The following is a 55727-nucleotide window of genomic DNA, read 5'->3' on the forward strand; positions in this document are numbered from 1 at the left end:
GCCCAGCGCGCCGTCCAACGGATATTGTAGGTGAAGAATCGAACAAAAGCATAGCGTATCGTTTCAAGCCCATCCGAGGCGGGAAGGCGACAAAATCAAAATGATGCCTCTTGCAGGTTGATTTATCATTTAAGCTATGGAGCGGACGCGATTCACTGCTGATGCTTGGTGAGCGTATCTGGCTCAGTCAGGATTTTGGCCGCAGGGCGGGCCTTTGCGGTACCTGCTGGACCTCAGTTATTGAAGGTGCGCCAGCTATGGCACAGAGCCGACTTATCAGGCTGCAAAATGCAAGGAGCTGATGCGTTGGTAAATTGATGTCCGCCATCTTCCATACTAGTCTACCATCTGCTAATCAGGACGTAATAGATGGAGGCAGAACGTGAGACAGACTTGGAGATGGTTCGGTCCAAAGGATCTGACGTCAATCGACGATATGCGGCAGGCAGGTGTGGAGGGTGTTGTTTCGGCTCTGCATCATGTGCCGACAGGAGAGATCTGGAGCCCGGATGAAATTGCCCTGCGACAGGCACAAATCGGACGAATGAAGGACGGCGCGCAGTCCCGATTGGCTTGGGAAGTGGTCGAAAGCCTGCCCGTATCCGAAGACATCAAGCGACAGACTGGCGACTGGAAGACCCATATCGCCAACTGGAAAGCCAGCATGACCAATCTAAGCCGTGCTGGCATAGAGGTCATCTGCTATAATTTCATGCCGGTACTGGATTGGACACGCACGGATCTCGCCTACCGTTTGGACAGCGGCGCGACATGCATGCGTTTTGATCTTGTTGATTTCGCCGCTTTCGATATTCACATACTGCAACGCAAAGCCGCGTCAGATAGTTTTCCCGCCGACGTGGTGCAAGCTGCAAACGAGCGTTTTGCAACGATGAGCGATGCACGCCGCGAGGAACTTGCTGCCAATACCGTTTATGGCCTGCCCGGTGCAGCCGAAAACTTTACCCTTAACGATGTGCGCGACCATCTAGCTAAATATGACAATATCAGCCCAGACAAGCTGCGCGGTCACCTCATTGATTTTCTTTCAGAAGTGTCTCCGCTGGCCGAAAAACTTGGTATGCGGCTGTGCTGTCACCCGGACGATCCTCCGTTCCAACTCCTGGGGCTGCCGCGCGTCATGTCCACGGAGGCGGATTATCGCCAGATCATTGAATCCGTAGATATTCCGGCCAATGGCATCACGCTTTGCACGGGCTCACTCGGCACCCGGCGGGACAATGACTTGCCCGGAATGATGGCCCGCCTTGGCGATCGCGTCCATTTTTTGCATCTACGCAATGTCACGATTGAAGATGCGGGCCAGTACGGCTCTTTCCATGAGGCAGGCCATCTGGAAGGCGGTACGGACATGGTCGCCATGGTCGCTTCGATTCTGGCTGAAGAACGCCGTCGCAAGGCAGCAGGTCGAACGGATTGGCAAATTCCATTTCGTCCCGATCATGGACAAGATATTCTGGACGATCTCGGCCGTCGCGGACAGCCAGGATATCCGTCCATTGGCCGCTTGAAAGGTTTGGCTGAATTGCGTGGGATTATGACGGCGCTCGAACATCCGCTGACGAGGAGGGAGGCGTAATGAGACTTTCGGCCAAAAGCAGCCCAACGGACAAAGCCCAATGGCCCGTTTATGAGCCACAGGTTCTTGATGCAGGCATTCTGCATCTGGGACTCGGCGCTTTTGCCCGTTCCCATCTGGCTGCTTATACCGACGCGGCCTTGACGCAAACGCCATCCGATTGGCGGATCGTCGGTGCCTCGCTGCGCGGAACTGACGTGGCCGATGCGATTAACCCGCAGGACGGTTATTACACGCTGATCGTACGCGGTGTAGAAAGCCGCGCTCGTGTTATCGGCTCGGTAAAACAGGTGCTATCTGGAGCGACCGTCGGCGCTGAAGCGCTTGCCTTTATGTCAGAGCCAAAGTGCCGGATCGTTAGCATCACCGTGACGGAAAAAGGGTATGGTCTGTTGCGCAGCGGTTCTTGTGATCGCAACCATCCGGCAGTTATTGCCGATCTCGCAACACCTGAACAACCCAGAGGCGTGCTTGGCCTCATTGTATTGGGGCTGAAACAACGCTTTAAGCTGGGCTTGCCGCCATTTACCGTTTTAAGCTGCGATAACCTACCGGATAATGGCGCGCTGTTGCGTGCTGCGGTCATCGATTTCGCTACACGCGCCCATGGTTCTGAACTGGCAAACCGTATCGCTCAAGAGGTTGCTTTCCCGGCCACCATGGTGGATCGCATCACGCCGCAGCCAACCGAGCAGACGCGCGCCGATGCGGCACTGGCCATCGGCTGCGAAGATGACGCTGCGATCGAGACGGAAGCGTTTTCGCAATGGGTGATCGAGGATCACTTTCCTGCTGGGCGGCCGGCATGGGAGGCGATGGGTGCTACCTTTACCCAAGACGTCCGCCCTTTTGAAAAAATGAAACTGCGCATGCTTAATGGCAGTCATTCGATGCTCGCCTATGCCGGGTTTCTCACAAGCAAGACCTATGTGCGCGATGTGATGGCGGACGCAGCACTCAACAGGCTGGTGCAGCGCCATTTGCGAGCCGCCGCTCAAACCCTGCCCAAGATGAATGCTGATCTGGATGCTTATGCGCAGGCTTTGGCCAGCCGATTTGCTAATCCGGCTATCGCACATGAAACGCGCCAGATTGCTATGGATGGGACGGAAAAGATGCCGCAACGCATCTTTGCGCCAGCCGTTGAATTGAATGAAAGTGGCGGTGACACGACGCCCTTCGCTTTCGCAACAGCGGCATGGATGCGCTACGGTCTTGGTCGGGATGAGAAGGGAAGGTCATATCCGCTCAATGATCCACGTGGTGGAGAAATCGCCACAGCTCTGGGCAATGCGCAATCTGCCTCAGATATATTTGTCGCTTATGCAGCATTGCCAAATTTATTGCCGCAAGTGTTGAAAGAAGGTCCATTTGCCCAACAGGTCATTTCTCGCCTTGATCGCATGTTGGTCGACGGCATATTCGCCGCTATCCAACATGAAATAGAGACTTTCTGATGGGGCGGATCAAAGATCGTTGACGATGAGATCGGAGTAGCGTTGAGCCAGATGTTCGGTGACTTTAAGGACTTCCGAAAGATGGACGTGCACGGCTGCTTCCGCAGCAATCGGGTCGCGACGTCGGATTGCTGATAACATGGCCTTATGCTGCTCAATGAGCAATTCCACTGGGGTCACATTGGGCAAGCTCAGAAAGCGCAAGCGATCAAACTGCGCTTTTTCCCGTTCGAGCAAGCTCCAAATGTCCCCCATTCGGATTCCATTGGCGACAGTGCGGTGAAAGGCATCGTCAGCGATGGTAAAATCCTCAGGAGATCCCTTGGAACCTTCCTGTTTGGCGATGACGGCGTCTAGTTCCGCAAGGGTAGAGGGGGAAAGTCCTTCCTCAGCGGCGCGCTTGAAAACTGCAACTTCGACCGCATTGCGCACGAAACGAGCACGCTGCACGGCGGCCAATGAAATCGGCATAATGAAGGTGCCGCGCTGCGGCCAAACTTCGACAAGCCCTTGATCAACAAGGCGTAACAGGGCCTCACGGACCGGCGTGCGGCTCGTACCAAAATGTTTAGCCAGTTCGTTCTCGGAAACGCGTTTTCCCGGCATGAGGCGCAGGGTTATGATATCGTTGCGAATGGCATTAAGAATGCTCCCCACCGTGGGAGGGGCGCCCACGCCAGGTACCGGTCTTTCAGGATTATGTGTCGATCCGAGAAGCCCTGCCATGCGTCAACCGTCCCAGCCGAGGTGGCTCAGGAAATCTTTTGTACGCACAGTTTTCGGATTCTCAAAAATCTGCTCCGGCGGCCCTTGCTCGATGATCCGCCCATCAGCAAAGACCACGACCTGATCGGCAACACGCCGGGCGAACGTCATTTCGTGGGTCACGACAATCATAGTCATTCCGTCATCCGCCAGCCGTTTCATAACATTAAGCACTTCACCAATGGTTTCGGGATCGAGTGCCGAGGTTGGTTCGTCAAAAAGCATGACTTCCGGTTCCATTGCAAGGGCCCTGGCGATGGCGACGCGCTGTTGCTGTCCTCCGGACAGGTTGGACGGGAAATTTTCAGCTTTATCGGAAAGTCCGACTTTGGCGAGCAAAGCCAATGCGCGTTCCTTTGCTTTCGCCTCCGACATCCCCAAAACGGTGGTCGGTCCCATCATGACATTGCCAAGCGCATTCTTGTGCGGAAAAAGCTCAAAATTTTGAAACACCATGCCCATGCGTTGGCGCATGGCGCGAACCTGTTTGGGGTCCTGCGTCAGTAAAGTGCTGTCAATCCTGATCTCTCCGCTATTAATGGCTTCAAGACCATTGGTACAACGCAATAGCGTGGACTTGCCCGAGCCCGACGGACCAATGAGGCACACGACCTGTCCGCGCTGCACTTTCAAACTGACATCCTTGAGAGCTTCGAATGTGCCATAGGATTTGCAGACATTGCGATATTCAATAACGACATCGCTGCTCTTTACGGCTGCTTTTTTGGAAGATGTCATTCGGTAACCCCGTATTTGCGGTGAATCCAGTCAACAATTTTGGCCTGCGGATAGCCCAGAAGCCAGTAAATCGCAGCCATTGCAGTAAGAAGTTCGATCACGCGGAACGTCTGTGAGCGGATCTGCAGCGCCGTATGTGCCAGATCACCGACCGCGATCACTGATACCAGCGAGGTGTCCTTGAACAGTGTGACCCATGTGGTCGCCAGCACCGGCAAAACACGGCGCGAAGCTTGCGGTAACACAATCTTTCGGAATGCCGTCCATTCGCTCATTCCCAGTGCCAGTCCTGCCTCGGTTTGTCCCTTGCGGATTGAGCGGATACCAGATCGGAACGTTTCCGAATTATAGGCTGCATTGTTGGCAACCAGCGCAACCAGTCCGGTCAGGAAAGGCGAAAATGCAATGCCGCTCATCATCGGCAGCACATAGAACGCCCAATAGACGACCAGAATGATCGGTAGATTGCGCATCAGTTCCACATAGCAGGTTGCAATTAGGGCTACGAACCTGAAGCGGGATTCACGCATAACCGCGATCAGGATGCCCAATGGCGTTGCAAGCAGCATCGTGAGTACAGTCAGCGCAATGGTGATCAAGGCGCCATGACCCAATGCGGGGAGGCTTTTCCAAATGATGGACCAGTCGAAGCTCATGAGCGCCCCAGAAAGGAAATGCGGCGATAGAGCATGTCGACGCCTCGGGTCAGCGGGAAGATGATGATGAAATAAAGGATCATGACGGTGGTATAAGCTTCGACAGGCGCATATTTCTGGCCGGCAATTGCTTCGGCGCGGCGCATGAGTTCCGGCACGGCGATCACGGTGGCGATAGCCGTATCCTTGACCGCGAGTGACAGTAGCGATCCAAAGGATGGCAGCATGCGTACGAAAGCCTGAGGCAGCACGATCTTGCGCAAGACCTGCGCCTGCGACATGCCGAGCGCCAGACCGGCGCGAACTTGACCGGGGCGCACGGACTGAATGCCAGCACGCATCACTTCAGCAACGTAAGCGGCCAGATGCAATGATAGTGAAAGTAACGCCGACCAGAATGGCGGTAGATTGATGCCCGTTGTGATCGGTAAGGCAAAATACACCCAGACCAAAACCACCAGTACCGGGATGGCACGCATGGTATCGATGTAGAAAATCGTGATGCGGCTCAGCCATTTCGGACCGTATAGGCGGGCGACGGTCAGCAGAAGCCCTAGAAAGAAGCTCAAGACGCTCACACTGGCGGCAAGCAGAAGTGTCACCATCAAGCCGCTGAGCAGGAACTGCCAACTATCAAAAACAGCGCTGAAATTGAATTCCATGTGTCAATATCCAGAGATCCGGAACCATGAAAGTTCTGACTGAACAGAACCTGCTTTGCGCGCACTGAAGACCAGTGCGCGCAAAATCCATCCGGCTTACATTTTGGAGACTTCTGCTTCTTCTTCCTTGAGTAATTCGGGAAGCATCGGCTCGGCCACGGCTTTTAACCATTCGAGATATTCTGGCTGGTTTTTGTCAATGGCCAGACCAATTTCATTCACGGCCTCGGTGCTGTCTTGACAGTTATTTTCACGCGGCAGTGCTTCAAGTCCCTTCACATTGCGGCTGAGGGCCACAAAAGGAATGCGATTGATCGGCGCCACATCCGCGCGTCCCGCCATGATCTCTTCCATCGGAGCCGCTGTTCCCGCGCTCGTCACGCCGCGAAGCGTCGCGTTGGGGAAACGTTCCTTGACCCAATTTTCCTCTCCGCCGCCCGTGAAATAGGCAATGGTCACTTCCGGCTTGTCGAAATCGTCAACTGACTTGGCGTCTGAAACCTTTGGGTTGGAAGCCTTGCCAAATACACACAATGCCGTTCGCGAATAAGTGACGAAATCAACCACTTCCTGCCGTTGCTTGGTCATGGAGAGCGGCGAAATCGTCATGTCCACCTGATTGGCAGCCAGAACCGGCACTTTGGTTTCATGCGAAACAAGAACTGGAACCAGTTTGACACCAAGCTTCTCGGCGTAAGTCTGTGCAAGTGTCCAGGCTGGTCCGCGCCATGGCTCGCCTGAGCCGGTGGTATCTTCCACAAGCCAGGGCGGGTTGGCGAGAACGCCAGCGCGTAATTCACCCGACTTCTTGATGGCGTCAATACGCGCGCTCTTGCCGGCCGCGGGAACTTCCTGCGCCTGCGCCATGCCAGCAAGTGGCAACATATTCATAGCTGTGGCGGCCACCACTGCCCATAGCAACTTTTTCATTGAATTCACTCCTCCCATAGCACGGCCAGCACTCCATCTGGCTTTTGATATATTCTAGTATACAAGATGCAATACACTTGCAAGGTCTGCCTAGAAATATGTCTAAATGTATGTTGCTACAGGCTGGATTCTCATCGACACGAAGAGAAGAGTTCGCTGTGTGCAAATCCGCTCACATCCCGTGATTGGCCGATTGCCCCAATCTGAAAGCTTTAGATTTGGTCTCTCCACCTGTGAAATCAGCAAGGCCACGTTTGGCACTTGAATGGCGGGGTATCAGATCACCGATCGCCATCGGTGCTAACAAGGAAATCCCGAGCTTTTCCACTTTTTTGCGCCTAATCTTGTCGTCGCAAGGATGCGGTCTTCAAGTCAGCATCCCACTCTGGTGATCGCATGAAACATTTCTCGAGAAATTTGCGCTTAAATATGCATCGGTACAACCAAGGTTAGCCCAACTGAACGAAACACTCATCGCCTGCGCCACTGCTGAGGAAGAATGCTCTCCGCCACGTGGAAGTTTGATGCAAACGTCGCATAAATAGTCGGGATGATCTGAGCTTTGCTCGAAGTTTTGTTTTGGGGATCAAAACTCATACAAAAAAAGAGATAATCGCTTGAAAGGACGCTCACGCCCTCCCAACGAAAACAGTGAGTTCGCTCGATTTGTCAATTCGCCTTAGTGATGAAGTCGTAGGCAAATCTTTCGGCGATGGCCTGAATAGCCGCGTGGATAGGGCCGGCGGTCAGGCTTGGCAGAACGGATCCATCGACGACATAGACATTGGCAAGCCCATTCAGGCGCAGGTCGGGATCGACCACTGCTGCATTGTCCTTGCCCATGCGGCAGGTTCCTGAGGGGTGGTGATGAGTGATTGCTGCCTTGGCAATGAAAGCGTCGATATCGTCCTCGGTATCCACTACACCAGGGAGAATTTCGTGATCGCGCCACTCGTCCAGTTCAGCTCGATGGCCGATCTCTCGCGCTGCCGCGAGCGCTGCCCTAAACAATCGCCGGTCGTTTTCAGTCTGAAGATATTGCGGGTCAATCTGAAGAGGATCCTCCAGCTCTGCACCGGTTATGCGTACTTCTCCACGGCTGGTGGGATGTGTCACGCCGAACAGCAAGGAATAGGCACTGCCTGGTTTTGGGGCGGTAAAATGTTCTGACACAATTGGTGCAACGCCGCATCCGACGACGATCTCGGGCTGGCCGTCTTTCATCGCGCCATCTGCGCGCATATAGGTCATGCTCTCAGAATGCTGCAGACGAGACGGGGCCAGTTCTTTTTTTGCAGCATATAGATTTCCCGCGCCAAGCAAGTGATCCATCAGGTTACGGCCGAGTTCAGGCGCGTTGACGCGGCAGGCAACACCAGCCTCTCGCAGCACGTCTTCCGGCCCGATCCCGGAACGCATGAGAAGGGCCGGTCCTTCCAGTGCTCCTGCCGAAAGAATGATCTGCTCGGCGGTGATCGTAGCGAGACCTTCGGGACCAAGAACTTCGATTCCAGTCACGCGTGCGTTGTCGAAGTTGAGATGCCGAGTTCTACTCCTTGTCACCAATGTGAGATTGCGACGCGCACGTACGCTTGGCGTCAACCATGCTTCGGCGACCGTCACCCGTCGGCCGCCGCGGATCATCAGTGAGTTCGGCGTGACACCTATCATCTGCCCGCTGCTGTGACCGGGTATACGGGGCAGGCCAAGCGCCGCCCCGGCTTCGATGAAGGAGCGGGTCAGCGGGCTGACTTCCTCGTCCGGAATCCAAACCGGCATAGGACCGTCCTTGCCGTGGATACCGTCGCCGCCCAGCACATGGTCTTCATTAGCCATGAAGGCGTTTTGCAAGCCCTCCCAACTCCAGCGATCATCGCCTGTTGCTTCCGCCCAAGCGGCGAAATCGGCAGGGTGACCGCGCATGTAACCCATGGCATGAAGGAGGCTAGACCCGCCAACCGCCTTGCCGCGGGCCCACGCAAAGCTGCGACCAGCAGCGTGCTCCTGCGGAACGGTTTTATAGTCCCAGTCGTAAGCGCGATGCTGGATCGCAGGCCACATGGCCGGCTTCCAGATGTCGGGGTCGGTCGGCTCTCCGCCGGCCTCAATCAGCGCAACTTGACGGGATGGATCCTCGCTGAGCCGTGCGGCGAGAAGAGCGCCAGCAGATCCGGCGCCGATGATTGCCACGTCGTATTGTGCCATCGACTTACTTCTGATCCGCAGGAACGACGACACCTGCCAATGTCATGACTTCGCCATCAAGAGAGACAGAACAATTGCGAAGCGGAATGTCGAGGTGGCATGGTGTGTCGCGATCGCCGCCCGCCTCGGTATTGGGACCCGATGACCACAGGAAGTTGCCTGCGAAGGAGCGAGCATCCATGCCGAGCTGGGCCTCGGGATTGTAAAGGCCGAGCACAGTCCAGTTGGCACGGTTTTCCAGACCCCAGCCAACATGAGCCATGGCATAGGCGCGGGGATCATTGAAACTCTCTATGAACTTGCGCATGAACTCAGCGTCGTATCCACCTTTGATATCGACGATAAAGCCCTTCTCGATGGTGACGGTAATTGGCGCGCGAGCGTATTTCTTGAACGGTAGCAGAATGTCGCCTTCATCGATGACGATGGTGCCTTCAGCGCTACCTTCATCGGGCCATCGGGCGGAAAAGCAACTTGGCCAGTGATCCCAGCGGCCAGGTTCATCGGCAAGACCATATTGCGTGAGAACCGGATATTGCCCAAGGCGGCAGCGAAAATCCGTGCCGGCATCCGAGGTCACGTGCATTTCCTTCGCCGCACCGATCTTCTTGGCTGCAGCGAGTACGCGGAGCTTGTCTTGCGGACGCGGAATCTGGCGCATCATGATTGCTGGCGGTTCGACCGCCAGCAGCATGCGCGTTCCCGATTTCAACACTTCCTCCTGTTCTTTGGAAAACAACAGCTGCAACGTGTCGATCACCATATCGGATGCCATGAGGCAGGCCAATGCCGCTGAATTGCCGTCGAGTGGCGTCTTGCCAATATAACCCGACTTGTCAGGCGAAATTGCCTTCTCGCTGTTGACTGGAGTAAGGTTCAGTTCAGTCACGATTGCGCCGAGATCGGAAGCCGCGAGCTTGGCGATATAGGCGATCTGCTTGTTGCTGTCGTCACTCGTCAGAATCGTGACCTGTTCACCAGCTTTCAGGTTGCACATTTCGAGCACCTGTCTCCAGCCCTTTAGGAACTGAGCGTCGCTGATTGACATGATATGATACCTCCATAGGGCGTCTGCCCGTTTGACATTGTGGCTGCACCAAAGAGCACGTCGGTCAGGCCCGCTGAAAACGTGCGCTCTATTGGTTGTTGTTATTTTTCTCGTGCAGCCGGTTCCCACTGTTTTGGGTTGTTAGAGCGCGTTTTGATTAGCCAGTGTAAAGAAGTTACGGTTGTAGTGCAGCAGCGGCGACGTCTCGGGTCCGAAGCGGATTGCCTTAACATTGCCAATGAAAATCGAATGACTGTCCGTCTCCGAAACTTTGGCGATCTCGCAATCAAGATTGGCCATTGCGTCATCAAGAGCAGGAGCGCCAGTCGCAAGACGCGTCCAGCGATAAGGCGCGAACTTGTCATCGCCCAGCTGTCCGATCTGGCCTGCAAAGCGCATGGCGACTTCGCGCTGGCAGTCGGCGAGAATATTCACGCAGAAGCTTCCGGCTGAGGTGATGGCTTTATGCGCTTCACCGAAACGATTTACACAAACAAGCATCGAAGGCGGCGTCAGCGACATAGAGCAGACGGCAGTTGCCGTCAGGCCGCGCTGTTGATCGCCTTCGCCGGCGGTGATGATGTTAACTGTCGCTGCAAGCTGTCGCATGGCGGAACGAAAATCATCGGTCAGCTGATCAGTGGCTGGCTGGATCATAGGGTGCCTCCTTTTTCAGCAAGCACGGTTTCAAGGAAGAGCGCCGCAGATGCAAGGCGGTGGTCCGCGCCACGTGCACCTACAAGCTGGACGCCGACGGGCAATCCGTTCGGGCCCCTGCCTGCCGGAAGACAGATGAGCGGTACCTGCAGAACACTCCACAGCCGGTTGAAAATCGGATCGCCCGTCGGCGCTCCCTCAGGCGCTTCGCCGGGAGCTGCGAGGGTCAGAACTGCGTCGAAACGCGAAAGGATCGCGTCCATCATCAGGCGGCAGCCCGGGATTTCGAGCATGGCCGCGCGATAACGGTTTTCGTCGACGCGACCTTGATCCTCCATCATGGCGCGGGTAACGGGCGTCAGGCGATCCCAGTGACGGCTGGTCTCGAAGATCAGAGACTGTGTGACTTCCCATCCCATGACGGCTTCATGCAAATCGAAGATTCCGTCAAACCATGACGGCGCAGCCAACACGGTAACATCTGCGCCAGCCGCCTGCGCAAGCGATGCCAGTCGGTTGACAATGTCGATTGCATAAGCTTCCGCCTTATTCAGACGCGTTCCGAGCAAAATGCCGATGCGAGGGCGTTGAGGAGGTGTCAGGTCAGTGAGTTCGGATTTGCCGCTCAACACCGCAGCGCAATAAGCAGCATCTCCAATATTGCGGCTGAGAATACCGAGCGTATCCAGCCCATGGCACAGCACCTTGATCCCCACCGTATTAATCGCACCGAAGGTTGGTTTAAAGGCGGTCACACCGCAAAAGCTTGCCGGGCGAATTACCGAACCGGAAGTCTGCGTACCATAGGCCAAAGGCACCATGCCAGCGGCTACCGCTGCACAGGAACCCGATGATGATCCGCCCGGTGTGTGCGCCGGATTGTGTGGGTTGCGGGTCTTGTTCGGGCTCGCCATTGCAAGTTCGGTACTCACCGTCTTTCCCAGGATCAAGCCGCCCGCATTGCGGGTAATCTGCACGGCCGGGGCGTCCCACGGCGGCTGAAAGCCCTCATAGATACTCGTGCCATAGCCGGTCGGCATATCGGCCGTGTCAATGACGTCCTTGACGCCGATCGGGACGCCAATCAGTGGCCCTGTGGCTTGAGCCGCATCCATCACATCTGCGGTAGCTCGTGCCTTTGCAGCGTCAAGATGCTGCCATGCCATGATCGGTTCGTCTTTATTGGCAATGCATTCAAGATATGCTTCCGTTACCACACGGGCGGTGAGGACGCCTGAAGACACCGCAGCGGCGACTTCGCGAGCATTCAGGGCAAGGATTTCAGCGTTTTTCATCAAACAATTCCTCAGCCGAATAAAGATGGGCGCCGGTTGCTCCAGGGAGCGGCGCGTTCAAGCTCCGCAGCCAGCGCGAAAAGCAATGCGTCTTTTCCAAAGGCTGCACCCAGGTGCGAGCCGATTGGTAAGCCATTGGAACTCATGCCAAGTGGGACCGACATTGCCGGGCAGCCAGATGTGTTGAAAACGGCAGTGAAAGGCGAATGTGACCAGAACAGATCGTAGAATTCATCGATGTTCTTGCCCTGACCAGCAAGCTTTCCCAACAACGGTGCGGGTTCTGCGCTGGCAGGCGTCAGCATGATGTCATAGGTGGTGAAGAAGCGTGCGAGGGCGCGCGACGAGGCATGGAGCTGGTTGACGGCCCACAAATAGCGCGTGCCGGGCAACGCTAAGGCTTCTCTGACCCATTGCTGATTAACGGGTTCAAGCATAGCGATATTGGCCGAGGACACGTCGCCGCCGCTAACCCCTAAAGCCACATTGACGCCAACAATGATGCGCCACGCCGATTTGAGTGCATCTGCATCATAGCCTGCATCAACAACCTCTTCGACGCTGTGTCCGAGGTCTTCTAAAAGCCGCGCCGTGGAGCGCACGCTTTCAACCATTTCGGGTTCGATAGGACTGCCGTCCGGCGAAGCGACAATCATCGCAACTTTGAGGCGCGGCGGTGTCTTGTCGAGAGCCGCCAAATAGCTGCCTGGCGTCGCGGGGGAGGCCCAGGGGTCGCCGAGATCGCTGCCGCTTGTCACGTCGAGCATGGCGGCACTATCGCGGACAGACCAGGTGACGGCATGTGGTGTCGACATGCCACCAATGGCTTCAGCTGCGGCGGGTCCGACCGGATTGACCAGTCGCGATGGCTTGAGACCAAAAAGCCCGCAATGGCTTGCAGGCAAGCGCGTGGAGCCTGCGCCGTCCGAACTGTTGGCAAGCGGCACCATGCCGCTTGAGACAGCTGCGGCCGAACCGCCGGATGAGCCGCCAGCGGTTCGGCTGATGTCCCACGGATTGCGGGTTGGACCGAAGGCATCGGATTCGGTTGTGAAGCTCAGCGCAAATTCAGGCGTATTGGATTTGCCGACAATCACCATACCCGCCGCCTTGTAGCGCGCGGTGATGGTGGAATCGCGTTTGCTGACGGCATGTCGCAGCAATTCCGATCCGCTAGACAGAAGCATACCTGACGCTTCGAACCCCGTGTTCTTCAACAACATCGGAACACCTGAAAGCGGGCCTTGCGCCAAGCCGTCGGCGACCTGCTTTCGCGCGAGATCATAATGTGGATGCACGACGGCATTGAGTTGCGGGTTGAGCCGCTCGATCCGTTGGATAGTGGTTTCGAGGACTTCGCTTGCGCTGATCTCGTTGCCGGAGATCAGAGCGGAGATTGCGAGCCCATCGAGTTTCGCCAGATCATTCATCGTCTCAACTCATCTGCGCTTTGAATAGATCGAGATCCCACATGTCTTTGGTACCCGCCAGGAGGCCATCGTGGAACTCGAATATATGCAGGCCGTCAAGCGCGATCTGGCGAGGTTGAACGTTGTCGCCACGCGGTGTGAATGTGCCAGTCATGTGATAGGGAACCGCAACTTGATTGCCAGAGCGGATATAACCGCGCCGTTCCCATGCAACATCGGGCAACATACGCCAGAAGCCGGTTAGGCCCTCGGCGAGGGCAAAATGTCCCTGGCGGCGTTTTGCCATGGCGACTTCCTCATGCCAGCCATCGGCGTGATAAAGCGAAGCCGCTCCTTCGGCATCGCGCGAAGTGTAAGCGCTATAAAAGCGGTCGATAAGCGTGGACTGATCCATCGCAATCTCCAACATGTCGCGAAAGAAAAAACCCCGCCCGATTGGCACCAGGCGGGGTGGCCAGAGCTTACTCGATCCCGGCGATCTTCTTCACCTGGGCGACATAGCCGTCACGTTTGACTTCATTGTATAGTCGAGCGCGCAAGGCGGGAGCCGGGGTGGCGTTGACGTTTTCAAACAGTGCAACGCGGCCAGCCAGAGAGCCGGAGGTCATGTCCCAGATGAAATTCATCAGCTGTTCTTTCACCATGGCCGATACGCCGTGTCCGGGCAGCAGTTCATGCAGGAAGTGGCCAACTTCCGGATTGTCGAAGGCTTTCTTGCCAAAGCGCATCACCAGTCCCTGACCGCATAATTCCTGAAGGATATGAATGATCTTCGGATAGTTTTCGATCGAATAAAGGCGACCGGCGGTCAGCATGCCGACATCAGGCCGCATGACGTCGCCTTCGGTCGGGACTGCCAATGCTTCGGCCGCAGTGACGAAGGCACGGAGCGTCTGTGCATATTCGACCAGCTGACCCAGCATCATTTGCACGGCTGGAATTTTACCAGTGCCGAGATAATCGAGAACCATCTGACCCGCACCGACGAAGAGTTCCGCTTTCACGGCGAGACGGGTGAGAACGTGCCAATGCGCGAAAACGCAGACCGGACCGTAATAGCTCATGGCCGTCGGATCGCCGAGGTTGAAGAGCCGTTCCTTTGGCACGAAAACATTATCGAACACGATGAACTGGTCAGCTTCTTCGCCAAGGCTCGACACTGGATGGTCGAACTTGCTCGACAATGGCTGCGAAACCATTTCACGCGAGATCATTTTGATGCCGGGCGTGTCGATCGGGACCGAACCCCAGATGCAGGCATCCGCAGGGGTTTCCTGAATGCCGCCGAGATTGGTGAAAAAGATATCGTTGGCCTGCGCGGCAATCGAACCTACCGTCTTTGCACCATATATATAGACGCCGTCTTTGGTAACCTTGCGCGCTTTCAGCAGTGAGGCTTCCGAGGCCTTGGGCGATGAACGGTCTGCCTGCGGGCCAGCAAGGCTTTCCGAAGCGGTCAGGTTATTATTCTGACCATATTCCATGTATCGTTCGATGTTTTCGGCGAAGTCCGGATCAATGCCGTCGATAAGCGACTTCTTTTTCTTGAATGTCGGCAGATAGGCATAGAGACCCACCACGATGGAGGGCGCGAGGTCTGGCGGACGTCCGAAGGTGCCAGCGGTTTTAAGCGAGGTATATTCGATCATGCGGCGGCGGGCGGCCAGGTCTTCTTTCGTGCGTGGGATCTGCCACGAACGGCTAAGAACCGCACCTGCCTTTTCATCGTAATAGGTGGTGGCATCGGCATGTTCGTCGGTGAACTGATCGTCGAACATCGAAGCCAGAAGGTCGATGCCCTTGGCCAGCGCCGGTTCATCATAGACGGAGTTGAGTTTTGAGCCGCCAACCCAGATCTGGCGATTGTCCTTGAGGGACTCCTTATATTGCGCGCCGGTCTTCAACCGGTGCGGCGTGCTGGAAGGTTTTGTAGCTGTTCCCTGTGTCATTGGGCCTCCTATTTGCAATTGGAATCGCCGGTGTTCCCCGGTTTTATGAAGCGTTTCCGATTATATAAGTCAGGCGCTTTCGGCCCTTTCTTCACGCATTTGCCGGATTACGTCCGAAGCAACGCGCATGGCGTCGAGCGCGGCAGGCACACCGCAGTAAATCGCGGCCTGAAGAATGACCTCGACGATTTCGTTCTCGGTCACGCCATTGTTCAATGCACCGCGAACGTGAATCTTGATTTCATGCGGACGGTTCAAAGCCGTCAGCATGGCGAGGTTGAGAAAACTGCGTGTCTTTCGCTCGAGACCAGGACGGGTCCAAATTTCACCCCAGCACCATTCGGTCACGAGCTTTTGAAGCGGTGCGGTCAAATCGTCGGCATTGGCCAGCGAAGGCGCGACATAAGCCTCGCCAAGCACTTCGCGCCGAACCTTCAACCCCTTCTCGAATTGTTCACCTTTGAATTCAGGACGAGTCATACATGTCTCCGTTAAGGTGGCAGTGCGCCAGCTGGTCCCCATAGTTGTCTTGTTTATTGAGCCAAGGTTAGACATGTCGGACTTGACCTGTCAATAGATTGTATGACAAGATTACGGTCATACTGTAGGCTGGGATAAAATTGTTTGACGCGCCGACGTTGAATAAGCTTTGGGGCGGGAGGATCATGGCAGAACCGATAGCCGAAACTGACGGGAAAATAGCGCCCTTCGAGCTTTATGCTTTGCGTTACGCCACACATGGCGGACGGACTGTGAATGACAATTTTCTTCATGTTTCCGACCCACATGAGTCGGGCGCTGATCTCGATTATTTCGTCTGGCTTGCCCGGCGCAGCGACGAGGTCTTCGTGATAGATACTGGCTTTGGGCAGGATGCAGCCGATGCGCGTGGCCGGACCCTGCTACGCAAACCAGTCGATGCCCTTGCGCTTCTTGGCGTCGATGCAAACCATGTGTCGCAGGTTGTGCTGACGCATCTCCATTATGATCACGCAGGAACGCTTGGCGATTTCCCGGCTGCGCATTTTCATTTGCAAGTTGATGAAGCGGGACATGCCACAGGCCCCTGCATGTGCGACACGAAAGCGCGCGCTCCTTTCGATGTAGAAAACATTGTGGCCTATGTTCGTAGCCTCTATGCGGGCAGGATAGCGTTTCACCGGGGCGACCATGAGCTCTCGCCTGGTTTCTGGCTTCATGCCGTGCCTGGCCACAGTGCGGGATTGCAAGTGGTTCGCGTCTATACCGCCCGGGGCTGGGTGGTTCTTGCTTCTGATGCTACCCATTTTTACGCCAATATGGAGCGCCGCAATCCATTTCCTGTGCTCTATGACGAGGCATCTCTCATCCGCGGCTATGCCCGGCTGAACGAACTTGCGCCGAGCCTTGATCATATTGTTCCCGGCCATGACCCCGCAGTAATGCGTGCCTATTCATCACCTTCGGCGGAATTGGAAGGCATTGTTGTCCGCCTTGATGTTGCACCGCGTTTGACTTGGGCGGAGCTGGCGCGATGACGTTTGCAACACGACGTCGTGTTCTAATCACCGGTTCGGCTCTCGGCTTAGGTCTGGAACTGGCCCGTAGCTTTGCGAAGGCTGGTGATCACATTTTCCTCACCGATATTCAGCCCGAAGTAAGCGATGCCGCAAGCGCATTGAGCCGGGAAACAGGACAGACAGTTGGCTCGTTGGTGGTGGATCTTTCTAAGGTCGGGGCAGTCGATCATCTTGCAGCAACTGCCCGTGACCAGTTGGGCGGTATTGATATTCTGATCAACAATGCGGTTCTTCGCAAGATGTCGCCAGTCGAGGCGCTGGCTGACTCCGATTGGGACAAGGCACTCGAGGTTAATCTCTCGACACCCTTCCGGCTAATTCGTAACTGCCTGCCCGGTATGCAGGCGCAGGGGTGGGGTCGGATCATCAATATGGCCTCAGTTTACAGTCTCATCGCACTCGCGGGTCGCGCGGATTATGTCACCACCAAACATGCGATGATCGGCCTGACGCGGACAGTGGCGCTTGAACTGGCTTCCACATCGATCACCTGCAACGCGATCTGCCCCGGACTTATGGCAACCGATTCCGCACTTAACCGCATCAAAGTGCTGGCTTCGGAAAAAGGCATCACCACCGATGAAGCGACGCGACTTTTTCTTTCAACCCGTCAACCGGGTGGAAAATTTATTCCGATGGAGACGGTGACTGCTTTGGCGCTGTTCCTTTGTGGCGCTGCCAGCGAAGGAGTTAACGGTGCGGCAATACCGGTAGATAATGGCTGGTCGTTTGCATAAGTGCTGACCGCAATAAAAGGAGAGTGGAATGAGCGAAGTCGGTTTTGTCGGCCTTGGCAATATGGGACGCCCGATGGCGGAGCGTATCATCAGCGCAGGTTACAGCCTTGCCGTGAATGACCGCGCCGAAGCGGCCGTAGCCGCTTTGATTGCCGTAGGAGCGCAAGCAGCTGACACGATCGGCGAATTAACCGCACGCACAGAGACGATTTTCCTCTCTTTGCCGACGCCTGAAGTAGTGATTGCCGTTGGTCGCAGCATTGCTGCCAATCCCGGTGTCGTTAAGCGCGTTGTAGATCTGTCGACCACCGGACCGAAGGCGGAAATGGATCTGGAAGAAATATTGTCGGCCGCGCAAATCGCTCTGATCGATAGCCCAGTTTCTGGCGGCGTCGCAGGCGCCAAGAAAGGAACGCTTGCGCTGATGGCCGCAGGTCCTTCGCCGCATTTTTCTGTCGTCGAGCCGATGCTGCTCGCGCTTGGTAAGGTGATCCGCGTCGCCGAGGAACCAGGCAAGGCGCAGGTGATGAAGCTGATCAACAATATCTGCTCTGCTGCCGCACTTGCGATTACCTCCGAAGCCATGGTGATGGGCGCCAAGGCCGGTCTTGATGCCGATGTGATGATTGAAGTCCTCAATGCCGGTTCGGGCCGCACTTCCGCCAGCGCAGATAAACTCCCCCGCTTCGTGCTGCCAGGCGGGTTTGATTTTGGCTTTGCAATCGGGTTGTCGCTTAAGGATATTCGTTTGTGCCTTGAAGAAGCTGAACGGCTCGGTGTGCCTATGATGGTCGGCAACGCGGTGCGTATGCTCTTCTCGATCACCAAGGCCGAGCTTGGAGCGGATGCCGACATGACCGCAATTATTCGCCCGCTTGAAAAATGGGCGGGCGCCGAGGTGCGCGGCAAAGCTGCTGGCAGGTGACATGAAGGGTTTAAGCCTCACTCTGGCGGAGTTTGTCCATGCGACGCATGCTTTGCCTGAAGCAGTGCTCGTTGCAGGACGACGCTCCTTGCTCAATATAGTCGGCACCGCCATAGGCGGTTCGAATGAAGCTGCGATAAAAAAGCTGGTGGCATTGCTGCCAGCTTTCTCAGGTCCCGCAAAAGCAAGCATCATTGGGCGCTCCGAACGCGCCGATGTACTCTGGGCTGCCTATATCAATGCTGCGTCCTCCAATATTTTTGATTTTGACGATACCCATGTGCCGACGGTCATTCATCCCTCGGCACCGGTTGCGCCGGCTGTCTTGGCGCTGGCAGAAGCGATGGCTGGGGAGGGGCGTCCAGTATCGGGCACCGCGTTGATAGAAGCCTTCGTGCTTGGCACGGAAGTCACATGCCGGTTGGGCAATGCGCTGTACCCGGTTCATTACGCACGCGGCTGGCACATCACCTCCACCACAGGGACCTTTGGCGCAGCATTGGCGGCGGGTCGACTGTTGGGGCTTTCTGCGTCGCAACTCGTCGATGCTTTGGGTCATGCTCTGGCGCAGGCTTCCGGTTCCGTCGAGACCTTGGGTACGATGTCCAAAAGCCTTTCAGTGGGGCAGGCGGCACGATCAGGCCTCATGTCCGCTTTGCTGGCATCTGATGGCTATACGGGCCCGGCTGAGCCACTAGAGGGAGCGCGTGGCTTTCTGGCCCTGCATTCTGATGCCCCCGATTATGAAGCACTGATCGGCGGACTTGGTGGCGATTGGGAAATCTTGAAGAATACGTTCAAGCCCTATCCGTGCGGTGTTGTCCTCAATCCGGTGATTGAAGCCTGCCTTAAATTGCACGGTGAAGGTGGCCTGCGGGCTGATACGATTGCTGCTGTGATCCTGACTGGAAATCCGCTGTTGCGCCAGCGTACGGATAGGCCCCACGTTACCACTGGCAGGCTGGCGCAGGTCAGCGCCCAACATGCTGTTGCCGTCAGCTTGTTGTGGGGAAAAGCAGATCTGTGGGCGTTCTCCGATGCTGCCGTAGCCGATCCTGAACTGAAGGCGCTGGGCAAAAAGCTGGCTTTTGTCGATGATCCGTCGTTCTCCTTTGAGGCGGTGGAGGTTAGCGTTCTCTTGCAAGATGGGCGCAAATTGGTGTGCAAGATCGACGGCGCCAAAGGTGGACTTGCTCATCCGATGAGCAACGCCGAACTGGTGCAGAAATTCAGAACGCAGATTGACTGGCGCGGGATCGAAATCGACGCGGGGGCATTGATCGCTACTCTTGAAGGGATAGAGGACGCAATCGACGCAACATCATTTCTCAATTTGGCGCGAGCCAACTAGCGCATCAAAATAAATTATAATTAAGGGAGACCGAAATGAATGCAGGAAAAATTGTTGATCCGATTTTTACGCTGACCACTGGTCCAGTCGATGCCTATCCGGCTGTGCTGCGAGCCTTGTCGCGTCCTGTTCTCTATGATTATGACCCGGCGTTTCTTGCATTCTACGAGGCTGTGAATGCAAAGGTGCAGCGCGTATTTCATACCAAAACACCGCCGGTTATTCTGCATGGAGAGCCTGTTTTGGGGCTGGAAGCGGCAGCCGCCTCATTGATTGCAAGAAATGATGTTGTACTCAATCTCGTTTCGGGCGTTTATGGAAAAGGCTTCGGCGCCTGGGCTGCGCGTTATGCAAAGGAAGTGGTCGATCTCGAAGTGCCTTATAATGAGGTGCTGAGCGCTGAATTGGTGGCTGATTTCCTCAAAAAGCGCCCTGATGTGGCGATTGTGGCGATCTGCCACCACGATACGCCATCTGGTACAGTCAATCCCGTTGCGGAAATCGGAGCCGTTGTTCAGGCCGCTGGTAAATTGTTCATTGTTGATTCCGTGTCGGCCTTCGGCGGCATGGACGTGTTGCCTGAAACTGCGCATGCAGATGTGTTCGTGACTGGCCCTAACAAATGTCTTGGCTGCCCGCCAGGATTGACTCTCCTACATGTCAGCGACGCTGCCTGGGAGAAAATCGCCGCCAATCCCAATGCGCCGACGGCTTCCATCCTGTCGATCATTGATTGGAAACGTGCTCATGAAGCACATATGCCATTTCCGTTCACGCCATCTGTTTCCGAAATCAACGCGCTGGATGCGGCGCTTGACCTTTATCTGGAAGAGGGCGAACGGGCGGTATGGGCGCGTCACGCATGGACCGCAAAAGCATGCCGGGCAGGCATTCAAGCCGCCGGTCTGAAACTATGGGCCGCACGGGAAGAAATTGCGTCGCCGACCTGTACGGCTGTGGCCATCCCGGAAGGAGTGGATGAAGCCAAACTGCGGTCGGCGATCCGAGAGCGTTACGGTGTCGTCTTTTCTTCCGGGCGTGGTGAAACGCTCGGCAAGCTAATCCGTATCGGACATATGGGGCCAACGGCACGGCCGACCTATTCGCTGGTTTCGGTTGCAGCAATTGCAGGCGGTCTCAAAGCCGCAGGGGCTCCCAATATCGACATTGGCGCAGGCGTATCTGCGGCAATGTCGGTGATTGAAGAGGCATCCGCGTAACGTTGTGCACCTAAAATGGGCAGAGCGCATAGTGGCATGCTTTCAAAAAGTGCAGTTATCGTATAGTAATACGGTAATATGCCCGCTTTTCGCTTATGGGGGCACAAACTTATGGCGATATTAATGAACGGAAAAACCCCACCTATTGATTTCAAAGTGATAAAGGCTGCCGCGCCTGTTCGTCATAGCGTTACGGAAAGTATCCGTAATTCTATTGCGATTGGATATTTCACCGCCGGGCAGCGTATCACGGAACGTGATTTGTGCGAAATGACCGGCGTGAGCCGCACAGCTGTGCGCGAAGCGCTACGCCAGCTCGAAAGTGAAGGCCTAGTGGAAGTGGTGCCGCATCGCGGTCCCATCGTTGCAAGGCTGAAGCCCGAACAGGCCGAGGGTATCTATCAGGTTCGTGTCGAACTTGAAGGTCTCGCCTGTGAGCTGTTCGCCCAAAATGCGACAGATGATGACATCGCTGCCCTAAAGGCAGCATTCGAAATACTGAAGAATAGCGACAAGATCACTGATCCTCTGGAGCGGCTGACGGCGAAAAACGCCTTCTATGAATGCCTGATCTATGGGGCGCACAATGAGGCGCTGGGGCATACGCTGTCTTCGCTAAACGCCCGTGTCATGGTTCTGCGCGCAACGTCGCTCGGCGCACCGGGCAGAACGCGCGAAAGCCTTACCGAGCTGGAAGAGGTCGTTGGGCATCTTGCAGCAAGGCGCGGCAAACAAGCCCGCAAAGCCGCGGCCTATCACGTCATGAATGCGGGAAAAGTCGCAATCGCCATTCTGCGTGAGCGATTGGCCGAGGAGGCCAGCGCTTCTTAAACCGAAAGTTTGACGCCGGGGTCATATTCCCGGCGTCGCTCCACCATCGACATTGATGACAGTGCCGTGCACATAGCTGGCGGCTGGGCTGCACAGGAAGCGCACAACGTCGGCAACTTCTTCTGCTTCTCCGTAGCGCTGGATTCCTTGGGCTTCGCGTAGCGCATCACGCGCCGCATCCACAGGGATATTACGTTCCTTTGCCAGCGTCTCAATTCGACGCAGCAGCCGGTCAGTCACGATATGTCCGGGGCAAAGTGTATTGATCCGCATCCCGGTGCCTTGGGCGCGCTTTGCAATCGCCTTTGTAAAGTTGATAAGTGCCGAATTGACCGAACCGCCAATTGCGAAATCGGGTTCTGGCGTATGTGCGCCAACGCCCGATATATTCACGATGCTGCCTTTGCTTTCGACTAGCGAAGGCCATGCGGCTCGACAAAAGCGCACAGTGGCATGAAACTTCAGCGCAAAGCCTTCGAGAAAGTCATCGTCTGTAAGCGACAGGAAGTCGGCGCGTTTCGTTGCGCCCGCGTTGTTGATAAGCGCATCGATCCGACCAGAGACGGCGAGAGTATCTGCAACGACTTTTTCTGCTGCACCAGGCTGCGAAAGATCGGCGGCAATGACGACGACTTCCGGCGCGCCACAGGCGCGAGCAGCCTCCGCTGTCTCTTCAAGAGCAGCCGCATCGCGGGCGCAAAGACTAAGTGCAAATCCGTCTTTTGCTAGTCCGATCGCGAAAGCTTTCCCCAACCCGCGGCTCGCCCCGGTAACAATTGCTGTGTGCATTTTCTCTCTCTTGTAATTGCTGGACTGCCGGCGTTTCTGAAATTGTCCTTTATACCCAAATGGATACAAGGATTTCTGCAAATTCACCGTTACTCGATTTTCAATATTGTATTACGGTATGATCATGCTATCGTATTCTCGCACTGTCAATCGGGGTGAGGTTCATGGGCAGCAGAGATCTTTCGGTGATCTGCGTTTGCGACCCGCTTCGTTCCAAATGGAGGGGTCAGATGCAGGGCTGTAACAGATTGGCAATTCGCCCAATCCAGGGCTTGTTCGAGCGACGCTATGGGGCGGCGCATCGGGTCGCATTGACGCCCGCCTCGCAGACCAGATGCACAGCTTTCGGTGTAACGCCTGCGCGACGCTCCATGGGTATTTCGGCGCGTGTTGACCAGTCATCACCCTTGTGCCCGCACCAGATGCGCTGCACGGCCATTTTGTCACCTACCGAATTCAACTGGAAGACATTGCCCGTCTTCACATCGACGCCAAAACTGAATGAGCGGCTTGCTCCAGGCTTAACTTCACCGAGATCAGCAGAGAACCAGTGCGCGAAAGCGGCCGAGCAAACCAGTGAAGTCTTACCACTGTTCTCGACGGTAATGTCGAGATTTGGTTCACTGATAGCAGAATTAGCTGAATTCAAACTAAGAAATGCCGTAGCAAGAAAGGTAAGGTGAATTCGCATTTGCAAACATTGCTCCCATTTGTACTGAAGAGTTCAACCGGGAGGTAAAAAATAGTCAACAAAAATCTACAATAGGGAACGATATAATGAAAAAAATGGGAATCAGTGCAGTAAGTAAAACTGTGCTTGCTCTTGCAGTAAGTGGTTGGATGGCCAATGCTGCATTGGCGGAAGATATCAAATCAATTGCTATTCTGGCCCCGGAAATGGGAACTGACATGGGCTGGAACCAGCAAGGCGTTGCAGCGGCAAAGGCCGCGGGCGAGGCTGCCGGTATCAAGGTCGTGGTTGCGGAAAACCTCGGCTATGGCGATGTGCGTCCAACGCTACGCGAACTCGCTGAAGATGGCGCTGGCTTGCTGATCGCGCATGCCTCTGGCTACAACACCGCCGCTCCGGAAATCGGCGAGGAAATGAAGATTCCTGTCGCGATTGTCGATAGCCCAGATAAGCTTTCCGCAGGCAAGGTTGCCGATTACACCGCCGCTGGCAGCGATGGTGCTTATCTCGCCGGTCGTCTCGCCGCCAAAGTCAGCCGTACGAAGATCGTCGGTATCGTCGTTTCGGGTGAGCCGCCATCGTGGAACAACATGTCGGTTGCTTTCGCGCAGGGTGTGAAGGCTGAAAACCCAGCGGTTGAAGTTCGTTATGCCGTCATCGGACCAGCTGCCTATGCCGATGCCGCAGGTGGCAAGCGCGTGACCGAAACCGTCATTGCTTCCGGCGCTGATGTTATCTTTGGACAGGGCAACGGTTCCAGCTTTGGCATGCTGCAAGCCGTCGAGACAACGCCGGCCACGGATGGTGGCAAGGCCTATTTCATCGACGTCATCGGCGACAAGAGTTCGATCGACAAGGGCTTTCTTCTGTCCTCCGTCATCTGGGATTTGCAGCCCGTTTATGCGGCCATGATCGAGGATCTCAAAGGCGGCAAATATGGGAGCCACAACTATAATATCAAACTGGATGACGGTAGCTTGCGTCTTTTGAAGACCAAAAACATTCCGGACAATGTGTGGAAGGAGATCGAAGATCTTCAGGCCAAGATTGTCTCCGGCGAGATCAAGGTTGAGCCGAAGTTCGATGCCGACAGCGTGCATGCGTTGGTCAAAACGGTCGCTTCCAAGTAACCAGCTTATTCAAGCATCGGCCCAGAAATCTGTAACAGCTTCTGAAACGTTCGATGCCTGGACCAAGCAGTGAGAGCGACAATGTGCGACCGATACAACGTACAGCGCTCGAATACCCGTCTCGTTGCTTCCGGGCATAATCGTGATCCGTCCGGTCGCGACGAGCCGGCTTCCATGAAGGACAGTTTGATGCAGGTGACAACACAAAAAGTAGTCCCTCTTTCATCACAGGCAAAAAGTTCTCCGGTCAGTTCTTCGGGCGTGCCCTTTGTCGCTTTGCGCGGCATAACCAAGCGCTTTCCCGGCGTCGTCGCCAATAATAACGTCAGTACAGATGTCTGGCCGGGGGAGGTCCATGTTCTGTTGGGCGAAAACGGCGCGGGAAAATCCACACTCGTTGGCATGTTGGCAGGTCTTCAACAGCCCGACGACGGCTGGATCGAGGTAGATGGTACGAAGGTAAACATTACATCGCCCCGCCATGCCTTGTCGCTGGGGATGGGCACTGTGTTCCAGCATTCGATGCTGGTACCGAGTTTGACGGTTGTCGACAATTTTACGCTGGGCGGGACCTGGTGGCGGAAACCGGATCGCAGCGGCGTTGCAAAGCGCATTAACGAAACGGCGAGCCGCGTGGGATTGCGGGTCGATCCCTTTGCGCTGGTTTCAAGCCTGTCGCTTGGAGAACGCCAGCAGGTAGAAATTCTGCGTGCCTTGATGCGCGGCAGCCGATGCCTGATCCTTGACGAAGCGACAGCCATGCTGACCCCCAACGAGGCGGTGTCGCTGGGGCAGCTAATGCGGCGGCTCGTTGCGGAAGGATTGGCCGTCATATTTATCACCCACAAGCTCAATGAAGCACTTGCCTATGGCGACCGCATCTCCGTGCTGCGCCTAGGTAAGAATGCAGGCGCTATCACGCCTGAAGAGTTGCAAACCCATACCGACGCGGAAAATACTGCTAATATCATTCGACTCATGTTTGGCAATGCTGTTACGGGCGAGGGTGAATCCGAGCCACGGATCAGTCGTGAGCTTGGTGGGACGGTCCTCAGCGTCGATAAGCTTAATTCCATCGCAGGACGCATCCCCCTTCGGAATGTTTCATTGACAATCCGCTCCCGCGAAGTGCTCGGAATTGCCGGGATTGACGGCAACGGTCAAAAGGAGCTTGCAGAGGCGCTTGCTGGACAATTGCCGTCGGTTGGGAGTGTTTGCTTACACGGGACCGAGATCGGTGCGCTTTCGGTGGGCGAGCGTCGCATGGCCGGATTGCGTTACGTGACGGATGATCGTCTCGGAGAGGGGACGGTGGGTGCATTCGCGGTTGCCACAAATTTTCTCCTAAAGGACATCGGCGCTGCGCCGTTTTGGCGCAAAGGGCTGGAAAAGCCGCAGCATATCCGCGCGCAAGCTGCGGAACATGTACGCAATTTCGATATCCGAACGCCGGATGTTGAGACGCCGGTCGGCACCTTGTCGGGCGGTAACATCCAGAAGGTATTGTTGGCGCGTGAACTGACAGGCACAGCCGAAGCGGTGATTTTTGCAAAGCCGACATATGGGCTCGACGTAAAAAACATTCGCGCGGTCCGCCGGCGTATTGGCGATGCCGCAGATGCTGGCAAGGCAGTGTTGCTTATTTCAACCGATCTGGACGAGCTTTTGGAGCTTGCCGACAGAATAGCCGTAATCGACCAGGGCAGACTGCTCGGCACGGTCCAAAATGGATTAGGCGCGCGCGATGCAATCGGCCGCATGATGAGTACCGGAGAAGAAGAATGAGCGATCAGCAAGCCGGCACGGCCAGAATAGCTGGACAGATGACGCGTCCGCCATTTTCCGCATGGGGCAGAATCCTTGCCGTAAGCGTTGGACCGCTGATCTCAGCCCTTGTCTTGGGTGGACTGATCCTGCTTGCTATGGGCGTCAATCCGCTAAGTTACTATGCCTATGTGGTCGAGCGGGGAATTATGTCGCCTTCCGGCCTTTCGGCAACACTGACACGTATGGGGCCGTTTCTCCTGATTGCGGCAAGCTTGATTGTGGCTTTCCGTGCTGGAATCTGGAACCTTGGCGGTGACGGACAGTTTCTGCTGGCTGCAGTGATTGTTGCGGCCACGACGCCGCTTTTGTACACGGCGGGGCTGCCAATCTGGCTTAACCTCGCTGTCGGTCTGGTGATTGGTTTGGCGGTTGGTGCGGTGTGGGGCCTGTTGCCTGCAATACTCAAGGCATGGCACGGCATCAATGAAATCATTACCACGCTGATGATGAGTTTCCTCGGCGTTTCGCTGGCCAATGTGCTGGTGAAACTCGCTTTTCTTGATCCCGCGACCACCACTCCGCAAACGCGCACACTTCCTGTGGATGCGCGCTTGCCGAAGTTGTTTGATACCACCATTTCGTCTGGCCTGATCATCGGTCTCGTCGTTATCATAGCTATGCATCTGATGATGACGAAAACGTCGTTTGGAATGAAATTGCGACTGGTCGGGGCCAATCCACGTGCCGCTGTTCACGCGGGACTTTCGGTCCCCAAACTGACCATAGCCGTCTTCGCCATTTCGGCAGGCCTTGCGGGGCTGTCGGGCGCGGTCGACATTCTGGGTACGCAAGGCAATGTCCGCGCGGACTGGAATCCGGCCTATAGCCTGACGGTGGTACCGCTGGTTTTCCTTGCGCGGCTCAACGGCTTTGGTTCCATCGCTTATGTCTTCCTGTTTTCCGCGCTCACGATCGGTGGGGAAAGTGCAGCACGCCGGCTCGGTGTGCCGAGTTTTTTCTCGCTAGTTATCGTGGCGTTGTTGCTGATCACTTTGGCGTTGGCGGAATATTTTGACAAGAACCGCCGTTACCGAGCCAAGATCTGAGAAGGAGAAGAACATGGCACTTTTTACGGAAAGTTTCATCATCACGCTGTTTCTCGGTGCAATCGCTGCGGGCACGCCGCTTTTGCTTGCAGGACTGGGAGAGCAATTGTCGGAAAAGGCAGGCGTACTCAATATCGGGCTGGAAGGCATGATTCTGGCCGGTGCCTATGCCGGTTTTCTTGCGGCGTGGACCACCGGCAGCATGGGGCTCGGCTTTGTAGGCGGTATCGCTGCGGGCGCGTTCGTCGCGTCGTTCATGGTGCTGTTTTGTGTGCGGCTAGGCCTCAATCAGATCGTCATCGGTATTGCTCTGACATTGGCAGTTCAAGGCATGACCGCGCTCCTGCATTTCGTACAGTTTTCGCAAACGTATCCACGCCTGGACGGGGCGCCGAAATGGTCTATCTGGCCTTTGGTCGAAATTCCGGTTCTTGGACCGATCCTGTTTAATCACAATCCGATCGTTTATGTAGCTGTCGTCCTTGTCGCGGTTTTCGCCTGGATTTATCGTATGACGCATCTCGGCACTGCCTTGCAGGCGGCAGGCGATAAACCGGCTGCGCTCGATGCGACCGGTGTGGATGTTGTCCGAACGCGAAGCGTTGCTGTGCTGATGACGGGCGCACTGGCCGGTCTCGGTGGTGCTTTCATGTCTGTTGCAGTTGCTGGCGTATTCATTCCGTTCATGAGCCATGGCAATGGTTTCATCGCCATCGTACTAGCAATGCTGGCGCGGGGTAGACCGTCATGGGTATTGGGCGGCGCACTATTGTTCGGTGCCAGCCTATCGCTGGCAACAGCCTTACAGGTCGCCGGTGTCAACGTGCCAACAGACGTCATTCAGATGTTACCATTTGCCATGGTGATGCTGGTGCTGTTGATCGCTGGTCGCAAAGCAAGCCTTCCACAAGCACTGGGCGAAAGCTTCGTGCGCGGAGCACGTTAGTCGCTGGGTACGCAAGGCCTGTTATGTTGTGGTTTATAAGAACGAGGATCGGTGCACTAAACCGTAGGTATCGGATGCTGGTGGTACGGAATTGCTTTGGATTGAGACTGATCCCCCGGTCTCAATCCGGGGCAACATCTCCATATCTTGGCAGAGGCTGTAGTGATGGGGGGTGATGGCAATGGAGATGCGCACCGCAAATAGCGCAGCTCGGTGTTTTCGTCCGTTCGATGCTCACGCGGCGATGTGTACATTAACTGACGGCTCGAAGCCGGGGGGTAAAGTCATCGCCCTGGCGGTTCAAGTTAATCGAGTTTCCAATGGCCATTTTGGCAGAAATCGCTGACGAGTTGCTTGAGTTGGTTTTGTACAGCCAAAACCGCGTTGCTTGTCCGGCTACGTTGCGCCGTGAACATAGCAAATTTTCTATAAAGTGCAGGCTTTGAGATTAGTGCGCTCGAATAGTTGTGAGGTGTACTTTCCGGTTCTGTCAGGCTCCAGCCCATGACCGTCATGCCCAAGCCAGCACGCACTGCGGCTTTGATGCTACCTGCACCTTCTATTTCAAGTGAGACATTCAGACTGAAGCCGGCTTTTTCGGCTTCACGCTCCATCAAAATACGTATGGCGTGCTTCCTCGACGGTAAAATCAGCGGCAAATCTGCGAGGTTCTGAAGCTCAATCTGCGGGCTTTTTCCTTTGAAATAGCCAGCTGCCCCAAGGACATATAGGCCCTCCCTGAAGGCCAATGGCGCATCCTTTCCTGCGACGTCTGAAAGGTTCACAACAATGTCGTAGCTGCCGGCTTCAAGCCCGCTTTTCAGCGTCTGGCTGTCACCTTCGCGTAAAATAAGACGCAAGCGCGGATATTTTTCTCGGCAGACCTTGATGAGAGGAGGTGCCAAAATAGGGGCAATCGAACTCACGACCCCCAAAATTACGTCGCCAGAGGGGACAGAAGCTTTCTCGCGTGTCGCATTCTCTGCACGCTCTAGCGCGTGAAGGATGCTTTGACAGTGAACAAGTAGCGTATCACCAGCCTCAGTGAGCACCATTCCACGGGCAGTGCGCGTTAGCAGCTTCACATTCAGCTCGTCTTCAAGAAGGCGAATGTGGTGACTAAGAGCTGGTTGCGCAATCCCAAGTTCGGCGGAAGCTTTTGTGAGCGAGCCATGCTCTGCGATGCTTACAAAATAGCGCATCCGGATGACAGTCAGGATCATGCGAACTCCTATGCGATAGCAGTGACAGCGGTACGTCGCGCCCATCCACTGGATGCGGGATCTATTGAAACCTAGTAATATAAAAATACTTTATGAATCATATTAGCATTATATATTTGATTGATTTTAATGCGCAATATATTCCTTCAAGCAATAAACCCTAAAAGCAAAAAAGCAGATTTTTTGGAGGAACAATGGTCCATCTTCACAGATTGGTCGATCGCCCAGACGCTACCTTGGTGTCTGCGCTCAGTGCATATGCACCCGCTACGATCCATGAAGCACAAGGAAGGCGTGGTGCGTTGTCATCGCGGATCAAACCGGTTGATCCTGCCATGAAGCTTTGCGGACCGGCATTCACCGTTAGCTGTGCTCCTCGCGATAATATTATGCTGCAGGTGGCAATCTCTTATGCATCGCCAGGCGATATCATCGTAGTCTCCGCTGGCGAATACGAGGAGGCGGGCTCTTTCGGTGATGTGCTCGCGAATGCATGTTTGGCAGCGAAGATCGGTGGCCTTGTCACCGATACCGGTGTGCGCGATACCGGGCAATTGCGGAAGCTTGGCTTTCCGGTCTTCTCGCTCAGTGTTTCGATTAAAGGTACGGTCAAGGAAACCTTGGGGGCAATCAATCAGCCAATCATTATCGGAGGAGAAACGATTAACCCGGGTGATGTGGTTTCTGGTGATGCAGATGGCGTCGTGGTTGTCCGTAAGTCCGAGGTTGCAAACGTAGTGGAGCAATCCCGGCTACGTGAAGAAAACGAGGCTGAATATATTGCAGCTTACAAGGCTGGAAAATCGGTTATCGAAGTCAGCAATCTAGAAGACAAGCTCCGTGATAAGGGCTTTGTGATAGGTGCCTGATCGAGCCGTTTTAAACCGAGGAATAATAAATTCGACCTCGGAAATTTAACAAATGGGGAATGACATGACTTATCTGAAATCGGTGTTGCTTGCGGGCTGTGTCTTTGTGGCTGGCGCAGCTGTTGTGACCTCCGCAAGCGCGGACGTCGTGAAAGACGTCAAGGAACGCGGCAAATTTATCTGCGGGACACTCGGTACTTCTGAGCCTTTTAGTTTCCAGGACGGCAAAACACGTGAGGTTGTTGGATATGAAGTTGATATCTGTCAGGCAATTGCTGACAGTCTCGGCGTGCCACTTGAGTTGAAGCTGATTTCAGTTGAGGCCCGCATCCCGGAACTCATTGCAGGCCGCGTCGATCTTGTCGCTGCCAATCTTGGCTGGAACCCTGAACGTGCCCAGCAGATTGACTATTCCAACCAGCATTTTGTCAGCATGCAGAAAATCCTTGTTCGTGCCGATTCCGGGTTGAAATCCTCTGACGAATTGGCGGGCAAGCGTGTGAGTGCCGTTCGCGGATCTAGTTCGGAGCGCGGCGCGCGTGAACATATAAAAGACGTGAATGTCCTGACCTTCAAGGATGGCGCGAGCGCGTTTCTTGCAGTTCAGCAAGGGAAGGTGAGTGGCATGGTGTCCTCTGAGATGGCGCATATAAAGTTACGCGATGCTGCGAAGAAAGATGGTGGCGTCGAAGTTACTATTCTCGAACCTGCTCTGTTTGCTGAACCATGGGGTCTTGGTATCAAAAAGGGGGAAGATGTATTCAAGGACCATGTGAATAAGGTTCTGTCTGATCTCGAAACTTCCGGAAAATTCGACCAGATTTTTGATAAGTGGTTTGGCGCTGAAACGTCGTTTGGCGGGTTGAAGCGGGAATTCAAGATTGAGGAAATCAAGGAGTAATTCGTTTGCTCCGATAGCAGCCCACAATGTGGGCTGTTTCTTAAATGAGTTTTCGCTTTGCTCTGCAAAGCGTACTTACCGGGAAGGCCATCACAAAGTGAGATGAGGCCATGCAGTACAATTTCGATCTTGGTATTATCTTCCAGGAACAATACTTTAATCTTCTCGTCTCCGGCTTCTCGACGACAGTCTTGCTCACGCTGACTTCGCTTTTGCTTGCATTCTTTGTCGGCAGTGTTCTGACAGGTCTTCGGCTCACGGGCTGGTGGATTGCGGACAATTTTGTCGCCGTTTATGTGGCTTTCCACCGAAACGTTCCGATGGTGGTCCATATCCTGTTTTGGTATTTCGGTGTTGCGGCCCTTCTGCCACAATCTGTGACGAACTGGCTTTATGACCACAATGCTGAATTCCTGATGGCGATGATCGCGATCGGTCTGGTCGGATCGGCCTACATTTCCGAAGATTTGCGTAGCGCCGTTCGCTCGATACCGGCAGGCCAGACAGAAGCTGCCCGTGCGCTTGGGCTAAACTACATATCGACATTGCGACGCATTATCCTGCCTCAGGCATTTCGCATCGCAGTACCGCCACTGGTCAGTCAGACAGTATTGATGTTCAAAAACACCAGCCTGGCTATGGCAATTGGTGTCCTAGAGCTTACGGCTGCGGGTCGTGAGATCGAAAACTACACCTTCAAAACATTTGAAATCTATGTCGTCATCACCGTGTTCTATCTCGTGTTCTCGCTATTAATCATGTGGGGTGGTAGTGTCCTTGCGCATCGCTATTCTACTGTCGTGCGCACAGACCCAGCATCCGTAAAGGCTGGCTGAGATGCTTGAAATCATTCAAAACAATTGGCTTTTGCTTCTCATTGGCTCCTATCCACATGGTCCTATTGGTGGGCTCGCTGCAACTTTGGGAATGGCAATAAGCAGCATATTGCTGGCACTGCCGTTAAGCATTCTGCTCGCTCTTGCCCGGCTTAGTCCTTTCGCAGCTGTTCGACTGCCGGCTATCGCTGTCATCTACTTCGTGCGCGGCGTGCCGCTACTGATGTTCATCTTCTGGGCTTATTTTCTTATTCCCCTTGTTACCGGTGCTTCCGTTCCTGGTTATGTCGTCATGATTGTCACGCTTGCCTTTTATGAAAGTGCATATCTTGCGGAGATTATACGCGCTGGAATTCAAGCACTTCCTGCTGGCCAGTACGAGGCAGGAAGAACTCTGGGGCTGCCGTATCTAAAAGTTATGCGGGTGATCATTCTTCCTCAGGCACTCTTCAACATGCTCCCGAGCATGCTCAATCAGTTGGTCTCGACGGTTAAGGAAACTTCACTGGCCTATATCATTGGAACGCAGGAATTAACTTTTGCTGCAGACCAGATCAACAATGTCCTGTTGACCAAGCCTTTTGAAGTATTTGGCCTGCTGGCACTGACCTACTTTGTTTTGAACTTCACGCTGACATCTATCGCGAAGTTTGCCGAGAATAAAATCAATGACAAGCGTTCTGGCGCCACGTCGACAGTCGAAAGTGCAACGGTATGATAAAATTTTCGAACGTCTGCAAATGGTACGGCGAGTATAAGGCACTCGATGACATCAACGCTGGTGTCAGCCGCGGGGAAGTTGTTGTTATCTGTGGACCATCCGGTTCTGGTAAATCAACTCTGATTAGGACGATAAACCGTCTTGAAGCGATCCAGTCAGGGGAAATTCAGGTTGATGGCGTGAATGTAAATGCGCGGTCTACCAATATTGATGAGCTGCGCACGCATATCGGCTTTGTCTTCCAGCAGTTCAATCTATTTCCTCATCTGAGCGTGCTGGAGAACCTCACTCTTGCACCTTTGGAACTGAAAAAGGCCAAAAAGGCAGAAGCTCAGTCGCGGGCGACGGAGCTGTTGACCCGTGTTGGCCTTGCGCATAAGGCAAACGCCTATCCCCTCCAACTTTCAGGCGGTCAGCAGCAACGTGTAGCAATTGCGCGGGCTCTGGTGATGCGGCCACCAGTCATGCTTTTTGACGAGCCGACAAGCTCACTTGATCCTGAAATGGTCTGTGAAGTCCTGCAGGTTATGAAGGGGCTCGCCAGTGAGGGCATGACGATGGTTTGCGTCACCCACGAAATGGGCTTTGCCCGCGAAGTCGCAGATCGCATTTGGTTTATGGACGAAGGCCGTCTTATCGAAACCGCAACGCCATCTGAGTTCTTCGCAAACCCAAAAAGTGAACGAGCTAAAAAGTTCCTTTCCGAAATTTTGTAGGACACCGGTCCAGCACATGACAAGGCAGTGGCTAGCGGAGCGCTGGCTTGGTTCAGCGCCAGCCATAAAAGCAGAAGGACATTACAGTGATTGAGTTTCAACCTGCATCCCGGGTAAATCGTATCAAGCCATCTCCGAGTTCACTTGCTTCAGCGCGCGCACGGGATCTTAAGGCGGAGGGGCGCGATATTGTCGACCTCACCGTAGGGGAGCCGGATTTCGACACACCTGACAATATCAAGGAAGCGGGTATTGAAGCAATCAGGTCGGGCGATACGAAATACACTCCCGTTAACGGCACGGCGGCTCTGCGCAAAGCAATTCAAGCTAAATTTAAGCGTTCATCCGGCCTTTGCTACGAAAATGATCAGATATGTGTTGGGGGCGGCGCCAAGCAGATTATTTTTCTGGCGCTAATGGCAAGCGTTGAACGTGGAAGTGAAGTCATTATTCCTACCCCTTATTGGGTCTCCTATCCTGACATGGTGTTGGCTAACAATGGCAAACCAGTCATTGTGGAATGCCGTGAAGAAAATGGCTTCAAGCTCACCGCGGAAGCGCTCGAACAGGCCATTACCCCGAACACACGTTGGCTGATTATCAACTCGCCGTCCAACCCTTCCGGTTCCGTTTATACGCGCGAAGAACTCACTCAGCTTGCGGCCGTGCTTGTCCGGCATCCGCATGTATGGGTGCTCGCCGATGAAATCTACAATGAGGTCCTTTTTGACAGCAACGCACCGGACAACGTTGCAACTGTTGAAGCGAGCCTTAAAGAGCGCTTGTTTATCATCAACGGCGTCTCAAAGACCTATGCTATGACCGGTTGGCGCATCGGGTACGGTGTCGGAAACGTGAAGCTTGTTGCAGCGATAAATAAACTGCAATCACAAATGTCTTCCTGCCCGTCCTCGATCAGTCAGGCCGCTGCGGTGGAAGCACTTGATGGCGATCAAGCTTTTATTACGACAGCTGCAAGCGTTTATCGTGGGCGGCGTGACCTTGCAGTCGGTCTTCTCAATGCAATTCCCGGCATTCGTTGCACGTCACCCAACGGCGCGTTCTATGTTTTTCCAAACTGCACCGGCGTTTTTGGCAAGGTAAAGCCAGATGGCAAGCAGATCGAAACTGATCTCGACTTCATCATCTACCTCCTCGAAAGCGTCGGTGTCGCTGCTCTTCACGGCAGTGCATATGGAATGCCGGGATACTTCCGGCTTTCAATTGCGACTTCGGAAGAGGTAATCCGGGAAGGCTGCACTCGTATCGCTGCTGCAATACAGGCACTGCGATAATTATTCATACATCTACGATCAAGAACAGGGACGCACGCCAATGAGTGGTGACGTGTTACGCAGTAAACTGGCAACTGGTGCGAGCGTTACGATGTTCAATCCCCATCATGTTTCAACTGGACTGGCAGCTCGTCTGATTGAGCTCGGTGCCGATTCCGTGTTTCTTGATTGTGAGCACGGAACCTGGGGCTTTGATGATGTCCGCACGACGGTGCAGATTACACGATCTGTTGGCGGCGCTGCCGTCGTTCGCCCACACTCACATGAACGACCTATCATCATCCGCTATCTTAATGCAGGCGCAGATGGCATTATGGTTCCAATGGTTGAAACGGCGGAACAGGCGCGGTTAATCGTTGATGCTGTGCGTTATGCTTTACCTTCGGACCATGCGAAGCGACTGATCGTTGCGATGATAGAAACGACGTCGGCAATTGACAACCTAGAGGATATTCTTGCCGTTGAAGGTGTTGATGTCTTCTTCATTGGGCCTGGTGACCTCTCACAGGACATGGGGTTTCCTCCGGCTCCGCCATTTGGCAAGCCACGCCCTGAAGAGGTAATGGCAAAGGTCGCGGAAGCCATCGATAAAATCCGCAATGCGGGGAAGATTGCAGGTACGCTGGCAACGCTTCAGGAAATCCCACACTGGCGGGCGAAAGGGGTGCAGTTCTTTTATATTCACTCCGATCCTTTCCTCCGCAATGGCATTATGGAAATTAAATCGATACTGGCATCTGTAGGACGCGATACATGACGTTTCCATTATTTGATCTTGATGGCCGACGCGCACTCATCACTGGCTCCTCGCAAGGTATTGGTCTTGCAATCGCTGGCGGGCTGGCCGCGCACGGCGCCGCCGTTGTCCTTAATGGACGCGATGTCGCAAAACTTGACGCGGCGGCTGCCTTTTTGCGGGCGCAAGGCTTTTCTGTAGAAACGGCAGCGTTTGACGTGACGAACGCCAGTGGCGTGCAGCAAGGCGTTGCTGCAATTGAGGAAGATCAGGGTCCTATTGATATCCTGATTAACAATGCCGGTATGCAGTTTCGCTCGCCGCTTGAGGATTTTCCTGTTGATCGCTGGGATGAGTTGCTTAGGACAAATATCTCAAGCGCCTTTTATGCCGGACAAGCTGTTGCGCGCTTTATGATTAAGCGCGGCAAAGGCAAAATCATCAATATCGCGTCCGTTCAAAGTGAACTCGCACGGCCAAGGATCGCACCCTATACCGCAACAAAAGGCGCTATAAAGAACCTTACCCGAGGAATGTGTGCGGACTGGGCTCGCTATGGCTTGCAGATCAACGCTATTGCGCCGGGCTATTTCAAAACCCCTCTCAATCAGGCGCTTGTGGACAGTGAGGAGTTTTCCTCATGGCTGCAAAACCGCACTCCTGCAGGACGCTGGGGTGAGGTGGAAGAACTGATCGGAGCAGCGGTGTTTCTGTCTGCGCAGGCATCGTCATTTGTAAATGGACACACTCTTTATGTTGACGGCGGGATCACCACTTGTCTCTGATTTAACGTCGCCGGCGCCGGTTATTGTGATGGGAGTTTCAGGCTGTGGCAAGTCATCCGTCGGACGACTTCTCGCGGTTAGCCTTGAGGCAGAATTTATTGAAGGCGATGATCTTCACTCGCCCCACAATGTCTCAAAAATGCAGGCTGGCATTGCACTCACTGACGATGATCGCTGGCCATGGCTTGATGCCATCGGCAACAGGCTCGCTTGGAACCCAAATGTGGTGGTGTCCTGTTCGGCACTGCGCAGAGTTTACAGAGAGCGGTTGCGGGTGGCGGCCGGGCGTCCGCTGACATTCGTTTGTCTGCAGGGGCCAAGGCAGCTGCTGTTTGAACGAATGACAGCGCGCCAGAACCATTACATGCCAGCCGCGTTGCTTGACAGTCAGTTCAACACACTTGAACTTCCGACAGACGAAGATGATGCGATCATCGTCGATATTGAGCGCTCGGCCCAGAATGTCGCTGATCTCGCGCTGCCGCTGATTGTCAGGCGGCGATGACGAACATTCCTCCAAATTATCACGGTGAAGCTATGTCAAAACCCGAAATTCTTCTGATGGGCGCTTATCCTGAATGGGATCTTTTAGCACTTCAAGCCTGTTATCATGTTCACAAGGTCTATGAAGCGCAGGATAGGAATGCTTTCATTGCACAGCATGCGCCGGAAATTCGCGCGATCGCGACCCGTGGTGAACTCGGCGCATCAGCCAGGCTGATGCAGGCACTCCCTAAGCTCGAAATTGTTGCCTGCTACGGCGTGGGTACTGATGCGATTGATTTGGCATATGCGCGAGGTGCCGGCATCCGTGTAACCAATACACCGGATGTTCTGACCGCTGATGTTGCCGATCTTGGCGTGGCATTGTTGCTCGCAACTGCACGCAAGTTACCGCAGGGAGATCAATTTGTCCGTGAGGGCAAATGGGCCAGAGGCAATATGGAAATGGTCACACGCGTCAGTGGGAAGCGTGTTGGTGTGGTCGGTTTTGGCCGGATCGGCGCAGCCGTTGCAAAACGACTGGCCGCATTTGATTGTGATGTTGCCTACTTCAGCAGAAATCAACGCGACGGTGTAGCCTATCCTTTTTTCAAAGATCTTCTGGAAATGGCAAAATGGTCGGAATTTTTGATTGTTACACTTTCAGGCGGTGATGCAACCCGAAACATGATCGACAGCGCTGTGCTAGAAGCGCTCGGTAGGCAGGGTATTCTGGTCAATGTTTCGCGCGGTTCAACTGTCGATGAAGCCGCACTTCTTAAAGTGCTGGAAAACAAAGCGATTAAGGGCGCTGGCCTTGATGTTTTCCTGAATGAACCAGAAATCGATGAGCGTTTTTTTGCTCTCGATAATGTTGTCGTTCAGCCGCATCACGGTTCAGGAACATTAGAGACGCGACAGGCGATGGGCAAGCTTGTGCGCGACAATCTGGCTGCCCATTTCGCCGGGTTAGACCTACTTACTTCAGTTGTGTGAGGAAACGCCATGCAAGCTATTGTCATTCATGCCGCAAAAGATTTGCGTATTGAGGAACGCGTGCCTGAAACGGCAGGGGTTGGTGAAGTAGAAGTGAAGATTGAAGCCGGCGGCATTTGCGGCTCCGATCTGCACTATTATAACCATGGTGGCTTTGGTACGGTTCGCCTGCGTGAACCCATGGTGCTTGGTCACGAAGTCGCCGGAACGATTGTTGCTTTGGGCGATGGCGTATCCGGTCTTGCCATCGGTGACCGGGTTGCTGTTTCACCCAGTCGTCCCTGTGGTGATTGTGACTATTGTCACAAAGGTATGCAGAACCACTGCATCAATATGCGTTTTTATGGAAGCGCAATGCCCATGCCGCATATTCAGGGCGCATTTCGCCAGCGGCTTGTTGCCCGACAGGCGCAATGTTTCAAGGTCGCAGACGACATCTCCATCAATGAAGCAGCATTGGCTGAGCCATTTGCAGTGGCTTTGCATGCGGCTGCGCGCGCAGGCAGTCTGTTGGGCAAGCGTGTCCTGGTGAGTGGTTGTGGTCCGATCGGTGCGTTGGCCATCATTGCAGCGCGCGCACATGGTGCCTGTGAGATTGTGGCAACAGACGTAATGGATGCGGTACTAACAAAAGCTCTAGCGGTTGGTGCGGATAAAGTTCTCAATATCCGCAAAGATCCGCAGGCCCTTGCAGCTTATGCTGCAAATAAAGGCTATTTTGACGTGCAGTTTGAGGCCTCTGGCAATGAACAAGCTATCCGCAGTGGGCTTGAGGTGTTGAGGCCGCGTTCTGTTCTCGTTCAGCTTGGGCTCGGCGATGAAATGTCACTTCCGCAGAATACCATCGTTGCAAAAGAAATCGAATTGAAGGGCACATTCCGCTTCCATGGCGAGTTTGGTCTGGCCGTTGATCTCATCAACACGAAGCGCGTCGACCTCAAGCCGCTCTTATCAGCTGTTTATCCGTACGAGGATGCAATCAAAGCGTTCGAAATAGCTGGAGATCGTAGTCAGTCTATGAAAGTTCAGCTAAGTTTCTGATCCAGGATGGGGAAACGCGCTTGCGCCGCAAGGTGCCGGCACTCTTCGGGAAAAGAAATGAAAATGGAGGAATTTAATGTCGCAAGCTGAAATAGGCCTGATTGGCCTCGGTGTTATGGGGTCGAATCTGGCGCTGAATATTGCCGAGAAGGGCAACCGCATCGCTGTATTTAATCGTACCGTCGAAGCGACCAGAAAATTTTATGAGGAAGCGGGCGAGCTACAGAGCCAGATCATTCCTTGCGAAACGATCGAAGAATTCATTGCTGCAATTCGTCCGCCACGCCCGATTATCATCATGATCAAAGCCGGCGAGGCCGTCGATCAGCAGATGGAGGCGCTCTCCAGCCACCTCTCTGATGGTGACATTATGATAGATGCAGGCAACGCGAATTTCCGCGATACCATGCGCCGTTTTGAAAGCCTCAAAAACAGTGGCCTGACCTTTATTGGTATGGGTGTTTCAGGTGGCGAAGAGGGGGCACGACACGGCCCTTCGATCATGGTTGGCGGCACCGAGGACTCTTACAATCGCGTTCAGTCAGTTCTCAAATCGATTGCCGCAAAATATAATGGTGAACCATGTGTTGCCTGGCTTGGTGAAAATGGTGCGGGCCATTTTGTGAAAACCATTCACAACGGCATTGAATACGCCGATATGCAGATGATCGCCGAAGTTTACGGAGTTCTGCGTGATGGACTTAAAATGTCGGCTGGCGAAATTAGTGAAGTGTTTGGGTCGTGGAACAAGCGACGCCTGAACTCTTATCTGATCCAAATTACCGAAAAGGTACTTGCCGCGAGCGATCCCGTCAGCGGAAATCCTGTTGTTGATGTTATTCTTGATAAAGCAGGCCAAAAAGGCACCGGGAAGTGGTCTGTAATTGAAGCGCAGAACATGGGCGTCGCTGCAACCACGATTGAAGCAGCTGTTGCCGCGCGTTGTATTTCCGCGCTAAAACAAGAGCGTATCGCAGCCGAGAAAATTCTCGGAATGCCGCCAGTCCCGGCATTGTCCGTCGAAGACAGAGCCATCTTTATTGATGATCTGGAAAATGCGCTCCTGGCCGCCAAAATTGGCGCTTATGCTCAGGGATTTGCAACACTTGCTGCCGCTTCACGGGAGTTCAACTGGAATCTACCAATGCCCACTATCGCGAAGATCTGGCGCGAGGGTTGTATTATTCGCTCCCAGTTCCTTAATGAGATTGCGAGTGCATTTGAAGCTGCGCCGGACGTTGCCAATCTTATTGTGACGCCAGCTTTTGCAACCTTGATCAATGAAACAGATGGCGCATTAAGGCGCGTTGTTTCGACCGCAGTACTGGCGGGTCTGCCAGTGCCTGCTCTCGCATCGGCACTGGGCTATTTTGACAGCTATCGCCGTTCACGCGGCACGGCCAATGTCATTCAGGCGCAGCGCGATTTCTTTGGCGCACACGGCTTTGAGCGGGTTGACGGCAAAGATATTCCTCACGGCCCTTGGGGCATCAATAGTTGAACCGAAAGAGCGAGCTAAGGTCATTGGAAGTTTATCATGTTGCCTATTTCTTGAGTGGCAATCAATCAGATCGGCAGATGCTTGTTTCTGCATTTAAATTTTATGCCGTTAAACCGGTCCTTCCGCCAATGGCCCCATTACAGTCGGTAGAATTCCGGGGACCCTGACTGGCGATCAAGCGGCCGTGCTGGCACACAACGATGGCCGCTTCGCTAGCTTATTCGTCTGGACCGTACTGCCTGTTTCGTGTCCCGAAGCCGCCCAAAAGCTATTGCGGTGGAGTTGGGGACGTACAAAATTGATGGCCGGTGCGGCGGCATCGGCCTATATGAAGAGGGAGCCGTTTCCAACGACGCAGCACAGACTGGGCTAAGAACGGTAATATCGCAGCCTTATTTGCTTTCTCCGTCCATAAAGCGCATGGTGATCATCACGACAGCATTTGAAACGGGCGCTGTCATTCAGGCTTAGAATGCCTGGCCCGCAACAAAGGAGGACCCCATGTCTTCCAACGCCTTGAATTACAGAAACATTACTATGATTTCGCGTCTACTCAGGGAGGTTCGCAAGCCCGGCGACACGCAAGAATTGCGCACCGATGCTGCACGCTACCTTGCGCGACGGTTTCAGGAGGGAACATGTGACGAAGGTCGACTGAATATCGCGTTGAAACAATTCGCCAAGAAGCATCGAACAATGGCGAAAGCCGTTGAGCGTTGGGATGATGAAGGTGGCGCAATTAAAAGCGAAACATAATGGCCCTTTCATTTCCAGACCCTGGCTGAAGTCTCGATGATTTAACGACGGGCGTCCGATTTGTCAGCTACGATTTAATGACTTCGGTTCCATTTTTAATCGATAAATCCGCACTTGAGAAATACGGTGTCATCGCTGCCCCGGAATCATCGCATCTGGTTGCCTTCGACGCTTTACGCAACTAGATCTACGATGTTATCCGCAAAGTTTATTCCCAGGTTCGGCAAACTTCCTATCGGATCACTCTGGAAGACATGAAGTAAGTCGGTCTACAGATCTTGAAGTTAAGGTAAACCTATCTGCGTTCACTTTTTAGCATTTATTGCAAGCGCATCAAAGCGATATGGGCAGCTTGCGTCCTCATAGATCGCACCGTTAAAGCATGTAATGAGGGTAAAATGCTGGCCATTAACGGCAGCTTTGTGTTTCCCTCACGAACGTTCCGGAGCCATGTCGACGCTCGACAATGCCGGCGAAAACCAACATCCCGATCGCCTCTCTTAAAGTGGCCCGCGACACGTTAAGAGATTGCGCCATGTCTTTTTCGTTTGGTAGGCGTTGATCTTCTTGCCAGCATCCCTCCTGGATCGCGAGCCGCACCTTCTCAGCGACTTGTATGGAAAGTGGCTGATTATCCAGGGGTCGCAACCATTCGGCGGGGTTATCAAGATGAACCTGGTCTTTTGTCATGTTAATCCATCCCCATAGCTTTGGACGAGTCGGAAATTCGCATTGCATAGCGTCGGGCCAGGATCGCTCCAACAAGGATCTGGATCTGATTATAGAGCATGATAGGCAACACGATCATGCCAAATCCTGGCACGCCTGCAAAAAGGACTTGGGCCAGTGGAAGTCCTGATGCAAGGCTTTTCTTTGACCCGCAGAACACAGCCGCAATTTCATCTTCACGAGCGAAACCTAACCAGCGCGACCCCGTCATGGTGAAGCTAATCACAAAAGTGAGGACAAGAAGGCAAAGCGCAACAGCAGTGATGAGGCCCGATGTCGGCAGGACATGCCAAAGACCCGCGGTGACAGACTGAGAAAAAGCAGAATAGATAATGAGCACAATCACCGACTGATCGTAGTTTTCCAGCCAATGTTTGCGCGTTGCAAGGAGTGGACCCAGCCAGCGATGGCAGGCTTGCCCCAGTCCAAACGGTATAAGAAGTTCAAATACTACATCGCCTAATGCATGTCCGAGATCAATCGATCCGGACGAACGCATAAAAATCGCCATCAAAATTGGTGTCAATAAAAGTCCGAAGACGTTCGAACCCGCCGAATTGCATACTGCTGCCGGAACGTTGCCTTTTGCAATAGCGGTATAGGCAATAGAGCTGGAGATCGCCGAAGGAAGAACTCCCAGATAAATGAACCCGAGGACAAGGTCGGGCGGCAGGATTGTTTCGGGAATGAGGCGCAGAGGCTGCACGATCAGTGGGAAGATGATGAATGTCGTCGCAAAAATAAATAAATGAAGCTGCCATTGCTTCAGCCCTGAAACGATTGCGCGATGAGACAATGCGGCTCCATGGCCAAAAAACAACAGGGCAACGCCGATAGAACCTAATGTACTGACGATGTCGGATGCGCTCCCGGTTGCTGGTAAAATGGTTGCCAGCACAACCGCAGCAATCATCAAAATCAAAAACGGATCAAAACGCATCAATTATTCACCTTAAATTGGTCGGCTTGACCGACAGTTGATAGGAGACTAGGTGTGGAGTGAAATGGTCTGCAAATTGGTATGGAAAAACAGTGATGAGTGACCGAATGTCGACCGCGGAAGCTATGCAACGGATGCTAAGCTTCTTCGAAAAAGAGCGGCTGGGTCCTCAGGACAAAATACCGCCCGAGCGGATTCTATCGACCAGACTTGGTTGCAGCCGTGAAACGACACGAAAAGTTCTACGCCAGCTTGAGATCGAAGGCCTGGTTTGGCGTCATCAGGGCAAGGGCACTTTCATGGGTAGCCCGTCCTCAGACGTCGAACGGCCGATTGAGCGCATCATCGAATCTGCATCCGCTCGGGATCTTATGGAAGCAAGGCTTGTTTACGAACCAGCATTGGCTGCAGCTGCAGCATTGAATGCCACTCATGACGATCTCGACAGTTTGCGTAACCTTGCTGTTGCCACTGGGATGGCCAAGGATTGGCGCGAATATGAGCGTCTCGATGACGCTTTTCATAAGGCCGTCGCACGTGCAAGCGGAAACGCCTTGCTTGCTGCGATCTTTCGCTCTCTCGCGTCTGTGCGAGCGCGCTCGAAATGGCAACGCACCCATGATGCGATCTTTCGCGAGGCACGTAAACGCGAATATGCGAGCCAGCAAAGTGAGATGCATATTGCGATCGTTGATGCGATTGAAGCTCGTGATATCGATCGGGCTCACCTGACCATGTATTCACATCTAAAGCTGATCAGTTCACTAGAGCATGCCTCAAGCTGATATAGCTATGAGATGCACGGAGGTGCCGATGATGATTGGATATCATTTCTGATTAGGAACGCTAGAAGTTTTGGGCAAGCGCTGCTCGTGACGGAACGCCTATTCACGCACGTACGCGGCCGCGGTCTTCGCAGATGGAAACAGCACAGGCGCAGCGCAGCTCCAGTTTCTTTGTGAGGCAGGATTTTCAGTTGATGCTGCAACGAATCCCCTGGTGACCATTAACTTCTATACGGTTGGGGACGTGCTTGAGGATCACGCCCGTGAAAGCGATACGAGCGAACGCAATGGCACAAGGAACCGTGCTTGCTCCGCCTTTGCTTAGTGTCGCGGTCAATAGTTGGAACGGAGTGAGACCCGATGCAACGTTTGATCGGGGCTCTCATTGATTGTCGATGGCTTGGCAAATAGAATGCGCGCAATGGATGAAGTCGGTGAACTCGCGAATTGACGAAGGTAATCCGGGTAACGGACTGCAGGGAACGCTCCACAAGTATTTTTGCTTGCCAGTCTATCAGTTCGTCCGAATAAGCGCGTTGAAGCAGTTCCACCAATAATTCGCGCGTAGACCCAATGCGGCATCTTGCGGCGGCGACCGATATGGAATCGAGCCAGTCTGCAATTTCGACAAATGAAAGAAATTAGGCCGCAGCTAGTGCTTCTCTCAGAAGGTATTTGAGACAAACAAGAGAATTTCACTTCGGTTTATCAAATGTTCTGATAAATTTGCTATCTTCTGGCGAATTTGGTCGCCGGAGAGAAAGTGCTCTGATGCTAGGTCCCGTTTTTTTCTCGCCGTCACGTGAACTTACGATTGGTGAGGTTGCTGACTATACCGGTGCGACCCTTCTCGACCAAACACATGCTTCGCGTATCGTCACCCGTCTTACTTCTATCGCAGACGCAGGCGAAGGAGCCCTCGTTTTTTTGGAGAACACGAAGAACTTCGGAGAGTTCAAGAACATGAACGTTGCAGCTGTTCTTTGTACCGAAGCCGTCGCCACCAGTCTTTCCGGCGACACAGCTGTTTTAATTACGCCCTATCCGCGCCGCGATTTCTCATCGGTCGGACGCATGCTGTTCCCTAATGCTGTACGCCCGGAAAGCTGGTTCGGAAATACGGGCATTTCTCCGGAGGCAATTATTCATCCCACCGCGCATGTAGGGGTTGGTGCAACGATAGAGGCCGGAGCGGTCTTAGGCAAAAACGTCATAGTCGGTGCAGGCTCACTCGTATCGTCCTCCGCTGTTATTGGAGCAGGATGCCAGATTGGGAGCGACTGCTACGTCGCGCCCGGCGTTTCTGTTCAGTTTGCCCTCATCGGTAACACTGTTTCCCTGCATCCCGGCGTGCGCATCGGGCAGGACGGCTTTGGCTTTGGGGCGGGCGTTGGAAGCGTAGAAAACGTACCTCCGCTGGGGCGCGCCATTATTGAAGATGACGTTGAAATAGGTGCGAACACCACAGTGGCTCGGGGAGCGCCCGGCGATACAATTATAGGCGCTGGCACCAAAATCGATAACCTTGTTCAGATCGCACAGAGTGTTCGTATCGGGCGCTTCTGTCTGATCGCCGCGCATTGTAGTATTTCCGCCAGTTGTATAATTGGCGACAATACTATGCTTGGGGGCCTTGTCAGTGTTGCTGACCACACGGTGATAGGGACAAGTGTGGGGGTGGCAGCCGGTAGCGACGTTATAAACAATATTCCCGATGGCGAACGGTGGGGAGGGGTACCGGCCCGCCCTATCAAGCAATGGTTCCGCGATATTGTGAATGTACGCGATATTGAACGGTCGAAACATAGCGGACAATACATACGCTGAAATAGAGAGTCGCGTTGACGCGTAAAATCATATCCGCTCGAACAATCTTCATCACTTAGTGGAAGTCCAGGACGACCTGGCAGGTTTTGCGTGTGTTTTCTTACAGGAAATGCATTTGGGCACCTACCTGCACAAGCTCTACGTAGATCGGCTATTTCAGGGAAATAGACTTGCTCCAAGGTTCCTCATCGAAAGCATCGGCCGTTTTCAGATGAGCGCCGCGAAGAGTCAGGTCGGGGGGCGTGGACTGAACTTGAAGAAAGGTATAGAGAAGACGGTCAGCCCACCAGAGAGCCGGTGTGCTCGTAGTGGCCATTGGGACAGATTGGGATAATTTAATATTAGCCGGCCAAATGTTTAACCGCTGTTTTGGCAATTCAATTGATAAGCATATTGACGAGTAGCGGAACGACAAGGGAGGTCGCAATTGCATTGAGCGCCATCGCAATCCCGGCAAACAGCCCCGCGGTCTCGTTGACATCAAAGGCGCGCGCAGTTCCAATGCCGTGCGATGTCAGACCAACAGCAAATCCCCGTGCCGCATAGTCGGTTATCCGCATTGCGTTCATGAAAGGAGTGACGACGAGCGCTCCGATGATACCCGTGAGTATGACCAGCACTGCAGTCAGCGGCGGTGTACCGCCAAGCGTGAAAGAGATTGCCATCGCTACCCCTGCCGTTGCCGATTTCGGAAGGAACGAAATCAATACTTCATTTGAGAGATTGGCCCATTTGCCCATTACAACGATGGAAAAAACAGAAAAGAAGCAGCCGGCGACCAACGCGGACACCATGGGTATAAGGGTTTTGCGCACCTGGTGCCATTGGCGGAACAGAGGTACGGCGATGGCAACGGTAGCGGGGCCAAGCAGGAAGTGGATAAACTGGGCTCCCTCAAAAAATCTCTCATAGGGCACATCGAAAATCAAAAGGAGGCTGGAGAGCAGTACGATGGAAATCAAGACTGGGTTAGCCAGCGGATGACGCCTTAACCGGACTGATATTTCTGTTGCTGCGATCCAAGAACATAAGGTGAGTGTGAGCCAAAGCAAGGGCGAAGCTGAAAGATAGACCCATAGTTCAAGGGGATGCTTCATGGCGTTATCTCTTCCCCATGACACGTTGAACGAGAATGAAGGTCCAGACCGTCACCGCCAATGTCAATATCGCTGAGACAACGACGATCGCTAGGATTGCAGTGGCTTGCCCCTGGATCTGGCTCCACATCGCAACTAGCCCGACACCCGCCGGAACGAAGAGCAGTCCGAGATTTCTAAGAAATCCGTCGGCCGCTGTTTCAGCTTGAGTAAAAATGTTCCAGTTGAGTGTTTTGCACAGCTGCATGGCTGCAAACAGGAGTACAAGTCCCACAACGGGCCCCGGTACGGGGAACCCACTCATGAATATGATACTTTCGCCAGTGAGCTGGAACAACAAAAGTAACGCGATACCCTTGATCATTAAGGCTTCGTCTCCGACTAAAGCAAGCTTCTCGAAAGTGAGATTGGGTTTGGGATCGATCATGCTTAAAAACAAATGGGTCAAGCAGTTTCAATAAGCGAGGAAGACTGGAATACCCGACAAACTCAACAACAGTTAAAACGAGCCGCAGTCGGGTAGTCTATAGGATCTCCGGCGATAGTGTTTTTCAGATTTGAGTGGAATTCTACTTGAAGAGTTGAACTCATACCCTTTCCAGATGCCGCTTCAAAAGTGCGCAATCTGCATGCTGGTGGGAAGTGCGGAGATATGTCGCCCATGATGCGGCTCTAATAATTCCGATGAGTGGACATTATGCCCAAGGAAGCCGGCTTTTTGCGGCGTCGGTCATTTTTGTGTGGTGATGCCGATCCGCGGGAGCATTGCCTTGGCCGTAGTTCAACCACGGTAAGCACCGAAGTCTGGCGTCAGGTTCAAGACGGACCAACGTGGCTGCATCAGCTCGATCCTCCTTCATATTCTTTGAAAGCTAATTGGATCTGCGCCGCCGGCAGCGGTGCATTCTAGCCGAGGTGGTTCACTGTTGCAGGTAAGTTTAGTTTATAAATGTTACTTTACATTTCGTTCGAAATTGGGAAGGTGAAATTGCAATGTGCTCGCAAAATAGTTTCCATAGGAGCAATCCCCGCGGAGATACAAATATGCGTAAACTAACTGGCTATACGTTTGGAGTAGTTCTAATTGGGGTTCTTGGTCTTAGCCAACAAGCAATAGCTGCGAATCCTTGCTCAGGCGTCGATCAAAGTCTGACGAAGCAGAACAAAGCCGAATACGCTACCCTTGTTGCCAAGAGCCTCGATAAAAAGTTGAAGCCAGCGAACATTGAAATCGACGCGGCGCTTCATTCTGGAAAATGGACCGTTATATACGCGTCCACACCCGTTGCAGACCCAGGTTATTTCTTCTTTGACAGTTCATCGGGTGTACCGGTTTTCAAAGACGTGTGGGGAGGCATGGCCGAAGAGGGTGATGGCCCGATTTTGATAAAGTGGGCCCGAGATCTGGGTGCTAACAAGGAAATTGCTTCCTGCTTTTCGCACGTTGTCATGAGCGACTGAAAGTATGAGCGAGCCTACGCTGAGCAGCGTTTCGAGATGGCGCGCTCACGGACCAAAACTGCAACAACGGGCGGGATTAATTGCGTTAATCCGTTCTGCATGCACCTGACGAGGGAAAAGAATACCTTTAACTCAAACAACGTTAGCTGCATCGTGTCTTTTGGCCAATCTTATGCGGGATCACAAAACGAAATGTGGGTGCTGCTGAGCCAGTGTAAACGGTCTATGCCTTAATTTCTCCGATCACAACCCGAAATCGGCACAGATATGAGACCTGTATCTCAAAATATCGTGCATGCTTTCCTCACGAAATATGCGGGTACAGATGCAACCACTGGATTAGCCTCTTCCAGCTCGGGAAGCCAAAATGGCTTTGCAGATGACCAAGAAAATCTCAACCCTATCCGTCACGGCAGCCTTGCTAAAAGCTGTTCTGCATAATGTGCAGTCTGAAGGCGTACACGTGAGCGCAATCAAAGCCGGAGGACGCAGCGCATTACCCGCATTCTCGGTAACTTGCGCTTACAAAGACGGTAGCGAAAGATATTCGGTGAAAATTCTGTCTGGACTGGTAGCTCACGAGAGGTAAGCGGCCGCGATAAATTCGCCCCTGCATCTGGCGCTAAGGGCTCGGGGAGAAAACGAATCGAGCGCAGTCTCCGCAAACAGCTTTTGGCAGGCCGAGAAAGCGGCATTCAGTGCGCTCAACGATAAGGAGGGTTTTTTGCACAACCGGCCCAAATATTCTCGTCGACTTGTACCACTCAAATTTACAGTTGCAGAAAATCGATTTTTCCGTCACATTGATCGGGCTTTGTGGGAGGAGCTATGACAAAGAATGTAATTCTCGTGGATCCGTTACCGCGGACCCTAGACCTGATTGCGCGTCCTGAAGTTAGGGCTCGACTTGAAGCCCTGGGTGAGCTTGTCATCAGCGAAGACAAGCCAATGGACGATGAGGTTGTTGAGCGGTATTTGCCTGATACAGTTCTTCTGATCGGCCAAACGGCTATGCCAAAAGAGCGTCTTGACCGCGCGCCGAAGCTCAAGGGCATCTTCAACGTTGAAACGAACTTCCTGCCCAATATCGATTATCAGGCTTGTGTCGAGCGTGGCATTTGGGTACTCACCCCGGCCTCTGCCTTTGCCGGTCCGGTTGCTGAATCCGCCCTTGCGATGACGCTGGACCTGGCACGTGGGATTACCAGTGCTGACCGCGAAATGCGTGCAGGCACGGAGCAATATGGTCTCGAAGGCAACGTCGATACTGTGCGTTTTATGGGGGCAACGGTCGGAATTGTCGGCTTTGGTGACCTAGGACGGCAATTCCGCGATCTGATCCGTCCGTTTCGCAACAAGACGTTGGTTTATGATCCGTGGCTACCGACTGAAATCATCGAACGGGCTGAGTGTATTCCCGCATCCCTTGACCGGGTTGTTAAGGAGAGCCAGTTCATTCTAGTGTTTGCTAGCGTCACAAGCGAAAATCAGGGCCTGATTGGTGCCCGTGAATTTGCGATGATGCAAAAGGGCGCGAAGTTTCTTCTAATGAGCCGAGCGGCCGTAGTGAATTTCCCAGCAATGCTTGAAGCAGTCGAGTCTGGTCACATTCAGGCCGCAACCGATGTGTTTCCCGACGAACCCGTTGCCGCGGACGACCCGGTGCGATCGATCGACGGGCTTCTGCTCTCGGCACATCGTACAGGTGGAACACGCGACGCGTTTTTTGAAATTGGCTCGATGACGGTCGCAGACGCTGAACTGATCATGAAGGGGTTGCCGCCGCAATTGTGCCGCCGAGCCGATCCCGCAACAGCTGCCAAGCTCCGGTCAAAGCCGGTATCAATTTCATAATATAAAACCAGCCTACCAATATTTTCACGTTCTATGGAGGAGAATGAACATGAAATCCGGTAAAGCACTTTTGTTGTCAGCAGTTTTTGCAGTCGGTGCATTCATGAACGCATCTGTTGTTCAGGCCGCCGACTATGCGGTTATTCTGAAGACTCTTTCTAACCCTTTCTGGCAGTCGATGAAACAAGGGGTCGAGGACAAGGCCAAGGAACTCGGCGTTGAAGTCGATGTGTTTGCATCGCCAACCGAAGACGATACGCAGGCGCAACTCCAATTGTTCGAGGATGTACTCAACCGCGATTATAAGGCGATCATGTTTGCACCGATTTCACCGGTCAATCTGGTCCAGCCAGCAGCACAAGCCTATAAAAAGAACATCCCGCTCATAAATATCGATGAGAAGGTCGATCTTGCGGCTCTCAAACAGGCAGGTGCAAACATCCAGGCTTTTATTACAACAGACAATAAGGCTGTTGGTGCCAATGGTGCAAACTTCATCATTGAAAAGCTTGGTGCAGATGGTGGTGAAGTCGCAATCATCGAAGGAAAGGCTGGCGTTGCGTCGGGTGAGGACCGCAAAGCTGGTGCTACCGAGGCTTTCAGCAAAGCATCCAACATCAAGCTCGTTGCAAGTCAGCCTGCCGATTGGGATCGTCTGAAGGCTCTCGATGTTGCGGCCAATATTCTACAATCGTCGCCGGATCTCAAAGCCTTCTATTGCGCCAATGATACAATGGCGCTGGGCGTTGTGCAGGCGGTGCAGAACGCTGGGAAAACTGGCGAAGTGATTGTTGTGGGCACGGATGGCGCGCCGGAGGCACGTGAATCTGTAAAGGCCGGACGCCTTGACGCGACGGTTGCCCAGAACCCCGCAACAATTGGAGCAGATGCGCTCGTCGCCGCTGTTGAGGCAGTTAAATCCGGCAAGCTTATTGCGCCGGATGCTGAGGCACCACAGGTCAATATTGAATCTGTGCTGGTGACCAAGGAATAACGCAAAAAGTCAGAATATGGGGTGCGGTCTGAGTTTTCTGAGCAAAGGTGTGAAGCACGTTTGCGGTGCACAATGCGAAAAACAGAGAATTTGACCGTACCCCAATTTTCAACAGAGCCTAAATCGGGGAGAGTCTCATGCCGGATTCTGGCGACGAACTATCGCGTCCTCTTATCGAGATGCGCAACATCGCGAAGTCATTCGGCGGTATTCAAGCCTTGAAAGGCGTAAATCTCGATATTCACGTCGGGGAAGTTCATGTGCTTTTGGGTGAAAATGGTGCTGGCAAATCAACGTTGATGAAGGTTTTGTCCGGTGTTTTCGCGCCAACGAGTGGTGAAATCAAAATTGGTGATGAAACCCATACGCGCCTGACGCCGGGTCAGGCTGCACAGGCGGGCATTTCCATTATCTATCAGGAACTCAGCATTATTGATGAGCTCTCCGCGCTCGAAAATCTGTTTGTTGGCAATCTTCCCGTCAAGCGAAACCTTCTTGTGTCCAAGATCGACTGGACACTGATGCGCACGCGAGCCCAGGCAATTCTTGCCAAACTTAAGATCAATATTAATCTTGACCGGCGGGCCGGTGATCTGCCGATTGCACATAAGCAAATTCTAGAAATCGCCAAAGCGTTGATGGGCAACGTCAAAGTTCTGGTGATGGACGAGCCGACATCCTCACTCACACGCGTCGAGATTCAGAACCTTCTGCAACTGGTCAGCCAGCTTCGTCAGGAGGGAATGGCAATATTGTTCATTTCTCACAAATTCGATGAAGTGCGTCAGATTGGCGACCGTTTCACGGTACTCAAAGATGGTAGCTCCAATGGCACAGGATTGATCGCTGACTTCACCAATGAGGATTTGGTGCAGATGATGGTTGGCCGCGCGCTCATTCATAATTATACCAATCAGGCGCTCACCGATGAATCGCCCGTCGTTCTCAAAGTTAGTCATGTCACGTCTGCAACCAATGACCGTGTCTGCGACGTAAGTTTTCAAGTGCGCCATGGCGAAGTATTTGGCTTTGCAGGTCTGATCGGTTCAGGTCGTACGGAACTTATGGAATGCCTGTTTGGGGCAGATAAGCGATCATCCGGCAAAATCGAACTGAATGGCCGGGATATTACGCCCCAATCACCATCCGAGGCTTTAAAGAACGGGATGGCGTTCATTACCGAGAACCGCAGAAAAAGCGGCTTTTTTCAAAATTTTACTATCCTGGAAAACATTATCATTTCCAAGCGTGTGAAGGATGCGCCGCTCGGTGGCATGAGTGCGGTGGTAAATAGACATGAAGATCGCAGGCTCGCGGAAATAGAGCGGAAGAAACTTGCGGTCAAAAGTTCGTCTGTCGACCAGATGGTGACCGAACTTTCCGGCGGTAATCAGCAAAAAGTCATTGTTGCCAAATGGATGGCGACGGAACCCGATCTGATCATCTTTGATGAGCCGACACGCGGTATTGATGTTGGTGCCAAAGCTGAAATCTACGCCATCATCCGACAACTGGCATTGCAGGGCAAGGCTATTATCGTCGTGTCTTCGGAACTTGCGGAGGTGCTTGGTGTCTGTGACCGCATCGCTGTCTATCGTGATGGCAGCATTGCCACGATCGTCGACGGACATAGCGCAACCGAAGAAACACTCTTAAGCCATGCAATTGGTGGAGCAGCATCATGAGAAAATTTCAGGAAAACTGGGACAGATACGGTACACTGTGCATTCTGGTAGTCATTCTCGTCCTCTTTAGTGTCCTTTCACCTGAATATTTCCTGCGTCGCCAGAATCTAGTTCAGATCATGCTGCAAAGCTCGATCACGATCCTTTTGGCGTTGGGCGAGTTCTTCCCTATCCTGATTGCGGGTATCGATCTTTCTGTCGGCTCTATTTTGGCTCTGGCGGGTATTGTGACCGGAAAATTGTTGCTCGCAGGCTTTGATCCCTATAGTGCAGCGATCATTGGCGGCGCGGGGGTAGGGCTTAGCCTTGGGGCATTCAACGGCCTTCTTGTCAACTTTACGGGTTTGCATCCATTCATCATCACCTTGGGTACCAACGCCATTTTCCGTGGCATAACGCTGATTATTTCCGGCGCCAGCCCGGTGTTTGGTTTTCCATATAGTTTTATGGACACTTTTGCAGGTACCATCCTATGGGTCCCTGTGCCGGTAATCGTTGCTTTTGGTATGGCTGCTATTCTTTGGTACCTCACACAGCAGACACGACTTGGCCGTAACATTTATGCGATTGGCGGCAACCGCGAAGCGGCCTTCTTTTCGGGCATTAATGTCAAGCGCCATACGCTGATTGTCTTTATGATTTCCGGCCTTTGTGCAGGCCTTGCTGGCGTATTGAGTACGGCACGTCTTGGTGCAGCTGAACCTGCTGCAGGGACTGGCTTTGAAACGTTTGCAATCGCTTCTGCCATCATTGGTGGAACAAGCTTTTTTGGCGGGAAGGGCCGCATTCCATCGGTGGTGATCGGTGGCCTCATTATCGGAACGATCAGCAACGGTCTCAATCTGATGCGAGTTCCCACATTCTATCAATTGGTTGTCATGGGGGGCCTTATCATTGTAGCGGTTACGCTGGATCGATTGATCGCCACCAAGAAGTAAACAGGAGCTGTTGCCTGAAATCATGACGCGAAAAACCCAGCCAAAGGCTAGCAGGCCGGTCACTATTCAGGACGTTGCTAAGTATGCAGGTGTTGCGCCCAGCACCGTTTCCAATGTGTTGACCGGTCGCAAGTTTGTACATCAACATCTTAGGAAAACAGTTCTCGCAGCTGTAGAGGAGATGAACTATAAGCCAAATTTTGTCGCCTCCAGCCTGCGGCAGGGACGGACCAACTCCATCGGGATTATCGTGCCTGATATCACCAACCCGTTCTTCTCGGAATTTGTGCAGCGTGCAGGCACCATCGCCATGCAGCATGGAATGCAGCTTTTGCTGATGAACAGCAATGAGCTTCTGGCAACGCAGACCGATCTTATCGATACCCTGGTTGCCCGTCAGGTGGATGGAATGATTGTTTTTCTCAGTGATGAGGAAATATCTTCAAGTGGTTGTTCGCTGATCCGTTCTGTCCCAACTGTGCTGGTGGATCGTGGCGCAGAACTGCCTGATTTCGATACGGTTGCGATCGACAATATCGCAGCAACCCGGGCAGGGACATCCCATCTTATTGAAAAGGGACATAGTGACATAACCTTTGTCGCAACGCGCGATACTCTTGTTCATATGAACCAGCGTGTCGAAGGCTATCGACGCGCGATGACAGAGGCCGGTCTCTCGGACCGGGTAAAGGTGATCTATGCAGGCGTCACAATAGAGGAGTGCCGTCAATCCTTGCAGCAACAAGTGTTTAGTCAAAAGCCACCGACTGCAATGTTTGCGTCTGCCTATATTGCCACGCTTGGGGCAATCAAGGCGGCACGACAGGCAGGACTGGAAATTCCACGCGATTTGTCGTTGCTGGGTTTCGACGATTCCGATTGGATGACGGTGCTCAAACCGACAATCAGTACAGTCGCGCAGCCCATCAATGCTATGGTGGATAGCGCATGGCAGCTTCTTATGCAGCGAATTGGCGAACCTGAACGCCCGCTGTCACACGTTACGCATATGACGGATATGCGCGTGCGCGAATCTGTTGTTCCGTGCAACGGCTAAATCCCAAACTGGTGATGGGGAGAAAATCATGCAGAAGATTAGATTGGCGATGATCGGTGGTGGAGAAGGTGCCCTAATCGGCAATGTGCACCGCATTGCCGCCCGCCTTGATAACGAGTTTGAGCTGGTCGCAGGCGATTTCAGTTCGGATCCCGAACGCAACCTGAAGTCCGCAGCCTCCTTCGGTATTGCGCAGGACCGTGTTTATGACACCGTGCAAGCCCTGATTGACGGAGAGAAAAGCAGACCAGACGGTGCGGAGGTCATAGCAATTGCCACTCCAAACCACCTGCATTTTGCAGCGGTGAAGGCCTGTCTTGAGGGAGGATTTCACGTTATTTGCGATAAGCCTGTTACATCCAGGCTGGAAGATGCGGTAGCACTTGTCGATATCGTTCGAAACGCACCTGGATTGTTTTTCCTCACACACAATTATACAGGCAATGCCATGGTGCGGCAGATGCGGGACATGGTACTCTCTGGTGAACTGGGCGATATTCGTTTCGTTAATTGCGAATATGTTCAGGACTGGCTGAGTGAACCTGTCGAGTTGCACGGCTCCAAAGCGGCTGAATGGCGTACCGATCCACAAAAGGCGGGCGCAGGCGGATCAATAGGTGATATTGGAACCCATGCATATAATCTTGCATCCTACGTGACCGGGCTTACGCCTGGACAATTGTGCGCGGATCTCACATCTTTTATCAAAGGTCGCAGGGTTGACGATAATGCCTCGATCCTGCTGCGCTACGAGAATGGCGCGAAGGGACAATTTTGGATCAGCCAGGTTGCCATTGGTAATGAAAATCGTCTGAATTGTCGTATCTTCGGTACCAAAGGCTCACTTGAATGGTCGCAGGAAGATCCGAACCGGCTCTGGTATTGTAAAGCCGGTCAACCACGCAGCATGCTGACGCGTGCTGGCGCTGGCGCAAGCTATGGAAATACGAGTTCGGCTCGAGTTCCTCCCGGCCATCCTGAAGGATTTCTGGAAGCGTTCGGCAATATTTACAAATCCGCAGCCACTGCCATTCGCTGCCATCAGCAACGCATCAGC

General features: G+C 53.6%; 55 protein-coding genes and 1 pseudogene (1 of these 56 only partly in view). 36 read left to right on the plus strand and 20 right to left on the minus strand.

What is annotated here, in order from left to right:
• Nucleotides 1-382: 382 nt before the first annotated feature.
• The gene (gene uxuA / locus QSJ70_RS13400) at nucleotides 383-1600 is read left to right on the plus strand and encodes a mannonate dehydratase (RefSeq protein WP_285537037.1); all 1218 of its coding nucleotides are present in this window, start codon (nucleotides 383-385) and stop codon (nucleotides 1598-1600) included.
• Complete coding sequence (locus QSJ70_RS13405; protein ID WP_285537039.1) at nucleotides 1600-3057, plus strand: mannitol dehydrogenase family protein; 1458 nt, start codon at nucleotides 1600-1602, stop codon at nucleotides 3055-3057. The genes uxuA and QSJ70_RS13405 overlap by 1 nt, the downstream gene beginning before the upstream one ends.
• Nucleotides 3058-3066: 9 nt before the next feature.
• Here the strand turns inward: QSJ70_RS13405 and QSJ70_RS13410 are convergent, their stop codons facing one another.
• From QSJ70_RS13410 to QSJ70_RS13470, 13 genes are all read right to left on the minus strand, one after another.
• The gene (locus tag QSJ70_RS13410; RefSeq protein ID WP_215780275.1) at nucleotides 3067-3783 is read right to left on the minus strand and encodes a GntR family transcriptional regulator; all 717 of its coding nucleotides are present in this window, start codon (nucleotides 3781-3783) and stop codon (nucleotides 3067-3069) included.
• Between the two features lie 3 nt (nucleotides 3784-3786).
• Nucleotides 3787-4560, minus strand: a complete 774-nt coding sequence (locus QSJ70_RS13415) for an amino acid ABC transporter ATP-binding protein (protein ID WP_285537041.1) — start codon at nucleotides 4558-4560, stop codon at nucleotides 3787-3789.
• Entirely contained in the window at nucleotides 4557-5216 is a 660-nt protein-coding gene (locus tag QSJ70_RS13420) for an amino acid ABC transporter permease (protein WP_215780284.1), read from the minus strand. Before QSJ70_RS13420 ends, QSJ70_RS13415 begins: the two co-directional genes overlap by 4 nt.
• Nucleotides 5213-5878, minus strand: a complete 666-nt coding sequence (locus QSJ70_RS13425) for an amino acid ABC transporter permease (RefSeq protein WP_285537044.1) — start codon at nucleotides 5876-5878, stop codon at nucleotides 5213-5215. The genes QSJ70_RS13420 and QSJ70_RS13425 overlap by 4 nt, the downstream gene beginning before the upstream one ends.
• 96 nt (nucleotides 5879-5974) lie before the next feature.
• Nucleotides 5975-6808 carry a substrate-binding periplasmic protein gene (locus QSJ70_RS13430; RefSeq protein ID WP_285537046.1) on the minus strand — a complete coding sequence of 278 codons (834 nt, stop codon included), beginning with the start codon at nucleotides 6806-6808 and terminating at the stop codon, nucleotides 5975-5977.
• A 669-nt stretch (nucleotides 6809-7477) separates the two neighbouring features.
• The gene (locus QSJ70_RS13435) at nucleotides 7478-9013 is read right to left on the minus strand and encodes a GMC family oxidoreductase (protein ID WP_285537049.1); all 1536 of its coding nucleotides are present in this window, start codon (nucleotides 9011-9013) and stop codon (nucleotides 7478-7480) included.
• A gap of 4 nt (nucleotides 9014-9017) precedes the next feature.
• On the minus strand, nucleotides 9018-10061 hold the full coding sequence (locus QSJ70_RS13440; RefSeq protein WP_285537051.1) for a 2,5-dihydroxypyridine 5,6-dioxygenase NicX family protein: 1044 nt from the start codon (nucleotides 10059-10061) through the stop codon (nucleotides 9018-9020).
• Between the two features lie 141 nt (nucleotides 10062-10202).
• The gene (locus QSJ70_RS13445; protein WP_285537053.1) at nucleotides 10203-10718 is read right to left on the minus strand and encodes a flavin reductase family protein; all 516 of its coding nucleotides are present in this window, start codon (nucleotides 10716-10718) and stop codon (nucleotides 10203-10205) included.
• A complete protein-coding gene (locus tag QSJ70_RS13450) occupies nucleotides 10715-12013 on the minus strand; it encodes an amidase (RefSeq protein ID WP_285537055.1) in 1299 nt (432 codons plus the stop codon). The genes QSJ70_RS13445 and QSJ70_RS13450 overlap by 4 nt, the downstream gene beginning before the upstream one ends.
• Before the next feature lie 11 nt (nucleotides 12014-12024).
• Nucleotides 12025-13443 (minus strand): amidase, encoded by a 1419-nt coding sequence (locus tag QSJ70_RS13455; RefSeq protein WP_285537057.1) that lies wholly within the window; start codon nucleotides 13441-13443, stop codon nucleotides 12025-12027.
• Nucleotides 13444-13447: 4 nt separating this feature from the next.
• A complete protein-coding gene (locus QSJ70_RS13460; protein WP_215780311.1) occupies nucleotides 13448-13837 on the minus strand; it encodes a nuclear transport factor 2 family protein in 390 nt (129 codons plus the stop codon).
• Nucleotides 13838-13904: 67 nt separating this feature from the next.
• Nucleotides 13905-15392, minus strand: a complete 1488-nt coding sequence (locus QSJ70_RS13465) for a 4-hydroxyphenylacetate 3-hydroxylase N-terminal domain-containing protein (RefSeq protein WP_215780312.1) — start codon at nucleotides 15390-15392, stop codon at nucleotides 13905-13907.
• A 69-nt stretch (nucleotides 15393-15461) separates the two neighbouring features.
• The gene (locus QSJ70_RS13470; protein WP_215780314.1) at nucleotides 15462-15872 is read right to left on the minus strand and encodes a carboxymuconolactone decarboxylase family protein; all 411 of its coding nucleotides are present in this window, start codon (nucleotides 15870-15872) and stop codon (nucleotides 15462-15464) included.
• Between the two features lie 185 nt (nucleotides 15873-16057).
• Between QSJ70_RS13470 and QSJ70_RS13475 the strand changes: the two genes are divergently transcribed.
• The 6 genes from QSJ70_RS13475 (at nucleotide 16058) to QSJ70_RS13500 (ending at nucleotide 22015) form a co-directional block, all read left to right on the plus strand.
• The gene (locus tag QSJ70_RS13475) at nucleotides 16058-16909 is read left to right on the plus strand and encodes an N-acyl homoserine lactonase family protein (RefSeq protein ID WP_285537061.1); all 852 of its coding nucleotides are present in this window, start codon (nucleotides 16058-16060) and stop codon (nucleotides 16907-16909) included.
• Nucleotides 16906-17688 (plus strand): SDR family NAD(P)-dependent oxidoreductase, encoded by a 783-nt coding sequence (locus QSJ70_RS13480; RefSeq protein ID WP_285537063.1) that lies wholly within the window; start codon nucleotides 16906-16908, stop codon nucleotides 17686-17688. The genes QSJ70_RS13475 and QSJ70_RS13480 overlap by 4 nt, the downstream gene beginning before the upstream one ends.
• 28 nt (nucleotides 17689-17716) lie before the next feature.
• Nucleotides 17717-18613, plus strand: a complete 897-nt coding sequence (locus QSJ70_RS13485; RefSeq protein ID WP_285537066.1) for an NAD(P)-dependent oxidoreductase — start codon at nucleotides 17717-17719, stop codon at nucleotides 18611-18613.
• A gap of 1 nt (nucleotide 18614) precedes the next feature.
• Nucleotides 18615-19964 carry an MmgE/PrpD family protein gene (locus QSJ70_RS13490; RefSeq protein WP_285537068.1) on the plus strand — a complete coding sequence of 450 codons (1350 nt, stop codon included), beginning with the start codon at nucleotides 18615-18617 and terminating at the stop codon, nucleotides 19962-19964.
• A 35-nt stretch (nucleotides 19965-19999) separates the two neighbouring features.
• Entirely contained in the window at nucleotides 20000-21184 is a 1185-nt protein-coding gene (gene ppaT, locus QSJ70_RS13495) for a pyridoxamine--pyruvate transaminase (RefSeq protein WP_285537069.1), read from the plus strand.
• Between the two features lie 123 nt (nucleotides 21185-21307).
• Entirely contained in the window at nucleotides 21308-22015 is a 708-nt protein-coding gene (locus tag QSJ70_RS13500) for a GntR family transcriptional regulator (RefSeq protein ID WP_215780325.1), read from the plus strand.
• Nucleotides 22016-22036: 21 nt separating this feature from the next.
• Here QSJ70_RS13500 and QSJ70_RS13505 read toward each other — a convergent pair whose 3' ends face one another.
• A complete protein-coding gene (locus tag QSJ70_RS13505) occupies nucleotides 22037-22804 on the minus strand; it encodes an SDR family oxidoreductase (RefSeq protein WP_285537071.1) in 768 nt (255 codons plus the stop codon).
• Nucleotides 22805-23090: 286 nt separating this feature from the next.
• Entirely contained in the window at nucleotides 23091-23495 is a 405-nt protein-coding gene (locus tag QSJ70_RS13510; protein WP_215780329.1) for a hypothetical protein, read from the minus strand.
• Nucleotides 23496-23581: 86 nt separating this feature from the next.
• Between QSJ70_RS13510 and QSJ70_RS13515 the strand changes: the two genes are divergently transcribed.
• The 4 genes from QSJ70_RS13515 (at nucleotide 23582) to QSJ70_RS13530 (ending at nucleotide 28444) form a co-directional block, all read left to right on the plus strand.
• Nucleotides 23582-24625 carry a putative B6 ABC transporter substrate-binding protein gene (locus QSJ70_RS13515; RefSeq protein WP_285537073.1) on the plus strand — a complete coding sequence of 348 codons (1044 nt, stop codon included), beginning with the start codon at nucleotides 23582-23584 and terminating at the stop codon, nucleotides 24623-24625.
• A gap of 81 nt (nucleotides 24626-24706) precedes the next feature.
• The gene (locus tag QSJ70_RS13520; protein WP_252349204.1) at nucleotides 24707-26410 is read left to right on the plus strand and encodes a putative B6 ABC transporter ATP-binding protein; all 1704 of its coding nucleotides are present in this window, start codon (nucleotides 24707-24709) and stop codon (nucleotides 26408-26410) included.
• Entirely contained in the window at nucleotides 26407-27498 is a 1092-nt protein-coding gene (locus tag QSJ70_RS13525; RefSeq protein ID WP_285537076.1) for a putative B6 ABC transporter permease subunit 2, read from the plus strand. Before QSJ70_RS13520 ends, QSJ70_RS13525 begins: the two co-directional genes overlap by 4 nt.
• A 13-nt stretch (nucleotides 27499-27511) precedes the next feature.
• A complete protein-coding gene (locus QSJ70_RS13530; protein WP_285537079.1) occupies nucleotides 27512-28444 on the plus strand; it encodes a putative B6 ABC transporter permease subunit 1 in 933 nt (310 codons plus the stop codon).
• Between the two features lie 305 nt (nucleotides 28445-28749).
• On the opposite strand, the gene QSJ70_RS13535 is transcribed toward QSJ70_RS13530, so the two are convergent.
• On the minus strand, nucleotides 28750-29667 hold the full coding sequence (locus QSJ70_RS13535; RefSeq protein ID WP_215780334.1) for a LysR family transcriptional regulator: 918 nt from the start codon (nucleotides 29665-29667) through the stop codon (nucleotides 28750-28752).
• A 194-nt stretch (nucleotides 29668-29861) separates the two neighbouring features.
• On the opposite strand from QSJ70_RS13535, the gene QSJ70_RS13540 reads away from it, so the two are divergent.
• The 13 genes from QSJ70_RS13540 (at nucleotide 29862) to QSJ70_RS13600 (ending at nucleotide 41303) form a co-directional block, all read left to right on the plus strand.
• On the plus strand, nucleotides 29862-30536 hold the full coding sequence (locus QSJ70_RS13540; protein ID WP_285537082.1) for a 4-carboxy-4-hydroxy-2-oxoadipate aldolase/oxaloacetate decarboxylase: 675 nt from the start codon (nucleotides 29862-29864) through the stop codon (nucleotides 30534-30536).
• A 64-nt stretch (nucleotides 30537-30600) separates the two neighbouring features.
• The gene (locus QSJ70_RS13545; RefSeq protein ID WP_252349205.1) at nucleotides 30601-31437 is read left to right on the plus strand and encodes an ABC transporter substrate-binding protein; all 837 of its coding nucleotides are present in this window, start codon (nucleotides 30601-30603) and stop codon (nucleotides 31435-31437) included.
• Between the two features lie 110 nt (nucleotides 31438-31547).
• Nucleotides 31548-32273: an amino acid ABC transporter permease gene (locus QSJ70_RS13550; protein ID WP_285537085.1), complete on the plus strand. Its 726-nt coding sequence runs from the start codon at nucleotides 31548-31550 to the stop codon at nucleotides 32271-32273.
• Between the two features lies 1 nt (nucleotide 32274).
• Nucleotides 32275-32991: an amino acid ABC transporter permease gene (locus QSJ70_RS13555; protein WP_285537087.1), complete on the plus strand. Its 717-nt coding sequence runs from the start codon at nucleotides 32275-32277 to the stop codon at nucleotides 32989-32991.
• The gene (locus tag QSJ70_RS13560) at nucleotides 32988-33710 is read left to right on the plus strand and encodes an amino acid ABC transporter ATP-binding protein (RefSeq protein ID WP_285537089.1); all 723 of its coding nucleotides are present in this window, start codon (nucleotides 32988-32990) and stop codon (nucleotides 33708-33710) included. Before QSJ70_RS13555 ends, QSJ70_RS13560 begins: the two co-directional genes overlap by 4 nt.
• 86 nt (nucleotides 33711-33796) lie before the next feature.
• Complete coding sequence (locus QSJ70_RS13565) at nucleotides 33797-35005, plus strand: aspartate transaminase (RefSeq protein WP_285537090.1); 1209 nt, start codon at nucleotides 33797-33799, stop codon at nucleotides 35003-35005.
• Nucleotides 35006-35045: 40 nt separating this feature from the next.
• On the plus strand, nucleotides 35046-35762 hold the full coding sequence (locus tag QSJ70_RS13570) for an HpcH/HpaI aldolase family protein (protein WP_285537092.1): 717 nt from the start codon (nucleotides 35046-35048) through the stop codon (nucleotides 35760-35762).
• The gene (locus tag QSJ70_RS13575) at nucleotides 35759-36526 is read left to right on the plus strand and encodes an SDR family oxidoreductase (protein WP_285537094.1); all 768 of its coding nucleotides are present in this window, start codon (nucleotides 35759-35761) and stop codon (nucleotides 36524-36526) included. The genes QSJ70_RS13570 and QSJ70_RS13575 overlap by 4 nt, the downstream gene beginning before the upstream one ends.
• Before the next feature lie 28 nt (nucleotides 36527-36554).
• Entirely contained in the window at nucleotides 36555-37031 is a 477-nt protein-coding gene (locus tag QSJ70_RS13580) for a gluconokinase (protein WP_285537096.1), read from the plus strand.
• 32 nt (nucleotides 37032-37063) lie between these two features.
• Nucleotides 37064-38005, plus strand: coding sequence for a 2-hydroxyacid dehydrogenase (locus QSJ70_RS13585; protein WP_285537098.1), 942 nt, complete (start codon nucleotides 37064-37066; stop codon nucleotides 38003-38005).
• A 9-nt stretch (nucleotides 38006-38014) separates the two neighbouring features.
• Nucleotides 38015-39046, plus strand: coding sequence for an L-idonate 5-dehydrogenase (locus tag QSJ70_RS13590; RefSeq protein ID WP_215780349.1), 1032 nt, complete (start codon nucleotides 38015-38017; stop codon nucleotides 39044-39046).
• A 76-nt stretch (nucleotides 39047-39122) separates the two neighbouring features.
• Nucleotides 39123-40547, plus strand: coding sequence for an NADP-dependent phosphogluconate dehydrogenase (gnd, locus tag QSJ70_RS13595; protein WP_215780350.1), 1425 nt, complete (start codon nucleotides 39123-39125; stop codon nucleotides 40545-40547).
• 501 nt (nucleotides 40548-41048) lie between these two features.
• Nucleotides 41049-41303: a hypothetical protein gene (locus QSJ70_RS13600; RefSeq protein ID WP_215780352.1), complete on the plus strand. Its 255-nt coding sequence runs from the start codon at nucleotides 41049-41051 to the stop codon at nucleotides 41301-41303.
• A gap of 408 nt (nucleotides 41304-41711) precedes the next feature.
• Here the strand turns inward: QSJ70_RS13600 and QSJ70_RS13605 are convergent, their stop codons facing one another.
• On the minus strand, nucleotides 41712-41993 hold the full coding sequence (locus QSJ70_RS13605; RefSeq protein WP_215780353.1) for a GntR family transcriptional regulator: 282 nt from the start codon (nucleotides 41991-41993) through the stop codon (nucleotides 41712-41714).
• Nucleotide 41994: 1 nt separating this feature from the next.
• Nucleotides 41995-42972, minus strand: a complete 978-nt coding sequence (locus QSJ70_RS13610) for a bile acid:sodium symporter family protein (RefSeq protein ID WP_252349207.1) — start codon at nucleotides 42970-42972, stop codon at nucleotides 41995-41997.
• A 95-nt stretch (nucleotides 42973-43067) separates the two neighbouring features.
• On the opposite strand from QSJ70_RS13610, the gene QSJ70_RS13615 reads away from it, so the two are divergent.
• The 3 genes and pseudogenes from QSJ70_RS13615 to lpxD all read left to right on the plus strand — a co-directional run bounded on the left by QSJ70_RS13615 (nucleotide 43068) and on the right by lpxD (nucleotide 45584).
• Entirely contained in the window at nucleotides 43068-43757 is a 690-nt protein-coding gene (locus tag QSJ70_RS13615; protein ID WP_215780357.1) for a FadR/GntR family transcriptional regulator, read from the plus strand.
• Between the two features lie 169 nt (nucleotides 43758-43926).
• Nucleotides 43927-44082: pseudogene (locus tag QSJ70_RS13620) on the plus strand (hypothetical protein); the annotation flags it as partial.
• Between the two features lie 446 nt (nucleotides 44083-44528).
• Entirely contained in the window at nucleotides 44529-45584 is a 1056-nt protein-coding gene (gene lpxD, locus QSJ70_RS13625; protein ID WP_285537108.1) for a UDP-3-O-(3-hydroxymyristoyl)glucosamine N-acyltransferase, read from the plus strand.
• A 377-nt stretch (nucleotides 45585-45961) separates the two neighbouring features.
• Here the strand turns inward: lpxD and QSJ70_RS13630 are convergent, their stop codons facing one another.
• Both QSJ70_RS13630 and QSJ70_RS13635 read right to left on the minus strand, forming a co-directional pair.
• Nucleotides 45962-46681: an LrgB family protein gene (locus tag QSJ70_RS13630; protein WP_285537110.1), complete on the minus strand. Its 720-nt coding sequence runs from the start codon at nucleotides 46679-46681 to the stop codon at nucleotides 45962-45964.
• A gap of 4 nt (nucleotides 46682-46685) precedes the next feature.
• On the minus strand, nucleotides 46686-47045 hold the full coding sequence (locus QSJ70_RS13635) for a CidA/LrgA family protein (protein WP_215780539.1): 360 nt from the start codon (nucleotides 47043-47045) through the stop codon (nucleotides 46686-46688).
• A gap of 680 nt (nucleotides 47046-47725) precedes the next feature.
• Here QSJ70_RS13635 and QSJ70_RS13640 point away from each other — a divergent pair.
• The 8 genes from QSJ70_RS13640 to QSJ70_RS13675 all read left to right on the plus strand — a co-directional run.
• Nucleotides 47726-48142 (plus strand): hypothetical protein, encoded by a 417-nt coding sequence (locus tag QSJ70_RS13640; RefSeq protein ID WP_285537114.1) that lies wholly within the window; start codon nucleotides 47726-47728, stop codon nucleotides 48140-48142.
• 367 nt (nucleotides 48143-48509) lie between these two features.
• Nucleotides 48510-48731, plus strand: coding sequence for a hypothetical protein (locus tag QSJ70_RS13645; protein ID WP_285537116.1), 222 nt, complete (start codon nucleotides 48510-48512; stop codon nucleotides 48729-48731).
• A 239-nt stretch (nucleotides 48732-48970) separates the two neighbouring features.
• A complete protein-coding gene (locus QSJ70_RS13650; protein ID WP_285537118.1) occupies nucleotides 48971-49996 on the plus strand; it encodes a hydroxyacid dehydrogenase in 1026 nt (341 codons plus the stop codon).
• A gap of 49 nt (nucleotides 49997-50045) precedes the next feature.
• Complete coding sequence (alsB, locus tag QSJ70_RS13655) at nucleotides 50046-50990, plus strand: D-allose transporter substrate-binding protein (RefSeq protein WP_215780363.1); 945 nt, start codon at nucleotides 50046-50048, stop codon at nucleotides 50988-50990.
• 137 nt (nucleotides 50991-51127) lie between these two features.
• Nucleotides 51128-52675: a sugar ABC transporter ATP-binding protein gene (locus QSJ70_RS13660; protein ID WP_285537121.1), complete on the plus strand. Its 1548-nt coding sequence runs from the start codon at nucleotides 51128-51130 to the stop codon at nucleotides 52673-52675.
• Entirely contained in the window at nucleotides 52672-53613 is a 942-nt protein-coding gene (alsC, locus tag QSJ70_RS13665; protein ID WP_285537122.1) for a D-allose ABC transporter permease, read from the plus strand. The genes QSJ70_RS13660 and alsC overlap by 4 nt, the downstream gene beginning before the upstream one ends.
• A 22-nt stretch (nucleotides 53614-53635) precedes the next feature.
• Entirely contained in the window at nucleotides 53636-54670 is a 1035-nt protein-coding gene (locus QSJ70_RS13670) for a LacI family DNA-binding transcriptional regulator (protein WP_285537124.1), read from the plus strand.
• A gap of 28 nt (nucleotides 54671-54698) precedes the next feature.
• A protein-coding gene (locus tag QSJ70_RS13675) for a Gfo/Idh/MocA family protein (RefSeq protein ID WP_285537126.1) crosses the window boundary here: on the plus strand, nucleotides 54699-55727 show its 5' portion. It continues 135 nt past the right edge of the window; 1029 of the gene's 1164 nt are visible here — the first part of the coding sequence; the start codon lies at nucleotides 54699-54701; its stop codon lies beyond the right edge, outside the window.

It is taken from the genome of Brucella sp. NBRC 12950 (genome assembly GCF_030268145.1).
Taxonomy (GTDB): Bacteria; Pseudomonadota; Alphaproteobacteria; order Rhizobiales; family Rhizobiaceae; genus Brucella.

What these genes read in the sequence shown, in the direction of transcription:
- QSJ70_RS13405 (WP_285537039.1), top strand. Translation starts at nt 1,600, where the DNA reads ATGAGACTTTCGGCCAAAAGCAGCCCAACGGACAAAGCCCAATGGCCC.
- QSJ70_RS13410 (WP_215780275.1), bottom strand. Translation starts at nt 3,783, where the DNA reads ATGGCAGGGCTTCTCGGATCGACACATAATCCTGAAAGACCGGTACCT.
- QSJ70_RS13415 (WP_285537041.1), bottom strand. Translation starts at nt 4,560, where the DNA reads ATGACATCTTCCAAAAAAGCAGCCGTAAAGAGCAGCGATGTCGTTATT.
- QSJ70_RS13420 (WP_215780284.1), bottom strand. Translation starts at nt 5,216, where the DNA reads ATGAGCTTCGACTGGTCCATCATTTGGAAAAGCCTCCCCGCATTGGGT.
- QSJ70_RS13425 (WP_285537044.1), bottom strand. Translation starts at nt 5,878, where the DNA reads ATGGAATTCAATTTCAGCGCTGTTTTTGATAGTTGGCAGTTCCTGCTC.
- QSJ70_RS13430 (WP_285537046.1), bottom strand. Translation starts at nt 6,808, where the DNA reads ATGAAAAAGTTGCTATGGGCAGTGGTGGCCGCCACAGCTATGAATATG.
- QSJ70_RS13435 (WP_285537049.1), bottom strand. Translation starts at nt 9,013, where the DNA reads ATGGCACAATACGACGTGGCAATCATCGGCGCCGGATCTGCTGGCGCT.
- QSJ70_RS13440 (WP_285537051.1), bottom strand. Translation starts at nt 10,061, where the DNA reads ATGTCAATCAGCGACGCTCAGTTCCTAAAGGGCTGGAGACAGGTGCTC.
- QSJ70_RS13445 (WP_285537053.1), bottom strand. Translation starts at nt 10,718, where the DNA reads ATGATCCAGCCAGCCACTGATCAGCTGACCGATGATTTTCGTTCCGCC.
- QSJ70_RS13450 (WP_285537055.1), bottom strand. Translation starts at nt 12,013, where the DNA reads ATGAAAAACGCTGAAATCCTTGCCCTGAATGCTCGCGAAGTCGCCGCT.
- QSJ70_RS13455 (WP_285537057.1), bottom strand. Translation starts at nt 13,443, where the DNA reads ATGAATGATCTGGCGAAACTCGATGGGCTCGCAATCTCCGCTCTGATC.
- QSJ70_RS13460 (WP_215780311.1), bottom strand. Translation starts at nt 13,837, where the DNA reads ATGGATCAGTCCACGCTTATCGACCGCTTTTATAGCGCTTACACTTCG.
- QSJ70_RS13465 (WP_215780312.1), bottom strand. Translation starts at nt 15,392, where the DNA reads ATGACACAGGGAACAGCTACAAAACCTTCCAGCACGCCGCACCGGTTG.
- QSJ70_RS13470 (WP_215780314.1), bottom strand. Translation starts at nt 15,872, where the DNA reads ATGACTCGTCCTGAATTCAAAGGTGAACAATTCGAGAAGGGGTTGAAG.
- QSJ70_RS13475 (WP_285537061.1), top strand. Translation starts at nt 16,058, where the DNA reads ATGGCAGAACCGATAGCCGAAACTGACGGGAAAATAGCGCCCTTCGAG.
- QSJ70_RS13480 (WP_285537063.1), top strand. Translation starts at nt 16,906, where the DNA reads ATGACGTTTGCAACACGACGTCGTGTTCTAATCACCGGTTCGGCTCTC.
- QSJ70_RS13485 (WP_285537066.1), top strand. Translation starts at nt 17,717, where the DNA reads ATGAGCGAAGTCGGTTTTGTCGGCCTTGGCAATATGGGACGCCCGATG.
- QSJ70_RS13490 (WP_285537068.1), top strand. Translation starts at nt 18,615, where the DNA reads ATGAAGGGTTTAAGCCTCACTCTGGCGGAGTTTGTCCATGCGACGCAT.
- ppaT (WP_285537069.1), top strand. Translation starts at nt 20,000, where the DNA reads ATGAATGCAGGAAAAATTGTTGATCCGATTTTTACGCTGACCACTGGT.
- QSJ70_RS13500 (WP_215780325.1), top strand. Translation starts at nt 21,308, where the DNA reads ATGAACGGAAAAACCCCACCTATTGATTTCAAAGTGATAAAGGCTGCC.
- QSJ70_RS13505 (WP_285537071.1), bottom strand. Translation starts at nt 22,804, where the DNA reads ATGCACACAGCAATTGTTACCGGGGCGAGCCGCGGGTTGGGGAAAGCT.
- QSJ70_RS13510 (WP_215780329.1), bottom strand. Translation starts at nt 23,495, where the DNA reads ATGCGAATTCACCTTACCTTTCTTGCTACGGCATTTCTTAGTTTGAAT.
- QSJ70_RS13515 (WP_285537073.1), top strand. Translation starts at nt 23,582, where the DNA reads ATGAAAAAAATGGGAATCAGTGCAGTAAGTAAAACTGTGCTTGCTCTT.
- QSJ70_RS13520 (WP_252349204.1), top strand. Translation starts at nt 24,707, where the DNA reads ATGTGCGACCGATACAACGTACAGCGCTCGAATACCCGTCTCGTTGCT.
- QSJ70_RS13525 (WP_285537076.1), top strand. Translation starts at nt 26,407, where the DNA reads ATGAGCGATCAGCAAGCCGGCACGGCCAGAATAGCTGGACAGATGACG.
- QSJ70_RS13530 (WP_285537079.1), top strand. Translation starts at nt 27,512, where the DNA reads ATGGCACTTTTTACGGAAAGTTTCATCATCACGCTGTTTCTCGGTGCA.
- QSJ70_RS13535 (WP_215780334.1), bottom strand. Translation starts at nt 29,667, where the DNA reads ATGATCCTGACTGTCATCCGGATGCGCTATTTTGTAAGCATCGCAGAG.
- QSJ70_RS13540 (WP_285537082.1), top strand. Translation starts at nt 29,862, where the DNA reads ATGGTCCATCTTCACAGATTGGTCGATCGCCCAGACGCTACCTTGGTG.
- QSJ70_RS13545 (WP_252349205.1), top strand. Translation starts at nt 30,601, where the DNA reads ATGACTTATCTGAAATCGGTGTTGCTTGCGGGCTGTGTCTTTGTGGCT.
- QSJ70_RS13550 (WP_285537085.1), top strand. Translation starts at nt 31,548, where the DNA reads ATGCAGTACAATTTCGATCTTGGTATTATCTTCCAGGAACAATACTTT.
- QSJ70_RS13555 (WP_285537087.1), top strand. Translation starts at nt 32,275, where the DNA reads ATGCTTGAAATCATTCAAAACAATTGGCTTTTGCTTCTCATTGGCTCC.
- QSJ70_RS13560 (WP_285537089.1), top strand. Translation starts at nt 32,988, where the DNA reads ATGATAAAATTTTCGAACGTCTGCAAATGGTACGGCGAGTATAAGGCA.
- QSJ70_RS13570 (WP_285537092.1), top strand. Translation starts at nt 35,046, where the DNA reads ATGAGTGGTGACGTGTTACGCAGTAAACTGGCAACTGGTGCGAGCGTT.
- QSJ70_RS13575 (WP_285537094.1), top strand. Translation starts at nt 35,759, where the DNA reads ATGACGTTTCCATTATTTGATCTTGATGGCCGACGCGCACTCATCACT.
- QSJ70_RS13580 (WP_285537096.1), top strand. Translation starts at nt 36,555, where the DNA reads ATGGGAGTTTCAGGCTGTGGCAAGTCATCCGTCGGACGACTTCTCGCG.
- QSJ70_RS13585 (WP_285537098.1), top strand. Translation starts at nt 37,064, where the DNA reads ATGTCAAAACCCGAAATTCTTCTGATGGGCGCTTATCCTGAATGGGAT.
- QSJ70_RS13590 (WP_215780349.1), top strand. Translation starts at nt 38,015, where the DNA reads ATGCAAGCTATTGTCATTCATGCCGCAAAAGATTTGCGTATTGAGGAA.
- gnd (WP_215780350.1), top strand. Translation starts at nt 39,123, where the DNA reads ATGTCGCAAGCTGAAATAGGCCTGATTGGCCTCGGTGTTATGGGGTCG.
- QSJ70_RS13600 (WP_215780352.1), top strand. Translation starts at nt 41,049, where the DNA reads ATGTCTTCCAACGCCTTGAATTACAGAAACATTACTATGATTTCGCGT.
- QSJ70_RS13605 (WP_215780353.1), bottom strand. Translation starts at nt 41,993, where the DNA reads ATGACAAAAGACCAGGTTCATCTTGATAACCCCGCCGAATGGTTGCGA.
- QSJ70_RS13610 (WP_252349207.1), bottom strand. Translation starts at nt 42,972, where the DNA reads ATGCGTTTTGATCCGTTTTTGATTTTGATGATTGCTGCGGTTGTGCTG.
- QSJ70_RS13615 (WP_215780357.1), top strand. Translation starts at nt 43,068, where the DNA reads ATGAGTGACCGAATGTCGACCGCGGAAGCTATGCAACGGATGCTAAGC.
- lpxD (WP_285537108.1), top strand. Translation starts at nt 44,529, where the DNA reads ATGCTAGGTCCCGTTTTTTTCTCGCCGTCACGTGAACTTACGATTGGT.
- QSJ70_RS13630 (WP_285537110.1), bottom strand. Translation starts at nt 46,681, where the DNA reads ATGAAGCATCCCCTTGAACTATGGGTCTATCTTTCAGCTTCGCCCTTG.
- QSJ70_RS13635 (WP_215780539.1), bottom strand. Translation starts at nt 47,045, where the DNA reads ATGATCAAGGGTATCGCGTTACTTTTGTTGTTCCAGCTCACTGGCGAA.
- QSJ70_RS13640 (WP_285537114.1), top strand. Translation starts at nt 47,726, where the DNA reads ATGCGTAAACTAACTGGCTATACGTTTGGAGTAGTTCTAATTGGGGTT.
- QSJ70_RS13645 (WP_285537116.1), top strand. Translation starts at nt 48,510, where the DNA reads ATGGCTTTGCAGATGACCAAGAAAATCTCAACCCTATCCGTCACGGCA.
- QSJ70_RS13650 (WP_285537118.1), top strand. Translation starts at nt 48,971, where the DNA reads ATGACAAAGAATGTAATTCTCGTGGATCCGTTACCGCGGACCCTAGAC.
- alsB (WP_215780363.1), top strand. Translation starts at nt 50,046, where the DNA reads ATGAAATCCGGTAAAGCACTTTTGTTGTCAGCAGTTTTTGCAGTCGGT.
- QSJ70_RS13660 (WP_285537121.1), top strand. Translation starts at nt 51,128, where the DNA reads ATGCCGGATTCTGGCGACGAACTATCGCGTCCTCTTATCGAGATGCGC.
- alsC (WP_285537122.1), top strand. Translation starts at nt 52,672, where the DNA reads ATGAGAAAATTTCAGGAAAACTGGGACAGATACGGTACACTGTGCATT.
- QSJ70_RS13670 (WP_285537124.1), top strand. Translation starts at nt 53,636, where the DNA reads ATGACGCGAAAAACCCAGCCAAAGGCTAGCAGGCCGGTCACTATTCAG.